Origin of the sequence: Serratia sp. ASV30 (assembly GCF_016428815.1) — a bacterium.
Classification (GTDB): domain Bacteria; phylum Pseudomonadota; class Gammaproteobacteria; order Enterobacterales; family Enterobacteriaceae; genus Chania; species Chania fonticola_C.
Map to the genome: position 1 here is coordinate 1 of NZ_JAELTL010000021.1, position 56,386 is coordinate 56,386.

A 56,386-nucleotide genomic window follows, 5' to 3' on the forward strand; every position below is an offset into this window, starting at 1 on the left:
AAAGAGAGAGTCTGTGCAGCGATGCGCAAACTACTGCAACTGGCTTATGGCGTGGTGAAATCAGGAAAGACATTTAATGCGGAAATACCGCTTGCCGGATAACCGACAAGACGGTATCTCTCCCACAGGGAGAGGGAGCTGAGAGTCTCTGCTCTGTTGGAAGAATGGAGGAAATCTCAGCAACCTGCACTTTATTGCTTAACTGGCTGGCGCCCCTCTGAAACGGGCGCCTTTTTTTCGACCGCAAAAGGATCGATGCCGCGCAGTTGCAGACGGCGGAAGCGGATAATGTTGAAACCGTTCATCAGCAGGAAACTGCCTTCAATCAGCGAGCCCCCGATCGAGCCAAGCCAGATGTTGTGGGTAACCCAACAGGCCGTTGAGCACCACATTACGCAGCGGGTGGTCAAACCGCGGGTGCGGAACAACGCCCAGGTGCTGACGGTTGTACCGCAGATCGGGAGTATTTCGATCCAGTGGTGAAAGCGGGATAAACCGATGATGAGCGTGAGGCAGATAAAGATCCACATCACCCATAGGCTGCGAGTCTTCATCGAGACCAGGTTGCGGCAGGCGCTAAGCAGAGCGCTACTCCCTGCAGCATTCGCCCCCATCAGGATAAAATGGATGCCGATAATCAGGCTGTAGCCCGACAGCTGCAGTTTGAAACGCTGGTCATCGCGATTAAAAAAGCTGGTGATGCCTACCAAAAAAGCCAGCACGCCAACGGACTGCGCAAACCAATAAAACGTCATTAGGGAGATCCTGGGGCGGAAGTAGCAAGGCGTTTAAAACAAAACGCCGTTTTATGCTACTCCCGCCGGCTAGGCTTTACAACGTGACACCGCTTTTAAAGATCGCCAACTCACGGAAATCATTCACTTCATTACGCGCCGGTGCGCCATCGGCAATGTCCACGATCAGATCGACAAACTGCTCCAGCATCTGTGCCATCGGCAAGCCATGGATCAGGCGGCCTGCGTCAAAATCGATCCAGTGCGGTTTCTTCGCCGCCAGCTCCGAGTTGGTCGCCAGCTTCACCGTTGGCACAAAGCCACCGTAAGGTGTCCCCCGCCCGGTGCTGAACAGCACCATATGGCACCCGGCTCCCGCAAGCGCGCTGGTAGCGACCGCATCATTGCCCGGCGCACTCAGCAGGTTCAGCCCCGGCAGACGCAGACGCTCACCGTATTTCAACACGTCCACCACCTGGCTCTGCCCGGCTTTTTGGGTGCAACCCAGAGATTTCTCTTCTAACGTGGTGATGCCTCCAGCCTTGTTGCCCGGAGAAGGGTTCTCGTAAATCGGTTGGTCGTGGGCAATAAAATACTGTTTGAAGTCGTTGACCATGCTGACGGTTTTTTCAAAGGTGTCTTCATCGCGGCAGCGGCTCATCAGAATGCGTTCGGCACCAAACATTTCTGGCACTTCAGTCAGCACCGTGGTGCCGCCGTTGGCAATCACATAATCCGAGAAGCAGCCCAATAACGGGTTGGCTGTGATCCCTGATAAACCGTCCGATCCCCCACATTCCAGGCCAAACTTCAGCTCGCTGAGCTTGCCCGGCTGGCGGCGATCGTCGCGCATAATCTGGTATAATTCATGCAAATGTGCCAATCCGTCGGCAACTTCATCATCCTGTTGCTGGCAGACCATAAAACGCACGCGCTGTTCATCAAACTCACCCAAGGTAGTGCGGAAAGCATCCACCTGGTTGTTCTCACAGCCCAGGCCAATCACCAGAACAGCACCAGCATTGGGGTGACGCACCATATTTTGCAGCATGGTGCGGGTATTTTCATGATCCTGGCCGAGCTGTGAGCAGCCGAAGGGATGGCTGAAAAGATGCACGCCGTCGATCCCCTCTGCTTCCCCGGTTTCCTTCAGAAAACGTTGCAGGATCTGGCGAGCGATGCCGTTCACACAGCCCACGGTCGGGATGATCCACAGTTCGTTGCGGATCCCTACCTCACCGTTGCTGCGGCGGTAAATCTGTACCTCACGATCTGCCGCCTGCGCCGGTAAGGTCTGGAACTCCGGTTGATACTGATAGCTATCGAGATCGCTCAGGTTGGTTTTGGCATTTTGCGAATGGATATGTTCGCCCGCAGCGATAGCCACCAGTGCATGGCCGATCGGCAAGCCGTACTTGACGATCATCTCACCGGCAGCGATCGGCTCAAGGGCAAACTTGTGCCCCCGAGCTACATCTTGCGCCAGTGCGATCGCCTGCCCTTCCCAGACCGGCTGCTCACCAGCCGCCAAATCACACAGTGCGACCGCCACATTATCTTTTGCATGGATCTTTATGATGCTTTGCATAAACCAACCTCGAGCTAAAACTACGCTAATTCGATAGCGAAATAGTGTTTGGCATTGTCGAAGCAGATGTTTTTCACCATCTCACCCAGCAACGCAATATCCGCCGGTGCTTCGCCATCTTCCACCCAGCGGCCAATCATCTGGCACAGGATACGGCGGAAGTATTCGTGACGCGTGTACGAAAGGAAGCTGCGGCTGTCGGTCAGCATGCCCACAAAGCGGCTAAGTAGCCCAAGCTGTGCCAACTGCGTCATCTGGCGCTGCATACCGTCTTTCTGATCGTTAAACCACCAGCCTGAACCAAATTGGATCTTGCCCGGCGTACCTTCGCCCTGGAAGTTGCCGACCATGGTGCCGATCACTTCGTTATCCCGTGGGTTCAGGCAGTAAAGAATGGTCTTCGGCAGCGCCCCCTGCTTGGCCTGAGCATCCAGCAGGCGAGACAGTGATTCGGCTACCGGCTGATCGTTAATCGAATCAAAGCCAATGTCCGGGCCGATAGTAGTGAACATCCGGCTATTGTTATTACGCAGTGCGCCGATGTGATATTGCTGCACCCATTCGCGGCGCTGATATTCGGCAGCCAGGAACAGCAGGACGGCGGTCTTGAACTGGGCAACTTGCTGTGGCGTTGGCAACTCCCCGCTGAGACGCTGAGCCAGGATCTTATCTAATGTGGCCTCATCGGCCTCGCCGTACATCACCACGTCTAACGCGTGATCGGAAACCTTACAACCGTGAGCGGCAAAGTGATCCAGGCGTTTTTTCAGCGCATCGCACAAATCGCTGAAGCGGTTGATGGAAGTATCTGCGGCGGCTTCCAGCTGTTGCATATAGTCATTAAACCCAGCGGCTTCAATATTGAAGGCCTTATCTGGGCGCCAGCTTGGCAAGACTTTGATATCGAAGCTGCTGTCGGCGGCGATGGTTTGATGGTGGCGCAGATCGTCGATCGGATCGTCGGTGGTGCCCACCATTTTCACCTTCATCTGTTTCATGATGCCGCGAGCGCTGAAAGCCTCCTGCGACAACAGTTCATTGCCGCGCTGCCAGATTTCATCTGCAGTAGTCGGGGAGAGCAGCTTGCCGGTGATGCCAAACGGACGGCGCAGTTCCAGGTGCGTCCAGTGATACAGCGGGTTGCCGATGGTATGCGGCACCGTTGCCGCCCAGGCATCAAATTTTTCACGGTCAGAGGCATCGCCGGTGCACAGGCGTTCAGCCACGCCGTTGGTGCGCATCGCGCGCCACTTATAGTGATCGCCCTTCAGCCAGATATCGTACATGTTCTTAAAACGAGTGTTTTCGGCAATCTGTTGCGGTGGCAGATGGCAGTGATAGTCGAAAATAGGCTGATCCGCTGCATAGTCGTGATACAGGCGGCGGGCAAATTCACTGTCTAACAAGAAATCATCGCTCAAAAACGTGGCCATATGGGTTCCTCACCTTTTTCCTGGCTAGCCTTGCTGTCAACTTTTGCAAAGTTATCACACCAATTTATCATAGAGTCTAGCTAAATTTCACCTTGGTTAACCCATCATTACGGCCTCCAAGCGCCTATCCAGACGACTCCCATTAAACCAATGCCTTATGATGGCAAGCATTATCACTTAAAAAAATAATGGTTTTTGTGATATCACTCAACTTTTAAATCTGTATGACAAGTTATCTTCTCGCCACCCTGCTACTGGTTTATAACCACGGTTCAATGGCAATGCGCAGGACGGCGTCGGTAAGCGGAATACCGGCAACCAAATGAAAGGGAATCACCACCATGACCGCCACAGGCTTGCCGGTGGCCGAAATTTTTAGACTGGGAGAGATTTGGGATGCGTAAAATTAAAGGCTTACGCTGGTATATGATCGGCCTGGTGACTATCGGCACCGTGCTCGGTTATCTGACCCGCAATGCGATGTCCGTCGCAGCCCCCTCGCTGGAAGGTTCACTGGGGATCACGACCCAACAGTATTCCTTTATTGTTGCCGCCTATTCAGCCTGCTATACCCTGATGCAGCCCGTTGCAGGTTATATCCTTGACGTGCTCGGCACTAAAATCGGCTATGCGATGTTTGCCATCCTGTGGGCCATCTTCTGTATGGGCACCGCGCTGGCCAACAGCTGGGTCGGCCTGGCGATGGCCCGTGGTGCGGTCGGTATGGCCGAAGCAGCGATGATCCCTGCCGGGCTGAAAGCCAGTAGCGAATGGTTCCCAGCCAAAGAGCGCTCCATCGCGGTGGGTTACTTTAACGTCGGCTCCTCGGTGGGCGCGATGCTCGCTCCTCCGTTGGTGGTCTGGGCGATTGTGGCGCACAGCTGGGAAATGGCGTTTATCATTACCGGTGTCTTGAGCCTGATCTGGGCCATCTGCTGGCTGATCTTCTATAAGCACCCGAAAGACCAGAAGAAACTCAGTACCGAAGAACGCAGCTACATTCTGGATGGGCAGGAAGCGCACCACCAGACCAGCAATGCCAAGAAGATGTCCGCCTGGCAGATCCTGCGTAACCGCCAGTTCTGGGGTATAGCGCTGCCGCGTTTCCTGGCAGAACCCGCCTGGGGAACCTTCAACGCCTGGATCCCGCTGTTTATGTTCAAGGCTTACGGCTTTAACCTGAAAGAAATTGCCATGTTCGCCTGGATGCCGATGCTGTTCGCCGATTTCGGCTGCATCCTGGGTGGCTATCTGCCGCCATTCTTCCAAAAGCATTTCGGCGTCAACCTGATCGTCTCACGCAAACTGGTGGTCACCCTGGGCGCAGTGTTGATGATCGGCCCAGGCATGATCGGCTTGTTCACCAGCCCTTATGTCGCCATTGCCTTACTGTGCATCGGGGGCTTTGCCCACCAGGCACTGTCCGGTGCGCTGATTACCCTGTCGTCGGACGTCTTTGGCCGCAACGAAGTCGCTACCGCCAATGGGCTGACCGGGATGGCCGCCTGGACGGCGAGCACCATGTTCGCTCTGGTGGTCGGCGCATTGGCTGACACCATGGGCTTCAGCCCGCTGTTCGCCGCCCTGTCGGTGTTCGATATCCTGGCCGCCATCGTGATCTGGACCGTGCTGCAAAACAAGCCGGTTTCCGAGCTGGAACAGGAACGATTACAAACGGCAGATGCCAGCAGCTAACCCCCACAGCCCGGCCTTTGTGCCGGGCTTTTCGCATCTGACTCGCTAGCAGCTACAACGGATAAGTGGTATAACAGGTCCTATGGCATTACGCCCTTCTACCACCGAGTATTCACTATGGAATTCACTGAAACCAGACGCCTTTATCAGCAATTGGCCGCCGAGCTAAAACGGCGCATTGAGGGCGGGGTCTACCCGGTCGGTGAGAAACTGCCAGCCGAGCGTTATATTGCAGAAGAGATGAACGTTAGCCGTACCGTGGTGCGTGAGGCGATCATCATGCTGGAGGTGGAAGGTTACGTCGAAGTGCGCAAAGGCTCGGGCATCCATGTGATCTCCAACCAGCAGAAGCACCTGGTAGTGCCGGGTGAAAGCCTCGAATTCGCTACCTCTGGGCCTTTTGAACTGCTACAGGCACGCCAGTTGATCGAAAGTAACATCGCCGAGTTCGCCGCCACCCAGGTGACCAAGCAGGATATCGTCCAACTGATGGAGATCCAGGAGCAGGCGCGCAAAGAGGATCGCTTCCGCGATTCGCAGTGGGATCTCAAATTCCACGTGCAGGTCGCGCTGGCGACTCAGAATACCGCCATGGCCACCATAGTGGAAAAAATGTGGGCCCAGCGTGTCAGCAACCCTTACTGGATCAAACTGCACGAACATATCGATGAGCGTTCCATTGCCAGCTGGTGCGACGATCACGATGAGATCCTTAAAGCGCTGATACGTAAGGATCCTCACGGTGCCAAACTGGCCATGTGGCAACATCTGGAAAACACCAAGCAGATGCTGTTCAATGCCACCACCGACGATTTCGAATACAACGCCGATCGCTACCTGTTTGCCGAGAATCCGGTGATCCATTTGGATAACATGGCCAGCACCACCAAATAGGGTTTTGGCGTCAAGAAATCGCACCGAATGTCAGGTATTGTAAAAACGGCTGAATCGATCCCGGTACAGCCGCCCACTGCGCGATATTTCCCCAGCGACCACGTAGATTTCCCTGTTGCCAATCGTGCTATTTTGGTAGAGTTAGCCCACTTTTTTATCGACTGACTTTGGGGTGGAACGCGAATACATGCGCTGGTTGTTTGCCATGCTTATTGCTCTTTCCTGCTGGACCGGTTCGGTCTCCGGCCCAAAGCTCTATGCAGCACAAACCGCAGCCTTAGCCTCCGCGTTAAGTGCTCAGGCATTATTTGATGAGCATGTGGTTTCCCCCTACGATCAGGATTACCGTCCGCACAGTGAACTCCGCCGCAAGCCCCTCAGCAAACTACTGCTGTCTTTGCCCCGGATGCATTCCTATCCCAGCTCGTTGCAGGCCCCGTCCCAGTCGGTTCCGGCCTATACTTTAGCAACGGATCTGGGCTACCGCCTGTGGCCACAACCGCAGGCAGATAACCCAGCCCCTAACCGGTTGCGGCAGGTCAATTGGACGCTGAACTTCCCGCAGCAACAAAGCAGGCTCGGGGGTTGGAAAGAGAGCAATATACTTTACCGTGGCTCGCTAACGTATCACTCATGATCCGGTGTCGCCCCGTTTACCCTATGGATTTCAAGTTGCAGCAAGTGCAGATAACAACGCTGCAACTTGAAAGACGACGGGTATAGAACCAAAGAATAAAGCAACACCGTTCATCATCTTCAGCAGCCAGGGCCCTCCGCGAGCTTACCGCCCCCAGCCGCTGAACGAAAATAACAATGACGTTTTTAGGAACACCGGATGGATATCATTAAGCAACTGTTGGATGCCTTATGGCAGCAAGACTTCGAAACGCTGGCCAACCCCTCGTTGGTCTGGACGCTGTACGTCTTGCTGTTTATGATCTTATTTCTGGAAAATGGCCTGCTGCCCGCCGCCTTCCTACCGGGTGATAGCCTGCTGATCCTGGTCGGCGTCCTGGTCGCCAAAGGCACCATGAATTTCCCGGTGACCATTCTTATCCTGACCACCGCAGCCAGCCTGGGGTGCTGGGTTAGCTACATACAAGGCCGATGGCTAGGCAATACGCCGACGGTGCAGAGTTGGCTAGCCCATCTACCGGCCCATTACCACCAGCGTGCTCACCAGTTGTTCCACCGCCATGGCCTGTCGGCTCTGCTGGTTGGCCGTTTCCTGGCTTTCGTCCGTACGCTGTTGCCTACCATTGCCGGGCTGTCCGGTTTGAGCAACGCACGCTTCCAGTTCTTTAACTGGATGAGCGGCTTGCTGTGGGTTCTGATCCTGGTATCGGTCGGTTTTGCCCTCGGGAAAACCCCGATGTTCCGCAAGTATGAAGACCAGTTGATGTTCGGCCTGATGATGCTGCCACTGGTGTTACTGGTCGTCGGGCTGGTCGGTTCTCTGGTGGTACTGTGGCGCAAAAAGCGCGCCGATCGTGCAGGGAAAGACGCGTGATAGCCAAACGCCCACGCTGGCAATACGCACTGATGCTTTCATTGCTACTGCTGGCATTGGCCTCCGTGCTGGCGCCGTACATCTTGCGTACGGAAAACGAGCTGCGTATTCACGTGGTTCAGCAGGGCTTATCGTTGCCAGATGGTTTTTATGTCTATCAGCGCCTGGATGAACGCGGTATCCGCATCAAAAGCATTACGCCGGAGGGCGATGGCCTGGTGATCCGCCTGGATTCCCCTGAACAGCAGTTGCTGGCCCGTGAGGCCCTGGAAAACATCCTGCCCCCCGGTTATACCATTGCCCTGAACGAGTCTCCTCTCCCCGGCCGCTGGGTGCGTAAATTTGCACGCGCGCCACTTAATCTGGGATAATCCCTTTCTCATTTAAGGGATTATCTTAGCCATCGTTACATCCGGCTAATCGGGCGCAGCATACAGCGCCCCTACATTTGGGGTTCTACGCAATTTGTGACTATGCTGATTGTCTGCATGGGTCAGCCGCGTAGGCCACCTGTCGCACTGCCCCTTGGGCAGCAGGAAACCGGGAGCATCCTTGTGATCTCCCAGCATTAAGGAATTGAAATCATGAAATTACGCCACACATTGTTACTGGCCATCCCCCTGTTCACTTTTTCTGCGCTTTCACAGGCAGCAGCCGAGACTTGTGCCAGCAAAGCCCAAGATATCCAGACACAGATCGATTATGCCACTAAGCACGGCAACAGCCACCGCGTGGCAGGCCTGCAGAAAGCCCTGAGCGAAGTACAGACCCACTGCACCGAGGCCGGTTTACAAGCCGATCGCCAGAAGAAGATTGCTGATAAGCAGGAGAAAGTGGCCGAGCGTGAGCAGGAGCTGAAAGAGGCTCAGGAAACCGGCAAGGCAGATAAAATCGCCAACAAGCAGAGAAAGCTGGCAGAAGCCCAGGCAGAGCTGAAAGCCGCGCAGGCCGAATAATTTTTATATTAGCGGATTTATCGCTAAGAGCCCCATCTGGCGGGATTTTACCAACCGATAATGACATTGGTTAGTGATATCCACCGGGGATAAGCCCTTTGCTTAAGTGAATAAATCCGCTATGTTAAAAGTCTGTCGAAGTTAATGTTAAGGAGTTATCGAAATGGCACATGATTCACATGCAGAAAATTTACGCGCTGAACTGAAGTCCCTGGCCGATACGCTGGAAGAAGTGCTGAACTCTTCCACCGATAAACCTAAAGCTGAACTGGACAAACTGCGCTCCAAAGCAGAAGGCGCACTGAAAGAAACCCGTGCCCGTCTGAGCGATGCCGGTGACAAACTGGCTCACCAAACCAAGCAGATGGCTGGCCAGGCCGATGATTACGTGCGTGAAAACCCGTGGACTGGTATCGGTATCGGCGCTGCGGTTGGCGTGGTGTTAGGCGTTCTGCTCGCGCGCCGCTGATTATGGCAGAGCAGCCGCAAACGCGCGCACAGGGCCCCGGTAAAGGGGTCCTGGATATCGCCCAACGGATTGTCACCATTATGGTCGGCATGGTGGAAACCCGGGTGCGTCTGGCCGTTATCGAGCTGGAAGAGGAGAAAGCCAACCTCATTCAGTTGCTGATGATGGCGGGGCTTACCCTGCTGTTTACCGCCTTCGGCCTGATGAGCCTGTTAATCCTCATCTTCTGGGCCATCGACCCCGCTTATCGCCTGATGGCGTTGGGCACGACTACCGCCGTTCTGCTGTTCCTGGCCGTTGTGGGCATCGTCTGGACATTGTCCAAGGCTCGCCGTTCGACACTGTTAGGGGCAACACGTCAGCAACTGGAACTCGACCGTGCTGAACTGGAGGAGAAACATGAATCGCCGCCAGTACCGTGAACGCAGAAAAGAGCAACTCATCCGGCAGATCCAGCAGCAACGCCTGGATCTGACCGCCAGCAAAAGCCAGTGGCTACAAAAAACCGAATCCTTCGATCGCAGTTGGCAGACCTTGTATGGGCTGCGTAAATATATGGCTATCGGTTCCAGCGTGATCGCGCTGTACGGCATACGCCATCCTAGCAAGTTGATCCGCTGGTCACGGCGGGCGCTCAGCGTCTGGGGTACCGTTCGTCTGATCCGTAACGCCCTTCCCAAAAAATAACCGCGCTGTAACAAGTTCAATTATCCCGTTGGTAATCCCTTTTATTTGCATGGATTTTATCCAAACACACTTTATTAATCGTTAATTAAATGATTTATAACTACTTTTATAGATTTTTCAATATTCAGATTTTTTGAAAAATTACGACAGTTTTACTTGCTAACAACCTGCAGCATTCCCGTCTAACATTCACTCCATCAACCGGACATGGCAGCTACAAGGCCCCCTGGCGGTACCAATGCCAAGATTGGCAAGCAACAACACTTTTTGGAGTTAATGATGAAGAAATTAGAAGATGCAGGTTTGCTGGTTGCTCGTATTCTGATGCCAATCCTGTTTATCGTTGCAGGTTACGGCAAAATGGGTGATGCCTATGCTGGCACCCAACAATACATGCAGTCGATGGGTGTACCTGGCTTCTTGCTGCCACTGACCATCCTGCTGGAGTTCGGCGGTGGCCTGGCAATCCTGTTCGGCTTCCTGACCCGTACCGTGGCGCTGTTCACTGCCGGTTTCACCATCCTGACCGCGCTGCTGTTCCACACCAACTTTGCAGAAGGCGTGAACCAGCTGATGTTTATGAAAAACCTGACCATTGCCGGTGGCTTCATCGTGCTGGCGGTTGCAGGCCCTGGCGGCTTCAGCATTGACCGCATTTTGAACAAAAAGTGGTAAACTTATAAAGCATACCCTATGGATTTCAAGCTGCAGCTTGAAAGACGACGGGTATAAAGGCTCGGCTCTTCACGCCGGGCCTTTTGACTTTATCTCTCAGACACATTGGAGGATCTCATGGGACAACTCGTTGATGGCGTTTGGCAAGACACCTGGTATGACACCAAATCCACCGGGGGCCGTTTCAAGCGTTCAACCTCTCAGTTTCGCAATTGGGTCACCCCAGATGGCGCTGCGGGAGAGCATGGCAAAGCAGGTTTCAAAGCCGAGCAAGATCGCTACCATCTGTATGTTTCCCTGGCTTGCCCTTGGGCACACCGTACCCTGCTGATGCGCAAACTGAAGGGGCTGGAGCAAATCATTCCAGTTTCCGTGGTGCATCCGCTGATGTTGGAAAACGGCTGGACCTTCGGCCAGGATTTCCCGGCAGCAACCGGCGATGCGCTGTATCACTCCGATTTTCTTTACCAGCTCTATCTACGGGCCGATCCGCAGTACAGCGGCCGCGTTACCGTGCCAGTGCTGTGGGATAAACAGCAGCAGACCATCGTCAGCAATGAGTCTGCCGATATCATCCGCATGTTCAACAGCGCTTTCGACGCCGTCGGCGCACGGGCTGGAGATTACTACCCGGCAGAACTGCGTGAGAAGATCGATTCGCTCAACGGCTGGATTTACGATTCGGTGAACAACGGGGTGTACAAGGCCGGTTTTGCTACCAGCCAGGAAGCCTATGACGAAGCGGTGAACGGCGTGTTTGCCTCATTGGAGCGGCTTGAGCAGATCCTCGGCCAACACCGTTATCTGACCGGTGATCGACTCACCGAGGCCGATCTCCGCCTGTGGACCACGCTGATCCGTTTCGATCCGGTCTACGTCACCCATTTCAAATGCGACCAACGCCGCATCAGCGACTATCTCAACCTTTACGGCTTCCTGCGCGATATCTACCAGATGCCAGGGATTGTCGAAACGGTCGATATGGCGCATATCCGCAACCACTATTATCGCAGCCATGCCACCATCAACCCGCACGGGATCATTTCGATCGGCCCCGCGCAGGATCTGGATGAACCCCACGGGCGCGATGTGCGTTTTGGTTAATTGCAGATTGCTGTGAGTCAGGGGATCCGGTCATCGCTGTTCCCCTCACCCCATCCCTCTCCCACAGGGAGAGGGAGCCGTCCGGTGACCTTGGTGGGCCCGTGTAGCTTCAAAAAGTAGGGATTAAAAACAAGAAAGGCAAGGTATTACGCTGAGCAATTAACGACCTCGATTGGTCCCCCTTCCTCAGGGAGGCGGCTGTCCGGAGTGCGTAATTTGCCCGTACAACTTCGGAAGATTGCGAGTAAAAACAAGAAAGACAAGGTATTACGCTGAGCAATTAACGACCTCGATCGGTCCCCTCTCCCTGTGGGAGAGGGTTAGGGTGAGGGGACACAATGCGAAAATGCGAAGAAGTTACTGGTTCTCCTCGCGTGCAAACAGGCGCGGGATCTCACGCAGGAACCAGGATTTAGCCTCGCCCATGCTGTCGCGCCGCCAGGCCATGATGATGTCCGCCTCACGGCTATATTCCGGCCCTACCACGCGCAAGCGCCCCTGCTCGATATCCTTCTCCACCATCTGATAAGGCATAGTGGCAACCCCCAGCCCCGCCAGCAAGGCGCGGCGCTTATCTTCGATGGTGCTCACCGTCAGGCGCTGCTGTTTATCCAGCAATTGTACCGTCAAGACTGGCCGCTCCCGCGCAGTATCTGCCACTGCAATACCACGGTATTTCACCCGAGTCAGCTCCGACAGCGGCTCCGGCTCCAGATGGATCGGATGTTCCGGTGCGGCAACGTACACGCTCATCACCTTATACAGCTTGCGGGTGTTGATTTCAGAAGAGGCGCGAAAGTGCATATCCGGCGCAATAACGATATCGGCCCGCCCTTGCTCCAGCCGCTCCCACGCCCCGGCCAACACTTCGGTAAAGATCGAAACCTGGGTATTGGCCTTCAACGCCAGCTTATCGACCAAGGGGAACAGCTTGTATGCCGGAGATAGTGCTTCGCTGACGATGGTGAGATGGGTTTCCCATCCCCGCGCCAATGCCTCTGCATCAGTCGTCAGCTTGTCCGCGGCCTCAAGCAGTACGCGGCCACGCTCAAGCAGCATGCGCCCAACGTTGGTAAATTTGGTGCGATGCCCAGATCGGTCAAACAACACCACATCCAGTTCTTCTTCCAATTTTTGCATGGTGTAGCTGAGCGCCGAAGGCACTCGCCCCAGCTCATCGGCAGCGGCGGCAAAGCTGCCACGGCGGTCGATCGCATCCATAACCCTAAGCGCTTCAAGCGTTAACGCCCGATCTCTGGCCATCGAAACTCTCTATCAGGAAATTTGAATATACCGACCAGATTAACTGGCTAACAATCCGCCGTCCAGATGCTTACCATCAAGAGAATGAATTTAGAGAGCCGATTGCCATGATCACATGCAGAACAGCACAACAATGCGGGCAAGCTGACTTTGGTTGGCTGCAGGCTCGTTATACCTTTTCCTTTGGCCACTACTTCGATCCCAAACTGATGGGCTATGCGTCGCTGCGGGTACTGAATCAAGAGGTATTGGCACCGGGTGCCGCCTTCCAGCCACGCACCTATCCCAACGTAGATATACTGAATCTGATCCTGCAGGGTGAAGCCGAATACCGGGACAGCGACGGCAATACCGTACGCGCGGCCGCAGGAGAGGCATTATTGCTGGCTACTCAGCCGGGGCTTAGCTATAGCGAACAGAACGTCAGCAACAGCACGCCACTGACCCGAATGCAACTGTGGCTGGATGCCTGCCCGGAGCGTAGCAATGAGCGTGTACAGCGTTTGAGCCTGCCAGATCAGCCCTATACGCTACTGGCCTCACCGGATGGTGCCCACGGCAGCCTGCAACTGCGCCAACAGGTCTGGATACATCATTTGAACTTACCGGCGGGAGCACAGCAGACGCTTACTCTGCATGGGCCACGTGCCTACCTGCAATCGATCCACGGTACCGTTGAGGTCAATGGCGACCATCGCCAGAGCCAGCGCCTGACCTGTGGAGATGGTGCGTTTATCCGCGAGGAAAACCGCCTCACCATCCAGGCCGAAGCGCCGCTACGTGCGCTGCTGATTGATTTACCGGTATAGATAAAGAAAAACCCCGCGCGACTCTCGTCACGCGGGGTTATCTGTATAGAGGGAGTTGACCGGTAAGCCGGGTTCTGTCGTGGACAGTCATTCCTCTAGGCCAGCAATCGCTCACTGGCTCAAGCAGCCTACCCGGGTTCAGTACGGGCCGTACCATGTGAACCCCTATTTGGCCTTGCTCCGGGTGGAGTTTACCGTGCCACGGACTGTTGCCAGCCGCGCGGTGCGCTCTTACCGCACCCTTTCACCCTTACCTGATCCCGCTTGCGCGGGCCATCGGCGGTTTGCTCTCTGTTGCACTAGTCGTAGGCTTGCGCCTCCCAGGCGTTACCTGGCACCCTGCCCTATGGAGCCCGGACTTTCCTCCCCTCCATCTGTCTCCCCCGAAGAGGACGGCAATGAAGCGGCGACTGTCTGGTCAACTCCGGCGCGGATAGTAGCGTTGTGGTTGCGGTAGGTCAACCGTTTTAGGGGGAACAGAAAACAGATCTAGAGGCGGGGCCTGCAGATATGCTAGCTTGGCGATATGAAACCAAGACCTTCAGCCCTGATTTGCGTCGAGATTATTATTTACCGCTTGCCAATCTAAGGTGGGATGACGCTCGTCAGTTTGTTCCCGCCGGTAAGGCGGGCCTTACCGGCATCACTCCAGTGAGGTTAATCATGACCCGTTCGCCCCGCCATATGCCGGAAAAAGCCAAGCCTACCCTGCATCTTCTGTCAGGAAAAATAGCGTCAGGAAAGTCCACGCTTTCAGCCAAGCTGGCAACCCAGCCTGGCAGCGTGATAATCGCGGAAGATAGCTGGCTTGCTCAGCTATACGCCGATGAGATGCGCACCGTTGCAGACTATATCCGCTGTAGTAGCAAGCTGAAAAACGCCATCAAACCCCATCTGATAGCACTGCTTAACGCCGGGGTGACCCTCATTCTGGACTTTCCGGCCAACACCGTGGCCAACCGTGAATGGATGATGGATATCATCCGCGAGTCGGGTGCCGATAACCAACTGCATTATCTCAACGTGCCCGATGATGTCTGCAAGGCCAGACTGCATGCCCGCAATCAGTCGGGCACTCATGATTTTGCCGCGACCGATGAGCAGTTTGATCTCATCACCCGCCATTTTGTTGAGCCGAATGACCAGGAAGGGTTCAACATCATTCGGCATAGCTGAGTCACAACGCTGGGGCTCAGTTAGCCTGTTCCTGCTGCTCCAGCGCATGTTTATACAGCGCATTTTTCTTCACGCCGTGGATCTCTGCGGTTAACGCTGCCGCCTTTTTCAACGGCAGCTCTTTTTGCAGCAGAGCCAGGGTACGCAGCGCTTCGAGCGGCAAATCGTCTTCCTGTGCCTTGTGGCCTTCCACAATCAGCACCATCTCCCCACGGCGGCGCATCTCATCTTCCAGCACCCAGGCCAGCAGTTCCCCCACCGGGGCTCCGTGGATAGACTCCCAGGTTTTGGTCAGTTCGCGCGCCAGCACCACATAGCGCTGCGGCCCCCACACGGTGACCATGTCCTGCAAACTTTCCAGCAAACGGTGGGTAGATTCGTAGAAAATCAGCGTTCGCGGTTCCTCTGCCAGCGCCAGCAGGGTATCCTTACGGCCTTTGGTTTTGGCTGGCAGGAAGCCTTCGTAGCAGAAACGATCGGAAGCCACACCGGCGGCACACAACGCGGTGGTGGCAGCACAGGCGCCCGGCAGCGGCACGACGCGGATCCCCGCTTCACGGCAACGGCGCACCAGGTGATAACCCGGATCGTTAATCAGTGGCGTGCCTGCGTCACTCACCAGTGCTATGCTTTGGCCTTCCTGCAGTTTTGCCAGCAGTTGGTCCGCCTTCTGCTGTTCGTTATGGTCATGCAGCGCAAACAACCGCGCGCTAATAGCAAAGTGTTGCAGCAGCAACCCGGTATGGCGCGTATCTTCCGCCGCAATCAGATCGACGCTTTTCAGTACCTCTATGGCCCGATGAGTCATATCCCCCAGGTTGCCGATGGGGGTGGGCACCACGTACAGTGTCGAGGCAGAAATAGCTGATTGTTGGTGTTGATTCATTGTTTCATCCGGGTTGCCGATTTAATATTGAGCATCTTGAAAAAAACATCACTGGATACAGTATGCTTTCCTCAACATTCCTTCGTACCAAAGCAGGGCGATTAGTACCTGTTGTACTGGCAGCCTTGCTGTTAGCGGGTTGTCCAAGTCGGGTTCCACAAACTCCGCCCTCAAATATCCAGGACGAAGCCAGTGCCAACTCTGATTACTATCTGCAGCAGTTGCAGCAAAGCAGCGATGATAACAAGGCTGACTGGCAATTACTTGCGATTCGCGCATTAACTCGCGAAGGCAAACTGCCACAGGCCAACGAGCAACTGAGCACCTTGCCGCAAAACCTGACGAGTACACAACAGCTTGAGCGCCAGCTATTGAGCGCAGAACTGCAGGTGGCCAACAAGAATTTGAGCGCAGCCCGCGACGCGCTGAATAACATCGACAGCAGCGCGCTGTCACCGAATCAGCGGGTTCGCCTGTATCAGGCGCAGATCGCGGCAAATCAGGGCCAAGCCTCACTGCCACTGATCCGCGCCTATATTGCCCAGGAGCCGTTACTAAGCGGCCAGGCTCATCAGGATAACCTGGATAAAACCTGGCAAACGCTGCTTGGCCTGAAACCGGCCGACATGAACAGCCTAGTGATTAACGCCAACGAAAACGTGCTGCAAGGTTGGCTGGATCTGTTACGAGTCTATCAGGACAACCGTCAGGATCCCGATCTGCTGAAGGCCGGGATCAAAGACTGGCAGAACCGCTATCCGCAGAACCCGGCGGCGAAAAGCCTGCCAACGCAGTTGAATCAGGTGCTGAATTTCACCCAGGCTTCAACTTCGCATATCGCCTTGCTGCTGCCGCTAAACGGCCAGGCCAAGGTGTTTGCCGATGCGATCCAGCAGGGCTTTAACGCAGCGCAAAGTGGCATAACGCTCGCCGCGCCGGTTCAGGCACCGCAACCAACCACTAATCCAGACCAGACAGTGGCAGCTACGCCAGACAATGCCAACGGTGCCGTAAGTACTTCAGCCCCTGCGGCGGATGCAACTCAGGTAGCCGCAGTACAACCTGCTACCCCTGCTCCGGTACCCGTCACTCCAGCCCCGGCAACCGGCGGGCAGGTGAAGGTCTACGACACCACCAGCCAGCCTCTGCCAGCATTGTTGGCTCAAGCCCAGCAGGATGGTGCAACCCTGATCGTGGGCCCGCTGTTGAAGGCCGAAGTCGATCAACTCGCCACCACTTCAACGACGTTGAACGTGCTGGCACTCAACCAGCCTGAGCAGCCAAAGGACAGCCCGAATATCTGTTACTTCGCCCTGTCACCGGAGGATGAAGCCCGCGACGCCGCCCGCCATATCTGGGAACAGCAAAAACGCCAGCCGTTACTGCTGCTGCCACGCGGCGCGTTTGGCGATCGCATTGCCAAAGCCTTCACCGAAGAGTGGCAGAAACTCGGTGGCCAGACCGTGCTGCAACAAGGGATTGGTTCTGCCGGTGAGCTACGTCAGATGGTCAACAGCGGTGGGATCCGCATGAGCGGCACCCCGGTGGCCTCACAGGCTCCAGCGCAGCAGTCGGTGACTATCGCTGGCCTGACTATTCCAGCGCCACCAAGCGATATCCCGGCCTCTACAGGCGGCGGCGTAGACTCGGTGTATATCGTCGCCACGCAAGACCAGTTGACGCTGATCAAGCCGATGATCGACATGACCACCAGTTCTCGTAGCAAACCAGCCATGTTTGCCAGCTCGCGCAGCTATCAGGCCGGCGCTGGCCCGGACTTCCGTCTGGAAATGGAAGGCCTGCAATTCAGTGATATTCCTCTGCTGGCAGGGGCCAATCCACAGTTGCAGCAGCAAGCCACCGCCAAATTCCGCAACGACTATTCCTTGGTGCGTCTCTACGCCATGGGGATGGATGCCTGGACATTGGCCAACCACTTTGCTCAAATGCGCCAGTTGCCAGGATTCCAGGTTTCAGGCACCACGGGTGTACTGACATCGTCACCTAACTGTGTGATCACCAGGAAACTGACTTGGCTGCAATACCGCCAGGGCTCGGTCGTTCCGGTCTCCTGAGTCAACGCGCCAAGGGAGCGGGCTATGAGATCCAGGCCCGCCAATACCTGGAGCGCGCCGGGCTTACCTTCACCGCTGCCAACGTGGCGGTACGTGGGGGTGAGCTCGATCTCATCATGCGTGATGGTCAAACCTGGGTGTTCGTCGAAGTCCGCTACCGCCGCAACGCCGCCTTTGGTGACGCAGCGGCCAGCGTGACTTACCGCAAGCAACGGCGATTGCTGCATGCCGCCGCCGTTTGGCTGGCAGGGCGAGGAGCCAGTTTTGACACATCATCTTGCCGTTTTGATGTTTTAGCCATTACCGGTAGCCAGTTAGAATGGATACCCAATGCCTTCAATGCGGATTAAACCCTGTTGACCGGTGTATGCCGGCCCTTTGACCTAGTGGATTAAAACAACGTGCTGGATAGAATCAAAGTCTGTTTTACCGAGAGTATCCAAACCCAGATTGCGGCGGCGGAAGCCTTACCTGACGCGATATCCCGTGCCGCGATGACCCTGGTTCAATCGTTATTGAACGGCAACAAGATCCTGTGCTGTGGCAACGGCACCTCGGCGGCTAACGCTCAGCATTTTGCTGCCTGCATGATCAACCGCTTTGAAACCGAACGCCCTAGCCTGCCCGCGATCGCGCTAAACGCCGATAACGTGGTGCTGACCGCCATCGGCAACGATCGTTTGCATGATGAAATGTATGCCAAACAGGTGCGAGCACTCGGCCACGCCGGTGACGTGCTGCTAGCGATTTCCACCCGCGGCAATAGCCGTGATATTGTGAAAGCGGTCGAAGCTGCGGTAACGCGTGATATGACCATTGTTGCGCTTACCGGCTACGATGGCGGAGAGCTGGCGGGTTTACTTGGCCAGCAGGATGTGGAGATACGTATCCCCTCTCACCGCAGTGCACGCATTCAGGAGATGCATATGCTTACCGTCAATTGCCTATGCGACCTGATTGATAACACATTGTTCCCCCACCAGGACGATTAGAGGAACCGAGATGAAGCTAAGAGCCACATTTGCAGTGCTGTTCAGCGCCCTACTGCTGCAGGGTTGCGTCGCGGGCGTTGTCGTTGGCAGCGCCGCGGTTGCCACCAAAACGGCAACCGATCCACGTACCGTAGGCACACAGGTCGATGACGGCACGTTGGAAGCCCGGGTCGAAAATGCCATCAGCAAAGATCAGCAACTGAAGAAAGAAGCCCGTGTCGTAGCCACCGCCTATCAGGGCAAAGTGCTGCTGACCGGCCAGGCTCCTACCACCGAGCTCGCCAGCCGGGCGAAGCAGATCGCACTTGGCGTCGATGGTGCCGTTGAGGTGTATAACGAGATCCGCCAGGGCACGCCGGTCAGTCTGGGTACCGCCTCTTCCGATACCTGGATCACCACCAAGGTACGTTCGCAGATCCTCACCAGCGATACCGTCAAATCCTCGAACGTGAAGGTCACAACCGAAAATGGCGAAGTGTTCTTGTTAGGTTTGGTGACACAGCAGGAAGGCCAGTCTGCGGCGCAGATTGCCAGCCAGGTTAGCGGCGTGAAGCACGTGACAACGGCGTTTACCTACGTTAAATAATCTCGCGAACCGGGATGAGATCGGCGTTGTCAGCTGCCCTCACCCTAACCCTCTCCCTCAGGGAGAGGGGACCGATCGAGTTCATTGATTCTTCCGAGTCATGTCCTATCTTTCTTCCTAAGCTCGACTTTCCGAAGCCGCACGGAGCAAGCACGCGCTCCGTTCAGCTCCCTCTCCCTATGGGAGAGAGTTGGGGTGAGGGGCCATCACTTAAGATCGTTCGCCTGGAGAAATCCTTCCCCACCCAACTGGCGCATCTGACGCATAATCCACTGTTGGCGCTGGGTTACATACCCCGAAGGAGCACCGGCCTTGAAACGATGTGGATTAGGCAGCACTGCCGCCAGCAGGGCAGCTTCAGATGCCGTCAGGCGGCTTGCCGGCTTGTGGAAAAAGTGCTGAGCCGCCGCTTCCACGCCGAAGATGCCGTCACCAAACTCGACGATATTCAGGTACACCGTCAAAATTCGCCGCTTGGTCCAAACCAGCTCAATACCCGCCGTTAGCCCAACTTCCAACCCTTTGCGCACCCAGCTACGCCCGTCCCACAAAAACAGGTTCTTTGCCGTTTGCTGAGAAAGGGTAGAAGCACCGCGGATGCGCGTTGGCCGCTTTTCGTTGTGGCTGATGGCCTTTTCAATGGCCGCCACGTCGAACCCCCAGTGGTCGGGGAATTTCTGATCTTCTGCCGCCATCACTGCCAGCGCCATCGAGGGGGCAATATCATCCATCGCTACCCAGTCGGAATGCGCCACATAGCCGAAATCCCCGCTCAGCCAAGCACCGAGCTGCCGCTCCACCATCACCGCAGAAAACGGCACCGGCAGAAAAGCAAACAAAATGATCCCCGCCAGCCACAGGCCAATAACCGCAAGAACGCCTCGTTTAAACCAAAACCACAGGCGAACAATCCACGATTTACGAGAAAACCTTATCATTCCACCAGATCCAGCACTCGTGACACCAGCTTATCAATTCCCTGCGCCGCCTCGCCGATCGACTGGGCCAACATGTAGGCCGGGGTCGTGACAACCTTATTTTCAATATCAACCACGATGTCATCTACCGGACAGATCACCGGCTCACCGCCCATGGCATCAATCACTTCCCCCAGATCGGGATCGTTACCAATGGTCAATCGCAACGGTTGATCGAAAACTTTCGGCAACAGCGTTGGCGCAATGCACATAAAACCCATTGGTTTGTTTTTCTTATGCATTTCTCGAATAAGCTTAGACAAATCGGGATCAACTGAACATTCCGCACCTTGCGTGGCAAAGCTGCTCAAATTCTTCGCCGCACCAAATCCACCGGGCACAATCAGGGCATCCAACTGCTCGGCATCGGCCAGCGAAAGCGCCTGAATTTTGCCACGAGCGATGCGTGCCGACTCCAGCAAAACGTTGCGACTTTCTGGCATTTCTTCGCCGGATAAATGATTAATAACATGCAGTTGTGCCTTATCCGGTGCAAAGCAAACCGCTTGCGCACCGGCACGATCCAGAGCCAGCAAGGTGAGCACCGCCTCATGGATTTCTGCCCCGTCATAAACACCACAACCACTCAGCACTACAGCGACCTGTTTCATCGACATTCTCCCAGCCAGGACCGCCGGTAAAGGCAGGCCCAGAGGCGACAAATACTAACTACATCACATATTTTAATGATTCTTCTAACAAGAGCGCTTACATTTGCTATGTTGTTCGCTGTATGATGTATACGAATTTTGTACCACCTGCTCTACCAGAACGCTAAAAACCAATACGCAGGTTAATGATTTCCCTGGTGTTGGCGCAATATTCGCGCACCCCGGCCTCGGCTGGGGTCATTTTTTTTCAGCGTTCTCTACCCAAGCTCGCAGCACCGCCACATCATTGCGCCATTCTTGCTTCAGCTCATCGACCCACTCCTGCACGTTGTCTTGCCAGGCTGGTAACGTTGGCGTCTGGATCTGCTGGGCCAGCTGTTGCAGATGTTTTAGTCCGACGGAGCCAGCGGCACCCTTGATTTTGTGCCCTTCTTCGGTGATCCCTTTCTCATCCTTCGCGGTCATGTTGGAATCCAGCACCGCCAGATACCCCGGCATCACCTGTTCAAACATTGCCAGACTCTGATGGATCAGCTGCGGCCCCACCAGATCCATGTACTGCTCCAGCATTGCGGTATCCAATAACGATTCATTAATCTGCATCGACTTTTGCTCCGTTTTCTTTGTGGTATGTTGGGGTTGATGATCCCAGTAATGTTTGATCATCTTGGTCAAGGCCGGTACCGACAACGGCTTACTCAGTACATCGTCCATGCCCGCTTCAAGATACTCTTTCTTGTCTTTCAGTACATTAGCTGTCAACGCAATCAACGGCGGCAGTGAGCGCCCCGCATAACGCTCGCGCAGCTCACGGGCGATATCCAGCCCGCTCATGTCCGGCAATTGGATATCCAACAGGGCCAGGTCGAATTCGTCCGGGTCGAACATGGCTAACGCATCGCGGCCGTTCATCGCTACCGCAACGCTGTTGCCCAGCTTCTCCAACACCGAACGGGCCACGATCACGTTCAGTTCGATATCTTCCACCAGCAGGATATGCAACGCCGGTAGCGGCATTTCTTCCACCGTCTGGACCTCATTGACCACTTCCTCCACCGCAGGCGCCTTGATGGTCAAGGTGAAGCAAGAACCGTGCCCTTGCACGCTGTTTACCGTGATATCTCCGCCCATACTCTGCGCCAGCCGTTTGGAGACCGCCAGACCGATGCCGGTGCCGGTCGCCGGACGCCCGCCGTTCTGGTCTTTGACCTGATAATACATGGCGAAAATCTTGTCTTGCTCATCCTGCGGGATCCCCATGCCTGAGTCTTCAACCTCAAACACGATCTGTTCCTGCTCTTCGCGCCTGACGCGCACCACGATCTGACCTTGCTGGGTGAATTTCACCGCGTTGCCGATCAGGTTCCACAGGATCTGCCGCAGGCGCGTGCCGTCCGTAATGATTTTCTCCGGTAGCGGTAACTCGGGCTCCATCACGAACTGCAGCCCTTTCGGCTGCACCAGCAGGCCAGAGAGGTTCTCCAGATCCGCCAGGAAGCCAGTAAAGTCGACCGGCTGATTGTCCAACTGGACCTTACGCCGCTCGAGTTTATCCATCTCAATGATGTCGTTGAAAATATTACCCAGGGTGATAGCGCTGACGTGGATGGTTTTCAAATACTTCAATTGTTCATCGTTCAGTTCGGTATCGAGCAGAATACGGCTCAGGCCGACGATGCCATTAAGCGGCGTACGCAGCTCGTGGCTGATCGTTGAGATAAAGGTAGTCTTCTCCCTGCTGGCATTCTCCAGCGCGTCCTGGTAGCGCTTACGCTCGGTTATATCGCGGCCAAAGCCCATCAGCCCGTGACGTTTGCCCACGCGGTCGTAAAACGGCACCTTGCGCAGTTCGAAACAGGCCTTGCGACCGTCTGGGTACACCAGCCATTGTTCATAGGTCAGGGAGACGTTGTGGCGGAAGACTTTCTCATCGGTTTCGATGACTTTTTCGGCGATCTCTTTGCTGTAGACATCAAAGGGGGTCAGGCCAATCAGCTGTTTTTCACTCTTGCCGGTCAGCAACTCCATCGCCCGGTTGCAGCCGGAAAACTCTTTTTCTTCGTTGCGGTAGTAAACCAGATCGGGGGAGGCATCAAGGAAAGAGCGTAGCAATGCCGATTGTTGGCCCAATTCTACCTGTGCCTGTTCGCGCTGCTCCATCTCTTCGGTCAGCTTATCCATCACCTGTTGGCGATCTTGTTCCGCCTTGATACGGTCGGCAATTTCCTGATTGAGCTGGCTGATGTTCTCTTGCATCTGCTGGTTCAGCGCGAGATCGCGATTGCGCATCTCCTCAAGCTTATCCACCAGCCGAGCCAGGCGCTGACGCGACTCCTCCAGTTGCTCCACCACCACCGAAAGGAAGTAAACCGCCCACGGCGTGATCAGCAGGCCGAAGAAAATGGAGCGCACCACGTCGATGCTTTCCACTTCACCACGCAGCAGCATGGTGACCGCCATCTGCACCACCATCGCCAGTATCACCAGCGCTGAAGCCAGCAACAGTGAAAAGCGCACCAGCCCCAGTTTTACCATCAAATCAACGTAGTACTGGGCTAACACCCGGATTTGCTTCATGAGCCATTCCCAACAGACATAATCTCTCAAATCATACCGTAAAATGCGGTTAAGATAAGAAACCTTACTGTGAACTGTGGGAATGGTTGCAATTCGCAACCTGAGAACGGGGTTTTAAGGCAGGTATTGCCGGTCTGCGGCCAAAGCCGAACCCTGGCCACCATGCCGCTGAAGATAGCCGCCGACGGCCTGCATGCCGTTCCAACGGTTTTCGCACCATAATGGTGCCAACAGGGTGGGCCGACGGGCGCTGGCCGAGATGCGGTGGTAGATAATCTCCTTCGGCGTATGGCGGATCATTTCCCCGGCGCTGAATGCGTAATCCTCCAGCGACAGCTCAGGCAAACGCCCCGCCTGCCAGGCTCGTGCCATGGTGCTACCGGTGACGATATGCAGCGGGTGCAGCTTGATGCCGTCTACCCCGCTCTCAGCCACCGCTTGCAGCGTGGCCAAATGGTGTTGATGAGTCTCTCCAGGCAGGCCAACGATCAGGTGGCTGCATACCTTCAGGCCGCGTTCCCGCGCCAGGCGGCTGGTCTGCTGGTAACAGGAGAAATTGTGGCCACGGTTGATACGCTTTAGCGTTTTATCGTGCGCCGTTTGCAGCCCCAGCTCCAGCCACACCTCGAAGCCCTGCTCACGGTAGCCTGCCAGCAGATCGAGCGCCGCCTCTGGCACGCAGTCTGGCCGGGTGCCGACACAGATACCCACCATCTCAGCCTGCGTCAGCGCCTGTCGGTACATGTTGGCTAACAGTTCGACTTCGGCATAGGTGCTGGTATAGGCCTGGAAATAGGCCAGATAGCGCTTGGCCCGGTTAACTTTCTGCGCCTGAATGGCCAGTTGCTCCGCAATGCTTTGCTGCTGCATCTGCTCATCGGCAAAAGAGGCCACGTTGCAGAAAGTACAGCCGCCGCGCCCCAGCGTGCCGTCGCGGTTTGGGCAGCTAAACCCACCGTGCAGCGTGAGTTTGTGGATCTTCTCCCCATAACGGCGCTGAAGATCGCTACCAAACATATTGACTAATTGCGGCAACTGCATAATCTTGGTGTCTCTCTGTGTTTGAAGGCCGTTATGCTATTAAGAAACGGCTTTTCCCGCGATGACAGGGATCAACGCTTTTCCCCAAAGGCCGCCGTAGGCATAACTATTCATTATTAGTGCAAATAAAATCATTTTTATCTCGATGAAAGTTTCTAATCCTCAGTGCGCTATTAACAGCTTTATGACAAAGCGATGAAAAATAGTTATAAACAACAATAAATGTAAATTTACCAGAATAAAATTCTGGCATTGCCGCCAGCACTAGCATGGTGCAGAGATTCAGGCATTGCACTATAGTGAGACAGCTCACATTTTTGCGGCACTTCCCCTGCCTTTCCATCGCACCAAAAAGGTCTGAAAAAACTTATTTTTCATCATCATAAACCTCATGCAAGCCATCAAAATCCCTGTTAAGCCCATATTTGACCTGCGTATTCTTTCTCGCTAAGTTGGAGGTCCGCTGGAAGCTTTCTGGACGGGCAAACGTCTCGTCATAATTATGCAGTAATTTAAGACTCCCTCTTAAAACAAGTCATTTACCACTTGTGAGAACCGTCACGAGAGGCCATTGATGGAGGGCGGAAAAGCAGATTGGCGATATTAACCTTGCTGATTGGACTTCTGCCTGAAATTGAGCAGGCCCTTCGCAGTGGGTTGTAAGAGTCACACAGAGCCTGGGGAGGTTCACTGATATGCTGTACGATAAATCCCATGAGAGGGACAACTGTGGTTTCGGCCTGATCGCCCACATAGAAGGCGAACCTAGCCACAAAGTGGTGAGGACCGCTATTCACGCACTGGCCCGTATGCAACACCGTGGTGCAATTCTTGCTGACGGCAAGACTGGCGACGGTTGCGGCCTGTTATTGCAAAAGCCCGATCGCTTTTTCCGCATGGTGGCGGAAGAGCGCGGCTGGCGTTTAGCCAAGAACTACGCCGTTGGCATGATGTTCCTCAGCCAGAACGAAGAGGAAGCCCGTGCCAGCCGCCGCATTGTTGAAGAAGAGCTGCAGAACGAAACGCTGTCGATCGTCGGCTGGCGCGAAGTTCCTACCAACCCGGACGTTCTGGGTGAAATCGCCCTCTCTTCCCTGCCGCGTATTGAACAGATTTTCGTGAACGCCCCTGCGGGCTGGCGTCCACGTGATATGGAGCGCCGCCTGTTTGTGGCCCGCCGCCGTATCGAGAAGCGCGTCCAGGACGACAGCTTCTATGTGTGCAGTTTCTCCAACCTGGTGACGATCTACAAAGGTCTGTGCATGCCAGCCGATCTGCCACGCTTCTATCTGGATCTGGCCGATCTGCGGCTGGAATCCGCCATCTGCCTGTTCCACCAGCGCTTCTCAACCAATACCGTGCCGCGCTGGCCTTTGGCACAGCCGTTCCGCTATCTGGCGCACAACGGTGAGATCAACACCATCACCGGTAACCGCCAGTGGGCACGTGCTCGTACCTACAAGTTCCAGACCCCGCTGATCCCTGATTTGCAAGCCGCTGCGCCTTTCGTTAACGAAACCGGCTCCGACTCCAGTTCGCTGGATAACATGCTGGAACTGTTGCTGGCAGGCGGTATGGATCTGATCCGTGCCATGCGTTTGCTGGTGCCACCGGCCTGGCAGAACAACCCGGATATGGACACCGATCTGCGCGCCTTCTTTGACTTCAACTCGATGCACATGGAGCCGTGGGACGGCCCGGCAGGCATCGTGATGTCCGATGGCCGCTACGCCGCCTGTAACCTGGACCGTAACGGTCTGCGTCCAGCGCGCTACGTCATCACCAAAGACAAACTGATCACCTGCGCCTCGGAAGTCGGCATCTGGGATTACCAGCCGGATGAAGTCATCGAAAAAGGCCGCGTCGGGCCAGGCGAGCTGATGGTGATCGACACCCGCAGCGGCAAGATCCTGCACTCCGCCGAAACCGACAACGATCTGAAAAGCCGCCACCCGTATAAAGAGTGGATGGAGAAGAACGTCAAACGTCTGGTGCCGTTCGAAGACCTGCCGGAAGATCAGGTGGGCAGCCGCGAGCTGGATGACGCCACACTGGAAACCTACCAAAAGCAGTTCGGCTACAGCAGCGAAGAGCTGGACCAGGTGATCCGCGTACTGGGCGAGATCGGCCAGGAAGCTACCGGTTCGATGGGGGATGACACCCCGTTCGCCGTGCTTTCCAGCCGTCCGCGCATCATTTATGACTATTTCCGCCAGCAGTTCGCTCAGGTCACCAACCCGCCGATCGATCCGCTGCGTGAAGCCCACGTGATGTCTCTGGCTACCAGCATCGGCCGGGAGATGAACGTATTCTGCGAAGCCGAAGGCCAGGCCCACCGCCTGAGCTTCAAATCGCCAATCCTGCTGTATTCAGACTTCAAGCAGCTCACTACGCTGGAAGGCGAATATTATCGTGCCGACACTCTCGATCTGACCTTCGATCCAGCGGAGCAGGATCTGGAGCAGACCATCCATGCCCTGTGCGACGAAGCGGAACGTAAAGTCCGTGACGGCGCAGTGTTGCTGGTACTGTCCGACCGTGCCATCAGCAACCAGCGTCTGCCAGTACCCGCGCCAATGGCGGTGGGGGCGATCCAGACCCGTCTGGTGGACAAGAACCTGCGCTGCGATGCCAACATCATCGTTGAAACCGCCAGCGCCCGCGACCCGCACCACTTCGCCGTGTTGCTGGGCTTCGGTGCTACCGCTGTCTACCCGTATCTGGCCTATGAAACGCTGGCCAAGCTGGTCGATAGCCAGGCGATCGACAAGAAATACCGCGACGTGATGCTCAACTACCGCAACGGCATCAATAAAGGGCTGTACAAGATCATGTCCAAAATGGGCATCTCGACTATCGCCTCTTACCGCTGTTCCAAACTGTTTGAAGCCGTCGGCCTGCACCGTGACCTGTCCGATCTCTGTTTCCAGGGTGTGGTCAGCCGCATCGGCGGTGCCAGCTTCAGCGACTTCCAGCAAGATCTGCAAAACCTGTCCAAACGCGCCTGGCTGAAACGCAAGCCACTGGATCAAGGTGGCCTGCTGAAGTTCGTCCACAACGGCGAATACCATGCGTATAACCCAGACGTGGTGAACTCGCTGCAAAAAGCGGTGCACAGCGGTGAATACAGCGATTACCAGGCTTATGCCAAGCTGGTGAACGAGCGCCCGATTGCCACACTGCGCGATCTGCTGGCGATCACCCCGAAAGGCGCACCAATCCCGGTCGATCAGGTTGAACCGGCCGAATCGCTGTTCAAACGTTTCGATACCGCCGCCATGTCCATCGGGGCACTCAGCCCGGAAGCCCATGAGTCGCTGGCGATTGCCATGAACAGCCTGGGCGGTTTCTCCAACTCCGGTGAAGGCGGTGAAGATCCGGCGCGCTACGGCACCAACAAGGTTTCCCGTATCAAGCAGGTAGCCTCTGGCCGCTTCGGTGTGACACCAGCCTATCTGGTGAACGCCGACGTGATCCAGATAAAGGTCGCCCAAGGTGCCAAGCCGGGTGAAGGTGGTCAGTTGCCTGGTGATAAGGTCACGCCGTATATCGCCAAACTGCGTTATTCGGTGCCGGGTGTTACCCTGATCTCGCCTCCGCCACATCACGATATCTATTCGATTGAAGATTTGGCACAGCTGATTTTCGATCTGAAACAGGTGAACCCGAAGGCAATGATTTCGGTGAAGCTGGTTTCCGAGCCGGGCGTGGGCACCATTGCCACCGGCGTAGCGAAAGCCTATGCCGATCTGATCACCATTGCCGGTTACGACGGTGGTACCGGCGCAAGCCCGCTGTCATCGGTTAAGTACGCTGGCTGTCCGTGGGAGCTTGGTCTGGTGGAAACCCAGCAGGCGCTGGTAGCCAACGGCCTGCGCCACAAAATCCGCCTACAGGTGGATGGTGGCCTGAAAACCGGCGTCGACATTGTTAAGGCTGCCATTCTGGGTGCAGAGAGCTTTGGCTTCGGCACCGGCCCGATGGTCGCACTGGGCTGTAAATACCTGCGTATCTGCCACTTGAACAACTGCGCGACCGGCGTGGCAACTCAAGATGAAAAACTGCGCCGCGATCACTATCACGGCCTGCCAGAACGCGTGACCAACTACTTCCAGTTCATCGCTCGGGAAACCCGCGAGATCATGGCTACGCTGGGCGTCAGCCAACTGGTCGATCTGATTGGCCGCACCGAGTTCCTGACCGAGCTCGACGGGATCTCCGCCAAGCAGAACAAGCTGGATCTGTCGCCGTTGCTGAAAACCGCCACGCCACACGCGGGCAAAGCCCTGCACTGCACCGAAAGCAGCAACCCGCCGTTCGATCAGGGCGTGCTGAACAAGGAGCTGATGGCACAGGCGCAACCGCATATCGAGGCCAAGCACAGCAAGACCTTCTATTTCGATATCCGTAACACCGATCGTTCCGTCGGCGCGACCTTGTCAGGGGCTATTGCCACGCTGCATGGCGACCAAGGGATGGCTGCCGATCCGATCAAGGCGCATTTCTCCGGTACCGCAGGCCAGAGCTTCGGCGTGTGGAATGCCGGCGGCGTTGAGCTGACCCTGACCGGCGATGCCAACGACTACGTCGGTAAAGGCATGGCCGGTGGCCGTATCGCCGTGCGTCCTCCGGTGGGCTCTGCCTTCCGCAGCCACGAGGCCAGCATCATCGGCAACACCTGCCTGTACGGCGCAACCGGCGGCAAGCTGTTCGCCGCAGGCCGTGCCGGTGAGCGTTTCGCCGTGCGTAACTCCGGGGCAATTACCGTAGTTGAAGGCATTGGTGATAACGGCTGTGAATACATGACCGGTGGCATCGTCTGCGTATTGGGCAAGACCGGCATCAACTTTGGTGCAGGCATGACCGGCGGCTTCGCCTATGTACTGGACGAAGACGGCGAGTTCCGCAAACGCGTCAACCCGGAACTGGTGGAAGTGCTGGACGTTGATCAACTGGCGATCCATGAAGAGCACCTGCGCGGTTTGATCACCGAACACGTGCAGTTGACCGGTTCATCGCGGGCAGAAGAGATCTTGGCTAACTGGCCGGTATGGGCGCCGAAGTTTGCGCTGGTCAAACCGAAGTCCAGTGATGTCAAAGCATTGTTGGGTCACCGTAGTCGTTCCGCAGCCGAGCTGCGGGTTCAGGCGCAGTAAGGGGTCATTGAATGAGTCAGAACGTTTATCAATTTATCGACCTGCAGCGCGTTGATCCGCCAAAGAAACCGCTGAAGATCCGCAAAATTGAGTTTGTAGAAATCTACGAACCCTTTTCGGAAACCCAGGCGAAATCACAGGCCGACCGTTGCCTGTCCTGCGGCAACCCCTATTGCGAATGGAAATGCCCGGTTCACAACTATATTCCGAACTGGCTGAAGCTGGCGAATGAAGGCCGCATCATGGAGGCGGCGGATCTGGCACACCAGACCAACAGCCTGCCGGAAGTCTGTGGCCGCGTTTGCCCGCAAGATCGCCTGTGCGAAGGTTCCTGTACCCTGAACGATGAGTTTGGCGCGGTGACCATCGGCAATATCGAGCGTTACATCAGCGATAAAGCCATCGAGATGGGCTGGAAGCCGGATATGTCCCACGTGCACCCAACCGGTAAGCGGGTGGCCGTTATTGGCGCTGGCCCGGCGGGCCTGGCCTGTGCCGACGTGTTGACCCGTAACGGCGTCAAAGCGGTGGTTTACGATCGTCACCCGGAGATCGGCGGTTTGCTGACCTTCGGTATCCCGGCCTTTAAGCTGGAAAAAGAGGTGATGGTAAAACGCCGCAGCATCTTCAGCGAGATGGGTATCGAGTTCCAGCTCAATACCGAAGTCGGTAAAGACATCACCATGGATGCACTATTGAGCGAATACGATGCGGTGTTCCTCGGCGTAGGTACCTACCAATCGATGCGTGGTGGATTGGAGAACGAAGACGCACCAGGCGTGTACGATGCGCTGCCGTTCCTGATCGCCAATACCAAGCAGTTGATGGGCTACCAGCCAGAACAGCACGAGCCGTATGTCAGCATGGAAGGCAAGCGTGTGGTGGTGCTGGGTGGTGGTGACACCGCCATGGACTGCGTGCGTACCTCTGTTCGTCAAGGCGCGACTCAGGTCATCTGTGCCTATCGCCGGGATGAAGCGAATATGCCGGGTTCCAAACGCGAAGTGAAGAATGCGCGTGAGGAAGGGGTCGAGTTCCAGTTCAACCTGCAGCCGCTGAGCATTGAGCTTAACAGCGCGGGGCGCGTCGCTGGCGTCAAGATGGTGCGTACTCAGTTGGGTGCCCCGGATGCCAATGGCCGCCAGGTTGCCGAACAGGTGCCAGGCTCTGAGCACGTGATCGACGCCGATGCGGTGGTGATGGCCTTTGGCTTCCGCCCGCACCAGATGGACTGGTTGGCTGCGCACGACGTGCAGTTGGACAAGCAGGGCCGCATCGTGGCACCGGAATCGGTCGATAATGCTTTCCAGACCAGCAACCCGAAGATCTTCGCCGGTGGCGATGCGGTTCGCGGTTCCGATCTGGTGGTTACCGCGATTGCCGAAGGGCGCAAAGCTGCCGAAGGCATCATGTGTTATCTGGAAGTGTGATTTACACTTCTACGTTCTCCCAAAGGGTCGGCACGCCGGCCCTTTGCTTTTACCTTCCGGATACCCAACTTGCCGGTCTACAGGCAATAAAAAAGGCACAACCTGAGTTGCACCTTTTTCCCTGCCTGCCGTAGCTTACTTCACGACACGCAACGCCGGACGGCCACCACCGCGTGGCGGCTGAGGCGGTTCATCATCAGGGCCGTTATCGTCTTCAACGCTATCCTGACGATCGCTATCAACCACTGACATCAGACTACCCGCAGGGTTAGACACCTCTTCCAGCCCTTCGAAAGCCCCTTCATCTTCATACTTGGCTTCCGGTTCAAACAGGGTACCGGCCCCGTTCTCCCGTGCATAAATCGCCAGCACGGCCGCCATTGGCACCAGCACCTGACGAGGAACGCCACCAAAGCGTGCGTTGAAGGTCACTTCGTCATCGCCCAGTTGCAGGTTGCCTACGGCACGCGGAGCAATGTTCAGCACAATCTGACCATCGCGTGCAAACTCCATCGGAACCTGCACGTCTGGGCGCATTACGTCCACGACCAGATGCGGAGTCAGTTGGTTATCCAACAGCCAGTCATAGAATGCCCGCAAAAGATAAGGACGGCGCGGGGTCATCTGAGACATATCCATGATGCTTAGCCCCGAGTCTGCAGGCGCATTTCGCGCTCGGCTTCGGTCAGAGAGGCCAGGAATGCATCACGCTCGAAGACGCGGGTCATGTAGCCTTTCAGCTCTTTGGAGCCGGCACCGCTCAGTTCGATACCCAGTTGCGGCAAACGCCACAGCAGCGGGGCCAGGTAGCAGTCTACCAGGCTGAACTCTTCGCTCATGAAATACGGGGTCTGGCCGAAGATTGGCGCAATCGCCAGCAGCTCTTCGCGCAGTTGACGGCGTGCTGATTCAGCTTCCTGGCCGTTGCTCTGCTCGATTTTGTACATCAGCGTGTACCAGTTTCTCTCGATACGCAGCATCATCAGACGGCTTTCACCACGTGCCACCGGATACACCGGCATCAACGGCGGGTGAGGGAAACGCTCATCAAGGTATTCCATGATGATACGGGATTCATACAGCGTCAGCTCGCGATCGACCAGCGTCGGTACCGTTTGGTATGGGTTGAGGTCGATCAGATCCTGCGGCAGATTATCGGGTTCTACCTGCTCGATCTCGACGCTGACGCCTTTTTCCGCCAGTACGATACGTACTTGATGGCTAAAGATGTCGGTCGGGCCAGAGAACAGCGTCATTACCGAACGTTTGTTGGCAGCGACAGCCATGAAAACCTCCAAGTTATCTAGAAAATACGGCGAATAGCCAAATACCCATCACTCCACGAGCCATTGCGTTGTTGCCGCCTGGCTGCGACGTGAAATTGATTGGGTATCTCAGGCTGCTATCCTGAATAATCGTGACCGCAAGCCCGCAGCTCACAGATAAACCTTAGGTCTGGAAAACGGCCTCGGAGGTAGACTGACAGCACTGCACGGCGAACAGGCGCAAAAGTGGATGATAGTTTACCAGATTTTGACTGTTTTGTGGTGGTTATGCGTTGATTTATCACATAACAAACTGATTTAAATGAAGTTTAATCTAATTGCAGGCATAAAAAAACCCGCCGGAGAGGCGGGTTTTTCGCGTAAATCGTCCTGCCGAAGCAGAAGAAATTAACGCTTGGAGAACTGCGGACGGCGACGTGCTTTACGCAGACCGACTTTCTTACGCTCAACTTTACGCGCGTCACGAGTGACGAAGCCAGCTTTACGCAATTCACCACGCAGAGTCTCGTCGTACTCCATCAGTGCACGGGTGATACCGTGACGGATAGCGCCAGCTTGACCAGAAATACCACCACCTTTAACGGTGATGTACAGATCCAGTTTACCAACCATGTCGACCAGTTCCAGCGGTTGACGAACTACCATGCGGGCAGTTTCGCGACCGAAGTACTGTTCCAGGCTGCGCTGGTTAATAACGATGTTACCACTGCCCGGCTTGATAAAAACGCGAGCGGCGGAGCTTTTGCGGCGACCAGTGCCGTAGTATTGATTTTCAGCCATTGCCTATAATCCCGATTAGATGTCAAGAACTTGCGGTTGCTGTGCCGCGTGAGTGTGCTCGGTGCCCGCGTAAACTTTCAGTTTACGGAACATTGCACGACCCAACGGACCCTTTGGCAGCATGCCTTTAACCGCGATTTCAATCACGCGCTCAGGACGGCGGGCAATCATCTCTTCAAAGGTCGCTTGCTTGATACCACCGATGTGGCCGGTGTGGTGGTAATACACCTTGTCTGTACGCTTGTTGCCGGTTACAGCAACTTTTTCTGCGTTCAGAACGATGATGTAGTCACCGGTATCAACGTGCGGGGTGTATTCCGCTTTATGCTTGCCGCGCAGACGACGAGCCAGTTCAGTAGCGAGACGGCCTAAAGTTTTACCGTCTGCATCAACAACATACCAGTCACGTTTTACGGTTTCTGGTTTAGCTGTAAAAGTTTTCATTAGAAAGCTTACCCAATAATTTAGTTACACGTAGGTGTTCACCCAACGCTCGAAAACAGTTGAGGCTCACACGACCATCAAGTCCAGCAAACCTACCCCTTCGAATAGCCATTGCCGGCACTATACAAAGTTTTGGGAAAAAAACTTTGTTGTAACGTGGGGTCGCAAGATTATAGAGAAGTCGCTCACAAAGGTCGACCTGTTTTTAGCGGGAAAACGGATTTAGCACGGGGGACCGATTTGGCAGCGATAATCGGGGACGAAACTGGACCTGGAAGCCAGGCCCGAACGTCGTTTACGGCAGATGAGGCAGCTTCAGATACTCCTCGCTCTGCATCTCTTGCAGGCGGGACAGGCAACGCTGAAACTCGAACTTCAGCTGTTCACCCTGGTAGATCTCGAACATCGAAGCTTCGGCGGCGATCACCAGTTTGACGTGGCGCTCGTAGAATTCGTCCACCAACGCCAGGAAGCGGCGGGCGGTGTTTTCCTTCAGTGGCCCCATAATGCGCACATTATACAGCATCACGCTGTGATAGAGGCGAGACAACGCGATGTAATCCAGTTGGCTACGCGGCTCTTCGCAAAGAGTATGAAAATCGATCGCCAATACCCCTTCCACCGCACGCAAGGTGGGCATTGGCCGGTGATTGATTTGCAGCACTGGAGCCTCTTCCCCGACGTGACCCGCCAGCTTGAGGAAGATATGATCCATCGTGTTCTGCGTTTGCTGATTGAGCGGAGTCAGATACAGATGGGCCTGCGTCAGGGTACGTAACCGGTAATCAATGCCCGCATCTACGTTCATCACGTCGCAATACTCGTTGATCAAATCGATCGCCGGTAGGAAGCGTGCGCGTTGCAGCCCGTTGCGATACAGGTTGTCCGGAATAATGTTAGAGGTAGCCACCAACGTAATACCGCGAGCGAACAGCGCCTGCAACAGCGTTGCCAGCAGCATGGCGTCGGTAATGTCGGAGACAAAGAACTCGTCAAAACACAGTACGTCCGTTTGCGCCTTGAAGCCGTCCGCGACGATCTCCAGCGGGTTTTCCTGCCCTTGCAGCTCCGTCAGCTCTTCGTGCACCCGCAGCATAAAGCGGTGAAAGTGCAGCCGCAGTTTGCGATCGCCGGGCAGGCTGTGGAAAAACAGGTCCATCAGCCAGGTTTTACCCCGGCCAACGCCGCCCCACATATACAGCCCCTGTACCGGCCGCTGCGCGGTGGTTTCCTCACTCTTACCTAACCAACGGCTAAGCAGGTTACGGCGCTTGCCAGCGTTAGCGGGAGCCTGTAGCTGCTGCAACGCCTGATAGATCTGATCCAACTGCGTGACGGCCTGGCGCTGAACCGCATCGGCCTGATATTCCCCCGCATCCAGCGCCTGCTGGTAGCGTGATAACGGTGACTGTGCCTGCATGTATTCGCAATCCCTAACAACGCTGAGAATTTATTTATCCAATTTTCGCGGCGGATGGCGGCCGCTTCCCACCCTGATCGCCACATTTATCGGCGTTATGCCCCAAGAAAACCCCTGCAAACTGCAGGTATTGGCTTATCAGGATTCCACTCGGACAAGGTTAACGGTTATAGTGGATATTATTAAGTGAAAAATCCCTGCGGAACAACGAAGTCAAAATAGGAGTCATCATGACCTGGGAGTATGCGCTGATTGGTTTGGTGGTCGGTATCGTGATCGGTGCGGTAGCGATGCGTTTTGGTAACGGTAAATTACGTCAGCAACAGGTGCTGCAAAAGGAACTGGATAAAAGCAAAACCGAGCTTGAAGAGTACCGTCAGGAGCTGGTTGGCCATTTTGCCCGCAGTGCCGAACTGCTGGATAACATGGCGCGCGACTATCGCCAGCTGTATCAACATATGGCGAAAAGCTCCAATAACCTGCTGCCGGATCTGCCGATGCAGGACAACCCGTTCCGCTATCGTCTGACCGAAGCGGAAGCGGATAACGATCAGGCGCCAGTGGAAATGCCACGTGACTATTCCGAAGGGGCCTCCGGCCTGCTGCGCGGCGCACCACGCGATAATTGATCCCCGTTATACTGACCCGTGGGGTGTTCCCACGGGTTGTTCACTTTGTTCGTCCCTAATTCCCCGCACTGACTATGCTTACTCTTGACGATTAAGTGAACTTTTCGCGTAAATTCATTGTCCTAGACTGCACAAATGGTATTGCTATGGCAGTATCGTAAAAAATTTCACCGGCAGATTTTGAGAGAGCTATAACCAATGAAGAAAAGATCTTTATTTCTTAGTGCATTAGCAATGAGCATTAGCCTGGCATTTGCCTCTGTCCCGGCAGCCAACGCAGCCATGCCTGCCGCCGTTGCTGGTGAGTCGCTGCCAAGCCTGGCGCCGATGCTGGAAAAAGTGCTGCCCGCCGTAGTTAGCGTGCGTGTAGAAGGCACCCAGGTACAACGCCAGCCACAGCTGCCAGAGCAGTTTAAATTCTTCTTTGGCCCGAACATGCCTACACCGAAAGAAAGCACTCGTCCGTTTGAAGGGCTGGGTTCCGGTGTGATTATCGACGCGGCGAAGGGTTACATCCTCACCAACAATCACGTCATCAACAACGCCGACAAGATCAGCGTGCAGCTCAATGATGGCCGCGAATATGACGCCAAGCTGATTGGCCGTGACGAGCAGTCTGACATTGCCCTGCTGCAGGTCAGCGATGTCAAAAACCTGACGGCGGTAAAAATCGCCGACTCCGACAAACTGCGCGTTGGTGACTTCGCCGTAGCCGTCGGTAACCCGTTCGGCCTTGGCCAGACGGCAACCTCCGGCATCATCTCCGCACTGGGCCGTAGCGGCCTGAGCCTGGAAGGGTTGGAGAACTTCATCCAGACCGATGCCTCCATCAACCGTGGCAACTCCGGCGGCGCGCTGGTGAACCTGAACGGTGAGTTGATCGGTATTAACACCGCAATCCTGGCACCGGGTGGCGGCAACATCGGTATCGGCTTCGCCATTCCAAGTAACATGGCACAGAGCCTAAGCAAGCAGCTGATTGAGTTTGGTGAAGTGAAGCGCGGCCTACTGGGCATCAAAGGCAGTGAAATGACCGCCGATATGGCGAAAGCATTCAATACGGATGCCCAGCGCGGGGCCTTCGTCAGCGAAGTGATGCCAAAATCCGCCGCAGCCAAAGCCGGGATCAAAGCCGGTGACATTCTGGTCTCCCTGGATGGCAAGCCGATCAGCAGCTTTGCCGAGCTGCGTGCCAAAGTGGGCACCACCGCACCGGGCACGACCGTTAAAATAGGCCTGCTGCGTGAAGGCAAACCCATGGACGTTGCCGTCACCCTGGATAACAGCGAAAGCGTATCAACCAATGCCGAAACGCTGTCGCCTGCGCTGCAAGGTGCCTCCCTCACCAACGGTGCGCTGCCAAACGGTGATAAAGGCGTGAAGATCGACAAGGTGGATAAAGGCACTCCGGCGGCGCAGTTTGGCCTGCAGAAAGGGGATGTGATCATCGGCGTCAACCGTCAGCGCGTTGAAAACATCAACGCACTGCGTAAACTGCTTGAGGCTAAACCGGCGGTGATGGCGTTGAACATCGTACGTGGCGACGAAAACATTTATCTGTTGCTGCGTTAATTTGTTGCGAAACCGGGCGCGCCAGCATACTGCGCCCGGTTAACTCGTGCTATCCTCCGTTCATCTTCCTCAACACTAACTAAAACTCTATGTTTGCTAAGCTCTTGCGTTCTATTGTTATTGGTTTGGTCGTTGCCGGTATACTGCTGGCCGCCCTGCCCGTATTGCGTTCTGCCAATAACATATTCGCCAGCAAATCTGAGAATACCAGCGATCAAACGCCGGCCAGCTATAACACCGGCGTGCGCCGGGCTGCCCCTGCCGTCGTCAACATTTACAACCGCAACATCAGCGGCGCGACCAACGTGCTCTCCCTAGGTTCCGGTGTGATCATGAACGATCGCGGCTACATCATTACCAACCGCCACGTGATCAAAGACGCCCAGCAGATCACCGCCGTACTGCAAGATGGCCGCCGCTATGAGGCGTTACTGGTCGGCTCCGATAGCCTGACCGACCTGGCCGTACTGAAAATCGATCCGGGCAATTTGCCAGTGATCCCAATCAATACCGCACGCCCCGCTCGCATCGGTGATGTGGCGCTGGCGATCGGTAACCCGTACAACCTTGGGCAAACCGTTACCCAGGGCATTATCAGCGCCACCGGGCGTATCAGCCTGAGCACCACCGGGCGACAAACCTTCCTGCAAACCGATGCTTCAATCAACCGGGGTAACTCCGGCGGTGCGCTGGTTAACTCCCTGGGTGAGCTGATGGGCATCAACACGCTGACCTACGACAAGATCACCGATGGTGAAACGCCAGAGGGGCTGGGCTTTGCCATCCCGGTAGAGCTGGCAACCAAGATCATGGATAAGCTGATCCGCGATGGCCGGGTGATCCGCGGTTACTTTGGTATTCAGGGCAAAGAGATTATCCCGGTGCGTACCTCGGCAACCGGCATCGATCGCCTGCAGGGGATCATTGTGACCGAAATCACCCCTAACGGCCCGGCCGCCAATGCGGGGTTCCATATTAATGACATCATCATTAACGTCGATAATAAACCGGCGGTGTCGGTATTGGAGACGATGGACCAGGTGGCGGAGATCCGCCCTGGGACGGAGATCCCGGTGGTGGTGTTGCGCGATGGGCAACGTATTACGCTGCATATGGCGGTGGGTGAGTTCCCGGAAGATAATAATTAGTCAGCAAAAAGCCCGGCTCGCCGGGCTTTATTCGCACAAACAGGCTAAAACTGTCGATTACTCGCCTTTCACACGTTCGATATTGGCACCCAGCGCACGCAGTTTGTCTTCGATGCGCTCGTAGCCACGGTCGATGTGATAAATACGATCCACCACCGTTACGCCTTCGGCAATACAACCCGCCAATACCAGGCTGGCAGAGGCACGCAGATCGGTCGCCATCACCTGTGCACCAGAAAGCTGCTCTACGCCGTGGCAAATCACGGTGTTGCTCTCGATTTCTGCGTGTGCGCCCATACGGATCAGCTCAGGCACGTGCATAAAGCGGTTTTCGAAGATCGTCTCGGTGATCACACCGGTCCCTTCCGCAACCAGGTTCAACAGGCTGAACTGCGCCTGCATATCGGTTGGGAAACCAGGGTGTGGAGCCGTACGCAGGGTTACCGCTTTCGGGCGTTTGCCATGCATGTCCAGGCTGATCCAGTCTTCACCCACTTCGATATCGGCCCCGGCTTCACGCAGTTTGGCCAACACCGCATCCAGCGTATCTGGACGAGTATTGCGGCACAGCACCTTGCCACCGGAAACGGCAGCGGCAACCAGGAAGGTACCGGTTTCGATACGGTCTGGCAGTACACGGTAAACCCCGCCACCCAGGCGCTCAACGCCTTCGATGGTGATCCTGTCCGTGCCTGCGCCGCTGATTTTGGCACCCAGCGTGTTGAGGAAGTTGGCGGTATCGACGATTTCCGGCTCACGTGCCGCGTTCTCGATGATGGTCGTGCCAGTCGCCAGGGTTGCAGCACTCATGATGGTGACGGTCGCACCTACGCTGACCTTATCCATCACGATATGTGCACCCTTCAGGCGCCCTTCCACAGAGGCCTTGACGTAGCCCTCTTCCAGTTTGATTTCAGCACCTAGCTGCTCCAGGCCAGTAATGTGCAGATCAACCGGACGTGCGCCGATGGCACAACCACCTGGCAGCGATACCTGGCCACGACCAAAGCGCGCTACCAGTGGCCCCAATGCCCAAATGGAGGCACGCATGGTTTTCACCAGATCGTAGGGAGCACAAAACTCATTCACGCCGCTGGCATCAACATAGACCGAACCATTGCGCTCGATCTTGGTACCCAACTGGCTGAGCAGTTTGATGGTGGTGTCAATGTCCTTCAGCTTCGGGACATTTTGCAGTTCGACAGGCTCTTCCGCCAGCAAGGCGGCAAACAGGATCGGCAGGGCGGCGTTTTTCGCCCCGGAAATGGTCACTTCACCGCTAAGACGGGTCCGGCCATGCACACGAAATTTATCCATTTAACTACTCTCTGTTATCTGTTCTGAGCTGCCTGCCCGCAGGGCAAACAGCCTTAAAATCCGTTGAGTTTGCGATCCCGCTGCCACTCTTCTGGGGTATATGCCTTGATCGACAAAGCATGAATGCGGTTGTCCGCGATGTATTCCATCAGCGGCGCATAGACGGCCTGCTGTTTCTTGACGCGGCTCATGGTGGCGAACAGTTCACCCACGGCAATCACCTGAAAATGGCTGCCATCGCCGGTCACATGCGCTTCTTCCAGTGCCAGCGCCTTCATCAGCACGTCTTTAATTTCGCTATTTTCCATAGTATCCAATTCTGCATCGAAGGATCATAGTCACCCGGGGCGACTTCTTGGCGTCTATCTTAGTGGAATCCGCCGCTTTCTTAAACCAAAGAAAAAGCCCCTGAGCAACAGGGGCCTTTAACTGATTTTTCCCGGCCGAACAGCCAAAAATGTGGCTAACTAGCGGTTTCGACAGGCATTATTGCTGACAAATTGTAGAGCGTGATCAGCGTTTGCAACCGATCGGTAATGCCGGAAATTTTTATCTCAATTCCCTGCTGGCTCCGTTGCTCACGTAAATGCAGCAGCAGGGCCAGACCGGAAGAGTCCACGCGCTGCAGTTGAGCCACATCAATCACGGTTTTATCTGCCAACAGCGTCTCACGTTGCTGCCACAGCGGCAATAATGTCTCACGATCCAGCTCACCGCTCAGTACCAGCGTTTGCTGTTGTGATACCCAGCTCAGCGCTGCGGCCATCAGTTTTTCTGATCCAGGGTGATCGGCTGTTTGGCGGCCGCTTGCAGCTGCTGGGTCAAACCGTCTACGCCTTTGAGGCGCAGAGTCGATGCCCACTCATTCTGCTTGGTGGTGATCATGCTGACGCCTTCGGCGATCATGTCATACGCCTGCCAGTGGCCGGTTTTGCTGTTCTTGCGCCATTGGAAGTCCAGACGCACCGGCGGGCGGCCACCTTTATCGATGATGGTCACGCGGATCGCGATGATATCAGCATTGCCCAGAGGCTGTTCCGGTTCGATCTGATAGGTCTGGCCCTGATACATGGCTAACGCCTGGCCATACGCCTGCTCCAGATAGGCCTGGAAGGCGGTGAAGTAAGCTTCACGCTGGGCTGGCGTAGCGTCTTTGTAGTAACGGCCCAGAACCAACGCACCGGCATATTTCACCTGCACGAACGGCATCAGCTCTTCATGCACGATGGTGCGCAGGTAGTTAGGATCCTGCTTGATTTTTGGCTGCTCGCTTTTCAGGCGGGTGAAGGTTTTCTGCGCAGCGTCTTGCATCAGGCTGTATGGGTTAGTCTGATCGACCGCATTAGCTAGCGGTGCAACCACCAGCAGGGCAACCATTAAAAAACGTTTCAACATGCAGGTTTCCTCGATTAGTGAGTGGTAGCGGAATGCGCAGCGGCATCCGGTGCCGAAGGTGCAGCAGCGGCATCCGGTGAGTTCGGGCTATCCTGACCTCCGCTCTTGTACAAGAACTGGCCGATCAAGTCTTCCAGCACCATGGCTGATTTAGTGTCCTGAATGGTCCCACCATCTTTAAGGATAGCCGTGCCCATCTCAGGATCTTCAAAACCGACGTTCAGCGCCAGATACTGTTCCCCCAGCAGGCCGGAGGTGCGGATCGCCAGCGAGCTGGTGTCCGGGATCTGGTTGTACTGTTGCTGGATATCCAGCGCCACTCGTGGCGTGTAGGTCTTCGGGTCGAGCGAGATAGCCGCAACACGGCCAATCATCACCCCACCAATCTTCACGGGTGAACGCGCTTTCAAACCACCGATATTATCGAAGGTGGCGTAGATACGGTAAGTCGGTTCATTACCGATCGATTTAATATTGGCCACCTGGAGGCAGAGGAAGATGATGGCGCACAGCGCAATCAGCATAAACGCCCCAACCCAGATTTCACTCTTCTTCGTTTGCATCAAATCAGTTCCCAAACATCAGTGCAGTCAGCACGAAATCCAATCCCAACACCGCCAGTGACGAATGTACCACGGTCCTTGTCGTTGCCTGACTAATCCCTTCAGAGGTCGGTACGGCATCGTAACCATTGAAGATCGCAATCCAGCTAACGGTTATGGCAAACACCACGCTCTTGATCAGGCAGTTAAGTAAATCCTGACGCCATTCAACGGCCCCTTGCATCGCTGACCAGAAGAAACCGCTGTCGATCCCTTTCCAGTCCACGCCGACAATTGCGCCGCCCCAGATGCCGATGGCCACGAAAATAATCGTCAGCAACGGCATGCTGATAAGGCCGGCCCAGAAACGTGGGGCAACAATACGCCGCAGTGGATCGATCGCCATCATTTCCAGGCTGGAGATCTGCTCGGTGGCCTTCATCAGACCGATTTCGGCCGTCAGAGCCGAACCGGCGCGGCCAGCAAACAGCAGAGCGGTCACTACCGGCCCCAGCTCACGCAGCAATGACAACGCCACCATCATACCCAGGCTCGCCTCGGCACTGTAGGTGGTGAGGACGATGTAACCTTGCAGCCCCAACACCATGCCGATAAACAAGCCGGAAACCATGATGATCAGCAGCGACTGAACGCCCACGCTGTGGAGCTGTTTGAGCAGCAGCGGCCATTGTTTACGCGGCTCCGGGCGCCCGATCAGCGCGTGGAACAGCATCAACCCGGCGCGTCCAAAGGCTGCGCTGGTGTTGATGCCACGGCGTCCTAACGACGCTAACGCCTTTAAAAACATGAGGTTATTTACTCCCTTCCCCTAAAAGCTCTGTCTGATAATCACCGGCCGGGTAACGGAATGGTACCGGCCCATCGGCAATACCATCCAGAAACTGACGCACTCGCGCATCAGGATTGTTCTGTAATTGTGCTGCCGAGCCTTCGGCAATCACATGGTGATCCGCCACAATATAGGCGTAATCCGCGATACTCAAGACTTCTGGCACATCATGGGATACCACGATGCAGGTGATCCCGAGCGCGTTATTCAGCTCATCGATCAGCTTGACCAGCACGCCCATGGTGATCGGATCCTGGCCAACGAAGGGTTCGTCGAACATGATCAATGTCGGATCCAGCGCGATGGCACGCGCCAGGGCAGCTCGCCGGGCCATCCCGCCGGAAAGCTCGTTCGGCATCAGATCTGCAGCGCCGCGTAGCCCTACGGCTTCCAGTTTCATCAGCACCGTGCTGCGCAGGATTGGCTCTGGCAGGCGGCTGTGCTCACGCAACGGGTAGGCCACGTTCTCAAATACCGTCAGATCGGTGAACAGCGCTCCCGACTGAAACAGCATGCTCATCTTTTTGCGTGACTCATACAGCTGATGGCGCGACAGCGCCGGGATGTTGTCCCCATCAAACCAGATCTCGCCACAGTCCGGGGTCAACTGGCCACCAATCAGGCGTAACAGCGTGGTTTTACCAATGCCGGACGGCCCCATGATGGCCGTCACTTTGCCACGGGGAACCGTCAGGTTGATGTCTTCGAATATCAGCCGATCGCCGCGAGAGAAGCTCATGCCGCGTACTTCGACCAGATTATCTGCCTTCTGGTGCATGTTTATTGATCCTGTACAGGCTATTTTTTTGCCAAATCATCCGTGATGGTAAAGCAATAGGGGCGATACGTCCTATTTTTACCGAAACTTACCCTCAATGCGCTACCAATGATGCCATAGGTTTTACTTTTAGGCTCCAGACGGTCAAAATTAGGAAATAACGCAAAAAAATAAATTCTGACTGATGACAAACTGAGAATGTTTCTGAGGGCGCAGCATGCGGCGCCCCTACAAAGCCAGTTCATCAGGATTAGTCGCAGTCTTATGTGGTTCGACCTTTTACCGGGAAAATTCGTTGTTATGTGCAACGAGGGGTGTGCAAGCTGGCCGATGATGGCCTTTAACCAACGAACCGGGATTATACCCAATATAGGACCCTGAATGTTTCTCGCGATAGTGCTGTTGATCGTTGGTTTATTTTTACTGGTGTATGGGGCAGATAGATTGGTTTATGGTGCGGCAGTGATTAGCCGCTCGCTGGGGGTTCCCCCGTTGATTATCGGCATGACGATAGTCGGTATAGGCACTTCGTTGCCAGAATTGATTGTGTCGGTCACCGCCGCCCTCAATGGGCAGACCAACCTGGCGGTGGGTAACGTGATTGGCTCCAACATCACCAATATTTTACTGATCCTGGGGGTGGCAGCCCTGATACATCCGCTGTCGGTTCGCTCCGAAGTGTTACGGCGTGAACTGCCACTGATGCTGGGGGTTATCCTGCTGTGCGGCTACGTGCTGATGGATAACACCCTGAGCCGGTTCGATGGTGTGCTGCTGCTGTTGGCCGCCACCGGTTTTATTCTGCTGATGCTGAAAATCGCCAGGCTGGCGCAACGTGAAGGCAACGACAGCCTGACGGTGGAGCAACTCGCCGAACTGCCGCAGGACAGCAGCAACACCGTAGCCATTCTCTGGCTGGTGCTGGCCTTCATTATTCTGCCGCTGTCATCAAGGATGATCATCGATAACGCTTCGGTGATTGCCCACTACTTTGGCCTGAGTGAACTGGTGGTTGGCCTGACGATTATCGCCATCGGCACCAGCCTGCCCGAATTGGCCACCTCGATCGCTGGAGCACTAAAAGGCGAAGATGATATGGCGGTAGGGAATATCATCGGCTCGACGATTTTTAACACGGTGATCGTGCTGGGCGTGCCTGCCCTGCTATCACCGGGCAGTATCGATCCCGCAGCCTTCCAGCGCGATTACTGGGTGATGCTGGCGGCCGGTATCCTGCTTGCCGCGCTGTGTATTGGCCGCAAACATCGTATCGGTCATCTGGCGGGAGCTCTGTTATTATGTGGCTTTATTGCGTATCTTGCAGTGCTGTTCTTTAACCCTTTCAGTACGTTCGGCTAACCGTTGAGAATGAGTATGTCATCTAACCAGTTGCAACCGGGCTTTGACTTTCAGCAGGCCGGCAAAGAAGTGCTTCAGATTGAGCGTGATGGCCTGGCCCAGCTCGATCGGTACATCAATGCAGATTTTACCCGGGCATGTGAAGCGATCGCCGGATGCTGCGGTAAAGTCGTGGTCATGGGTATGGGCAAATCCGGCCATATCGGCTGCAAAATTGCCGCCACGCTGGCCAGTACCGGAACCCCAGCGTTCTTCGTGCATCCGGCGGAGGCTAGCCACGGCGATCTGGGTATGGTGTCGACGCAGGACATCGTGCTGGCGATCTCCAACTCCGGTGAGTCGAACGAAATTCTGGCGCTGATCCCGGTGTTGAAACGCCAGCAGATCCCACTGATTTGTATGACCAACAACCCGGAAAGCTCGATGGGCAAGGCGGCAGACGTGCATCTGTGCATCAAGGTACCGCAGGAAGCTTGCCCACTGGGTCTGGCCCCTACCACCAGCACCACCGCCACCTTGGTCATGGGCGATGCGTTAGCCGTAGCGCTGCTGAAGGCCCGCGGCTTTACCCCGGAAGATTTTGCCCTGTCTCATCCTGGCGGAGCATTGGGCCGCCGCCTGCTGCTGCGCGTTAGTGATATCATGCACAGCGGTGACGAAATTCCGCACGTCAGCCCCGAAGCCTCGCTGCGCGACGCGCTACTGGAGATCACCCGTAAAAACCTGGGCATGACGGTAATCTGCGACGATCTGATGAAAATCGCCGGTATTTTTACCGATGGTGACTTACGCCGGGTGTTCGATATGGGCATCGATCTGAATAATGCCAACATCACCGACGTCATGACGCTGGGCGGTATCCGGGTGCGCCCGAACCTGCTGGCGGTCGATGCGCTCAATCTGATGCAGCAACGCCATATCACCGCCGTGCTGGTTGCCGATGGCGACCAATTGCTGGGTGTGGTACATATGCATGACATGCTGCGCGCTGGCGTCGTTTAATGAAAGGAACCAACTGCATGAGTCTGGTTGAAACCTGTTACGGGCCGGTAGCTGAAGAAGTCATGGCCCGCGCCGGGAAAATCCGTCTGTTGATTTGTGATGTCGACGGCGTGCTGTCAGACGGCCTGATCTACATGGGCAATAACGGTGAAGAGCTGAAAGCCTTCAACGTCCGTGACGGCTACGGCATCCGCTGCCTGAAAACCTCGGGTATCGAGGTGGCCATCATCACCGGGCGTTCGGCCAAGCTGCTGGAAGACCGGGCAAAAACGTTGGATATCACCCATCTGTATCAAGGACAGTCCGATAAGCTTTTGGCCTTCCGTGAACTGTTGGATAAACTGTCCCTGGTGCCAGATGAAATCGCCTACATCGGCGACGATCTGATCGACTGGCCGGTCATGGCCGAAGTCGGTCTGGCCGTCGCAGTGGCCGATGCGCATCCATTATTGTTACCTCGTGCCCATTATGTCACCCGTATCAACGGTGGCCGTGGTGCGGTGCGCGAGCTGTGCGACCTGATCCTGCTGGCGCAAAACAAGCTGGAGGACGCCAAAGGGCTGTCAATATGAGTAAAACCAAACTTTGGATCACCCTCTTGCTGACCGTGATCGCGCTGGCGCTGATTGGCTGGAACATGGCCGATTTCAGCGATGACGGCAGTTCGGTACCGGTCAACAACCAAGACCCGACCTATCAGAGCCAGCATACCGTGACCGTGGTGTACAACCCGGCCGGGCAGCTAAGCTACAAGCTGGTGGCAGAAGAGGTTAAATATTACACCGCCGATGAGTTAAGCTGGTTTACCCAGCCGGTGATGACGCTGTTTGATGAGCATGCTGTGGCCACCTGGTCAATACGCGCCGATCGCGCCAAGCTGACCAAAAACCGCATGCTGTATCTGTACGGCCACGTGGAGGTGAACAGTTTGACAACCACCTCACAGCTGGAAAAAATTAAAACCGATAATGCCCAGATTAATCTGGTCACCCAGGACGTTTCTTCCGATGATGAAGTGACCCTGTTCGGCACGAATTTCACCTCTAACGGCATGAAAATGCGTGGCAATCTGCGGAACAAAACCGCTGAGCTGATTGATAAGGTCAAGACCAACTATGAAATTCAGAACCAAAAGCCAACTCCGTAATCTGTTGATCGTCAGCCTCGTTTTGACCGCCAGCTCCCCCGCATTGGCGTTGAAATCCGATTCTGACCAACCGGTAAGTATCGACTCGCTGAAACAGTCGCTGGATATGCAGAGCAACGTCAGCACCTTTACCGACAATGTGGTGATCAAGCAGGGCACCATCGAGATCAAGGCCGACAAGGTCGTGGTCACGCGCCCGGGTGGCGATCAGAACAAAACCTATATTGAAGCGTTCGGTAATCCGGTAACCTTCTACCAGATGCAGGACAACGGCAAGCCAGTGAAAGGCCATGCGCAGAAAGTTCGTTACGACGTCGCGCCGCAGCTGATCACCCTCACCGGCAACGCCTATCTTGAACAGCTCGATAGCAACGTGAAAGGCGACCGTATTACCTATCTGGTGCCACAGCAGCAGATGCAGGCGTTCAGCGATAAAGGCAAACGCGTGACCACGGTTCTGGTGCCATCACAGTTGCAAGACAAAAACGGTCAAAAGAAGAGTAACTAATTACTTATGGCAACACTCATCGCAGAAAACCTGGCGAAAGCCTACAAAGGCCGCAAAGTAGTTGAAGACGTGAGCCTGAAAGTGAAATCTGGCGAGATCGTCGGCCTGCTGGGGCCAAACGGTGCCGGTAAGACCACCACTTTCTACATGGTGGTTGGCATCGTTCAGCGCGACGCCGGGCGCATCGTAATCGATGACGAAGATATCAGTATTCTGCCGCTGCACGCCCGCGCACGCCGCGGTATCGGCTACCTGCCGCAGGAAGCGTCGATTTTCCGCCGCCTGAGTGTTTACGACAACCTGATGGCAGTGCTGGAGATCCGCAACGATCTCACCAGTGAACAGCGCAACGATCGGGCTATCGAGCTGCTGGAAGAGTTTCATATCTCCCACCTGCGTGACAACCTGGGCCAATCGCTTTCCGGGGGTGAACGCCGCCGCGTGGAGATTGCCCGTGCGTTGGCCGCCAACCCAAAATTTATCCTGCTGGATGAGCCTTTCGCCGGGGTTGACCCGATTTCCGTTATCGATATCAAGAAAATCATCGAGCACCTGCGTGACAGTGGCCTCGGCGTGCTGATCACCGATCATAACGTGCGCGAGACGCTGGACGTGTGTGAACGTGCCTATATCGTCAGCCAGGGCAAGCTGATTGCCCACGGCACGCCGGACGCCATCCTGGCCGATGAGCAGGTGAAACGCGTTTATCTGGGCGAAGAGTTCCGCCTGTAGGTTCCAACGGCAGGCCAACAGGCCGCCGTTAACGGAAGTAGCAGAAGATTATGAAGCAAGGTTTGCAACTCAGGCTCAGCCAGCAACTGGCCATGACCCCCCAACTTCAGCAGGCGATCCGCCTGTTGCAGCTGTCCACGCTTGAGCTCCAGCAGGAGATCCAACTGGCACTAGAGAGCAACCCGCTGCTTGAACAGACCGAAGACCAGCACGAAGAGATCGACACCAAAGAAAGCGTCGAGACCGAAGGGCTAGACACCCGCGAAGCGCTGGAACAGAAGGACATGCCCGAAGAGCTGCCTCTGGATGCCACTTGGGACGAGATCTATACCGCCGGTACCCCTTCCGGCACCGGTACCGACTATGGCGATGACGAACTTCCGGTCTATCAGGGCGAAACCACGCAAACGCTGCAGGACTATCTGATGTGGCAAGTGGATCTGACGCCGTTCTCTGACACCGACGCCGCCATCGCCACCTCGATCGTCGACGCCGTCGATGACACCGGCTATCTCACCGTGCCGCTGGAAGACATTCTGGAGAGTATGGGTGACGATAATGTGACGATGGACGAGGTCGAAGCGGTATTGAAGCGCGTACAGCGTTTTGATCCGGTCGGCGTTGCGGCGCGCGATCTGCGTGACTGCCTGTTGATCCAGCTTTCCCAGTATGCCAAAGACACGCCCTATCTGGCGGAAGCCCGCCTGATCGTCAGCGAGCATCTGGATTTGCTGGCCAACCACGACTTTCGCAGCCTGATGCGAACAACTCGCTTAAAAGAAGATACACTGAAAGAAGCGATGGTGTTGATCCACTCGCTCGATCCGCGCCCTGGGCAGTCGATCAATACCGGGGAATCCGAGTATGTGATCCCGGACGTGCTGGTGCGCAAGGTGCAGGATAAGTGGGTGGTGGAGCTTAATGCAGACAGCATCCCACGGCTGAAAATCAACCAGCAATATGCGGCACTGGGCAATACGGTGCGCAACGATGCCGACGGCCAGTATATCCGCAGCAACTTGCAGGAAGCGAAGTGGCTGATCAAGAGCCTGGAAAGCCGGAACGACACGCTGCTCAAGGTGACCCGCTGTATTGTCGAACAGCAGGAGGCGTTCTTTGAACAGGGTGCAGAATTTATGAAGCCCATGGTGCTGGCGGATATCGCCCAGGCCGTGGAAATGCATGAATCGACAATCTCACGCGTGACGACGCAGAAGTTCCTGCACAGCCCGCGTGGTATTTTCGAATTGAAGTATTTCTTCTCAAGCCATGTGAATACCGACAGCGGTGGCGAAGCCTCCTCTACGGCGATCCGGGCGTTAGTGAAGAAATTGATCGCGGCGGAAAACCCTGCCAAACCGCTTAGCGACAGCAAGCTGACCACGATGCTTTCCGATCAGGGGATCATGGTGGCGCGGCGCACCGTTGCCAAGTACCGAGAGTCTTTGTCCATCCCGCCGTCCAACCAGCGTAAACAGTTGGTTTGACCTCTATAGAGAAGGAAGACATTATGCAGCTCAACATTACCGGACACCACGTCGAAATCACCGAACCAATGCGTGAGTTCGTCAACACCAAGTTTGCCAAACTCGAGCAGTATTTTGACCGCATTAACCAGGTATATGTCGTACTCAGTGTGGAAAAAGTGCAGCAGATTGCGGAAGCAACGGTGCATGTGAATGGCGGCGAGTTGCACGCCACCTCGGAAAAAGAAGATATGTATGCCGCAATTGACTGCCTGATCGACAAACTGGCGCGTCAATTGAACAAACATAAAGACAAACTAAAGCAACACTGACATTCTGGACCGTTATGCAATGCGTAATGGCCCGCATCGTAGTCGTATTGGCTACACGGCAACCCTCGGCGCAGCACCTGTATGGGTATGCGCCGATAAGCCATCAGGGTTAAACAGGCGAAAAACCGTTTCATGAAGGTTATCAGCGCAAGCCTACTTTCCAATGGTAAAGCAGGCTTGCAATAAAGCGACAGGACGCGGTTTTAAGTGAAGATGAGATGAACAACGAAATAATGCAATTAAGCTCGGTGTTAAACATCGAGTGCACCAGAAGCTCGGTACACTGCACCAGCAAGAAACGGGCTTTGGAAATTATCAGCGAGCTGGCGGCCAAGCAGCTTAACCTGCCTTCACAGGTGGTGTTTGACGCAGTACTCACCCGGGAACGTATGGGCAGTACCGGTATCGGCAACGGTATCGCGATCCCACACGGCAAACTGGAAGAGGACACTTTGCGGGCCGTTGGCGTGTTTATCCGCCTTGAGCAACCTATCGCCTTTGATGCCATTGATAATCAACCGGTCGATCTGCTGTTCGCCTTGCTGGTACCTGCCGATCAATGTAAAACTCACTTGCATACGCTGTCGCTGGTCGCCAAACGGCTGGCCGACAAAACCGTATGCCGCCGCCTGCGCGCAGCGCTGAGCGACGAAGAGCTGTATCAGATCATCACCGAGTAACCAGCGGCTGGCGTGACTTTCCGCCATGAAAACGCTACTGTTTTACTCACGATATATCCGGGCCGTGGCCCGGATAATAGATCCTAACGGTGGCGATGAGCGCCATTGAGATGCCAGGGGAGTTACCACATGGTGCTGATGATTGTCAGCGGCCGTTCCGGTTCGGGGAAATCCGTCGCCTTGCGGGCGCTGGAAGACATGGGTTTTTACTGCGTTGATAACCTGCCCGTGGTGTTGTTGCCACAGCTGGCCCAGACGCTGGCCGAACGTAATAGCTCCGCTGCGGTAAGCATCGACGTCCGTAACATGCCGGAATCGCCGGAAGTGTTTGAATATGCAATGACCCAACTGCCGGAGAGCTTCACGCCGCAGCTGCTGTTCCTTGATGCCGATCGCAACACCCTGATCCGCCGCTACAGCGACACCCGTCGCCTGCATCCTCTGTCTGCCAAGAACCTGTCGCTGGAAAGCGCGATCGATGAAGAAAGCGATCTGCTTGAGCCACTGCGTTCCCGTGCCGATCTGATCATCGATACCTCGGAAATGTCGGTGCACGAGTTGGCGGAAATGCTGCGTACCCGTCTGTTGGGCAAACGCGAACGCGAGCTGACGATGGTGTTCGAATCCTTCGGCTTCAAGCACGGCATTCCTATTGATGCCGATTACGTGTTCGACGTCCGTTTCCTGCCCAACCCGCACTGGGATCCTAAACTGCGCCCGATGACCGGCCTGGACAAGCCCGTGGCCTCGTTCCTCGATCGCCACACCGAAGTGCACAACTTCATCTACCAGACCCGTAGCTATCTGGAACAGTGGCTGCCGATGCTGGAGACCAACAACCGCAGCTATCTGACGGTCGCCATTGGCTGTACCGGCGGTAAGCACCGTTCGGTGTACGTGGCTGAACAGTTGGCGGATTATTTCCGTTCACGCGGCAAGAACGTGCAATCCCGTCACCGCACACTGGAAAAGCGTAAACAACAATGACGGTCAAGCAGACGGTTGAGATCAAGAACAAGCTGGGCATGCATGCACGCCCGGCGATGAAGCTGTTTGAGCTGGTGCAGAGTTTTGACGCCGAAGTGCTGCTGCGTAATGACAGCGGCACCGAAGCGGAAGCCAGCAGTGTGATTGCGCTGCTGATGCTGGATTCCGCCCAGGGCCGCCAGATCGAAATTGAAGCCAGCGGGCCGCAGGAAGTACAGGCGCTGGCAGCGGTTATTGAGCTATTCAACTCAGGCTTCGACGAAGACTGATCCCCCGACAAATAACCTCACTATTGTAGGGCGCTGCAAGCTGCGCCCGTCTAGCTGTCAATATCTCATCATCACCGATTTCAACTCGGTATAATGTTCGATAAATGCACTGCCGAACTCTCTACCCATCCCCGACGATTTCACCCCACCGAACGGCAACGCCGGATCGAGGAAGGTGTGCATGTTGATCCACAAGGTGCCCACTTCAATCCGCGGGATCATGCGCATCGCCTTGCTGAGATCGTTAGTCCACAGGCTGGCGGCCAGGCCATAAGGCGAATCGTTGATCATGGCGAGCATCTGCTCTTCGTCCTCATAGGCCAGGAAAGTGCCCACCGGGCCAAAGGTCTCCTCGCGCATTAACGCATCATGTGGCCCGTTAGCGCGGATCGCCGTCGGCGCAACAAAGAAGCCTGGACCTGCCAACGCCTGACCGCCGCAGACGATCTGGCTGCCATCAGCCCGTGCCTTGTCAAACAGCGCCAGTACCTTGCGGTAATGTGCCTCGTTGGCTAACGGCCCCACTTCCGTGCTTTCATCCAGCGGTGAGCCCACCTTCATGGCTGCCAAGCGCTGCGTCAGCTTTGCCAATACCTCGTCGATATGGCTGGCAGGCAGGTAGAAACGTTCCGCTGCGGCACAGATCTGGCCCTGATTCAGGTAACCCGCCTCGATAATCCCGTCGACCATCTTGTCGACCGAGACGTCCGCCAGAAACGCGGCGGCATTCTTACCCCCCAGTTCCAGCGTGGTACGCACAATCCCTTGCTCCATCGCCGCTTTCCCCACCGCGATCCCGGTAGGCACCGAGCCGGTGAAGGTCACTTTGGCACAGCGTGGATGGGCGATAAGCATAGGGCCAAGACGTGCGCCTGAACCGTTGATCACGTTGAGTGCACCAGCCGGGATACCCGCTTGCGTTGCCAGCTCGGCCACCCGCAGCATGGTTAGCGGCGTGTATTCACTCGGCTTGAGCACCACCGTACAGCCGCAGGTGAGCGCCGCAGCCAGCTTCCAGATGGCGATCATGATCGAGAAGTTCCACGGAATGATGCCGACCACCACACCCAATGGCTCACGCCGGGTAAATGCGCTGTATTGCTCACCCTGGAAGGAAGGCAATGAAACGTTCAGCGTTTCCCCGCTGATTTTGCTCGACCAGCCAGCAAAATAACGCAGGAACTGCGAGGCCATATCGATTTCCAGCCCGCGAGACAGCTGAATGGTTTTGCCGGAACACAGGCTTTCCAGCTGCGCCAGTTCCTCACGATGGGTTTGCAGCAGATCGGCCAGACGCGTCAGGCAGTTTCCACGCTCTAATGGCGAAACCTGTGCCCAGCTACCGTGGAAAGCGTCAAAGGCCGCCTGCATCGCCGCATCGACTTCAGCCTGGCCGCCTTCATTCACTTGTGCGATAGCCAGCCCGGTGGCCGGGTTAACCACCGCAAACCTTTCTACGCCTGCCCCGGCTACGGGTTGCCCATGAATATAATGGCCCTGCTGGCGGTCCAGAAAAGCCGTGACCTGTGGCAATAGTGTAATATCCGTCATCGCATCGCCCTCCTTGCGGGTTAGCCTTCGACAATCGCCAGATAATGCTTCACAAAACGATCGGAGGTGATTTCCCAGCGTACCGGGGTGCCCTTCTCAACAAACCAGGAATCCCCGGCCTGATACTTTACCGACTCGCCGGTGTTCTCATTGGTCAGCGTTGCCGTGCCTTCCCACACCGTGGCATGTTCCGCAAACGGGTATTCCATCACGAAGGTGCCACGGGTGCAGCTAAAGACACCACAGTTCAGGTTGTCCGTTGGGGCGCCGAAAATCATCGCCACGCCGACGTTAGGTTCACCGGCGACCACCGTGGCCCCCAGGTTGCTGACGCTGCCAATCTGTTGCAGTTCTGGGAGCGCTTGCTTAAGCAGTAATGGTTTCATGGTTTTTTCCTTTTAGATCAGTAATAAGGGGGTCAGAACTAACGACGCCCCTTCCAGTAGCCGGAAGTCTGGTGCCAAACTTTACCCGCGGTGGTCATCACACGGCGCAGCTTGTCTTTGCCAAAAATATCCACGTGCGGGATCGAACTCATCAGGTCATAACGATCGGATCCCTCACTCATTCCTTCCGCCAACACCTTGCAAACGATATGGCTCGGCGTCACCCCAAAGCCGGAATAGCCTTGCACGTAAAACACGTTATCGTGCTGCGGCAGGGTGCCGATCTGCGGGAACAGATTGGCGCTGCAACACAGCGGCCCGCCCCAGGCCAGGTCGATCTTCACGTCCTTCAGATACGGGAACACTTTCAGCATCAGGTTGCGGTTCCAGGCCTTCAGGTCTGAAGGAATATATTCGACCAGCCGGGTAGCGCTGCCGAACAGCAGGCGGTTCTCGTTGGTGACGCGGTAATAGTCGATCACCGGCCGGATATCGCTGTAAGCCCCACGGATTGGGCTGATCTGGTTGATCAGCTCGTCAGAGAGCGGTTCTGTCGCTAACTGGAAGGCGTAGGTATTGATGGTCTTTTTGTAGATAAAGGGATCCATGCCGTTGAGGAAGCCGTTGCATGCCCACAGCATCTTGTTGGCGCGTACCGATCCCATGGCGGTACGCACGGTAATGCGCGGGCCGTATTCCACATTCAGCACGTTGCTGTTTTCGAAGATTTTCACCCCGTAACCACTTAGCGCCTGCGCCTCCCCCAACAGCAGGTTGAGCGAATGAACGTGCCCCCCTCCCATATGTTTCAACGCACAGGTATAAGCATCAGATCCCACCACCTGCTTCACTTCGGAACCGGTATAGAGCTCGATCTCTTCATCCGGTGAAACCGCTTTGAACTCTTTGAGCCAGGAGCGCAGGGTCTTTTCCTGCCTGGCGTTGCTGCCGAGGTAGCCATAACCAAAGCAGAAATCGGCGTCGATGGCGTACTTTTTAATCCGCTCGCGGATAATCCCGGCACCAAGGTTACTGATCTTGAAGATGGTTTCTAACCCTGCCGGACCAACGTGACGTTTGATCTTCTCCAGATCGTGGCCGATCCCGGCCATCACCTGGCCACCGTTGCGGCCCGTCCCGCCGTAGCCCAGGTGGCGGCCCTCCAGAATAGCGATATTGGTGATGCCTTTTTCCGCCAGTTCCAGCGCCGTGTTAATGCCGGAAAAGCCACCGCCGATGATCACCACGTCAACATCCAGATCCTCTTCCAGCGTGGGGAAGCGCAGATCGTATTTCTTGGTCGCCGCGTAGTAGGTTAACGATTCGATTTGATTATTCATTGCTGCACTCCCTTTACCCATTGCCTTAGCCTGGATTATCAGCAGAGCGTGGGCGGGCGGCTATGTCCCTTTAGGGATATTCGCAACACTTTTTTAACATTATGCCGTACGGCGCAGGGGGGGACTCAAGAACAGGCTGAACAACTCGGCCTGAGAGCCAATATTCAGCTTGCCGTAAATATTCTTGCGATGATTTTTTACCGTGCCCAGGCTGATAAACAGCCGTTCGGCGATCTGCTGCGATCCGTTGCCGCTCAGGATCAGATCGACGATCTCACGTTCACGCGGGCTTAAGGCATAGCGCGCCTGGGCTGCGCTATCTACCAGTGGGGTGGGGGGAGTGGGCACATTAGCTGCAACCACCACTTCCCCATGCAGCCGCGCCACGCTTTTTACCAGCGTCAACGCGCCACGCAGGTCAGCCAGTTGGGGATAACGCACGCCGACCGTTTGCCGCGCCGAGCCGAAAAAGATGCCTAACCCGCGTTCCGGCGTCAGTTGCAGCAATACGCCAGCCTCGTCGTGCCAGCCGGTTTTACGGTAAAAGTTACGGTAGTAATCTGTTTGGTAAAAACCACAGGGAGCCAGTTGCCTCAGCGTAAACACATCGCCATGGCCGCCGCCGTTCAGCGCCTGGTAAAAGGGATCTTCAAGGTAAGCACCCTGCTGGTAAATCTGGTTTACCGCATCGCTGTTTTCTTTCTCGGTTTTCATCAGACAGCGCGGTGCCTGACCATATTCGAAGGCATAGACGATGGCATTATCAAAGGCGAAGAAGCCCTCCAGATAAACCAGGAGGCTGGCATAGAATTGGCGGCTCGCTACTGCGTCGATCACCGCCGATAATCTTTCGACCTGAATATTCATTTCGCCCCCGCAATCATTAATAAATTAACAATCAACCTTTCCCAACGTATCAGTGACCGACATTGGGCCAATAAGCTATAAAAAGCATTCAATTGGCCAGAATGCAAGGGCGTTACTGTTTACATGTTAATCAAATCACAAGTTAGGCCCCTGCAACGATTAACCACACAATTCGAGTTGATTAATATCTTAACAATTTCACGTTAAGCGACGGAAAAGCGTTGGTTCGCCTAGCCAGGCTGAATTATGCTGTGGTTTCGATGCCCAAATGCGCC

General features: G+C 55.5%; 58 protein-coding genes and 1 other RNA gene. 33 read left to right on the forward strand and 26 right to left on the reverse strand.

Annotated features, from left to right (window positions below):
* Window positions 1–191 precede the first annotated feature (191 nt).
* From JHD74_RS11520 to uxaC, 3 genes are all read right to left on the reverse strand, one after another.
* Complete coding sequence (locus tag JHD74_RS11520) at window positions 192–755, reverse strand: YgjV family protein (protein WP_065684720.1); 564 nt, start codon at window positions 753–755, stop codon at window positions 192–194.
* A gap of 76 nt (window positions 756–831) precedes the next feature.
* A complete protein-coding gene (locus JHD74_RS11525) occupies window positions 832–2,322 on the reverse strand; it encodes a UxaA family hydrolase (protein WP_199062749.1) in 1,491 nt (496 codons plus the stop codon).
* Between the two features lie 20 nt (window positions 2,323–2,342).
* A complete protein-coding gene (uxaC, locus tag JHD74_RS11530) occupies window positions 2,343–3,755 on the reverse strand; it encodes a glucuronate isomerase (protein WP_074031548.1) in 1,413 nt (470 codons plus the stop codon).
* A gap of 396 nt (window positions 3,756–4,151) precedes the next feature.
* Here uxaC and JHD74_RS11535 point away from each other — a divergent pair, with 396 nt between their 5' ends.
* From JHD74_RS11535 to JHD74_RS11585, 11 genes are all read left to right on the forward strand, one after another.
* The gene (locus JHD74_RS11535; RefSeq protein WP_199062750.1) at window positions 4,152–5,450 is read left to right on the forward strand and encodes an MFS transporter; all 1,299 of its coding nucleotides are present in this window, start codon (window positions 4,152–4,154) and stop codon (window positions 5,448–5,450) included.
* A 117-nt stretch (window positions 5,451–5,567) separates the two neighbouring features.
* Window positions 5,568–6,344: a transcriptional regulator ExuR gene (gene exuR / locus JHD74_RS11540; protein ID WP_024528180.1), complete on the forward strand. Its 777-nt coding sequence runs from the start codon at window positions 5,568–5,570 to the stop codon at window positions 6,342–6,344.
* Between the two features lie 187 nt (window positions 6,345–6,531).
* Window positions 6,532–6,981: a hypothetical protein gene (locus JHD74_RS11545; RefSeq protein ID WP_024528179.1), complete on the forward strand. Its 450-nt coding sequence runs from the start codon at window positions 6,532–6,534 to the stop codon at window positions 6,979–6,981.
* Window positions 6,982–7,179: 198 nt separating this feature from the next.
* Window positions 7,180–7,854, forward strand: coding sequence for a DedA family protein (locus JHD74_RS11550; RefSeq protein ID WP_024528178.1), 675 nt, complete (start codon window positions 7,180–7,182; stop codon window positions 7,852–7,854).
* The gene (gene mzrA, locus JHD74_RS11555; protein ID WP_199062771.1) at window positions 7,854–8,225 is read left to right on the forward strand and encodes an EnvZ/OmpR regulon moderator MzrA; all 372 of its coding nucleotides are present in this window, start codon (window positions 7,854–7,856) and stop codon (window positions 8,223–8,225) included. Before JHD74_RS11550 ends, mzrA begins: the two co-directional genes overlap by 1 nt.
* Before the next feature lie 213 nt (window positions 8,226–8,438).
* Complete coding sequence (locus tag JHD74_RS11560; protein ID WP_199062751.1) at window positions 8,439–8,810, forward strand: DUF1090 domain-containing protein; 372 nt, start codon at window positions 8,439–8,441, stop codon at window positions 8,808–8,810.
* A 163-nt stretch (window positions 8,811–8,973) separates the two neighbouring features.
* Complete coding sequence (locus JHD74_RS11565; protein ID WP_021180656.1) at window positions 8,974–9,279, forward strand: YqjD family protein; 306 nt, start codon at window positions 8,974–8,976, stop codon at window positions 9,277–9,279.
* A 2-nt stretch (window positions 9,280–9,281) separates the two neighbouring features.
* On the forward strand, window positions 9,282–9,701 hold the full coding sequence (locus JHD74_RS11570) for a phage holin family protein (protein WP_024528176.1): 420 nt from the start codon (window positions 9,282–9,284) through the stop codon (window positions 9,699–9,701).
* Window positions 9,679–9,966, forward strand: a complete 288-nt coding sequence (locus tag JHD74_RS11575) for a YqjK-like family protein (protein WP_024528175.1) — start codon at window positions 9,679–9,681, stop codon at window positions 9,964–9,966. The genes JHD74_RS11570 and JHD74_RS11575 overlap by 23 nt, the downstream gene beginning before the upstream one ends.
* Window positions 9,967–10,245: 279 nt before the next feature.
* Window positions 10,246–10,641: a DoxX family protein gene (locus tag JHD74_RS11580; protein WP_024528174.1), complete on the forward strand. Its 396-nt coding sequence runs from the start codon at window positions 10,246–10,248 to the stop codon at window positions 10,639–10,641.
* A gap of 117 nt (window positions 10,642–10,758) precedes the next feature.
* A complete protein-coding gene (locus tag JHD74_RS11585) occupies window positions 10,759–11,745 on the forward strand; it encodes a glutathione S-transferase family protein (protein ID WP_024528173.1) in 987 nt (328 codons plus the stop codon).
* A 357-nt stretch (window positions 11,746–12,102) separates the two neighbouring features.
* Here JHD74_RS11585 and JHD74_RS11590 read toward each other — a convergent pair whose 3' ends face one another.
* The gene (locus tag JHD74_RS11590; protein WP_021180661.1) at window positions 12,103–13,008 is read right to left on the reverse strand and encodes a LysR family transcriptional regulator; all 906 of its coding nucleotides are present in this window, start codon (window positions 13,006–13,008) and stop codon (window positions 12,103–12,105) included.
* A 107-nt stretch (window positions 13,009–13,115) separates the two neighbouring features.
* On the opposite strand from JHD74_RS11590, the gene JHD74_RS11595 reads away from it, so the two are divergent.
* Window positions 13,116–13,817, forward strand: a complete 702-nt coding sequence (locus tag JHD74_RS11595; protein WP_199062752.1) for a pirin family protein — start codon at window positions 13,116–13,118, stop codon at window positions 13,815–13,817.
* Window positions 13,818–13,864: 47 nt separating this feature from the next.
* Here JHD74_RS11595 and rnpB read toward each other — a convergent pair.
* Window positions 13,865–14,243, reverse strand: an RNA gene (gene rnpB, locus JHD74_RS11600) — RNase P RNA component class A.
* A 258-nt stretch (window positions 14,244–14,501) separates the two neighbouring features.
* On the opposite strand from rnpB, the gene JHD74_RS11605 reads away from it, so the two are divergent.
* Window positions 14,502–14,993: an ATP-binding protein gene (locus JHD74_RS11605; RefSeq protein ID WP_199062772.1), complete on the forward strand. Its 492-nt coding sequence runs from the start codon at window positions 14,502–14,504 to the stop codon at window positions 14,991–14,993.
* 16 nt (window positions 14,994–15,009) lie between these two features.
* On the opposite strand, the gene rsmI is transcribed toward JHD74_RS11605, so the two are convergent.
* Entirely contained in the window at window positions 15,010–15,879 is an 870-nt protein-coding gene (rsmI, locus tag JHD74_RS11610) for a 16S rRNA (cytidine(1402)-2'-O)-methyltransferase (RefSeq protein ID WP_166733477.1), read from the reverse strand.
* A 62-nt stretch (window positions 15,880–15,941) separates the two neighbouring features.
* On the opposite strand from rsmI, the gene JHD74_RS11615 reads away from it, so the two are divergent.
* From JHD74_RS11615 to dolP, 4 genes are read left to right on the forward strand one after another with little or no spacing between them, the layout of a single operon-like run.
* A complete protein-coding gene (locus JHD74_RS11615; RefSeq protein WP_024528161.1) occupies window positions 15,942–17,954 on the forward strand; it encodes a penicillin-binding protein activator in 2,013 nt (670 codons plus the stop codon).
* Window positions 17,951–18,304: a YraN family protein gene (locus JHD74_RS11620; RefSeq protein ID WP_024528160.1), complete on the forward strand. Its 354-nt coding sequence runs from the start codon at window positions 17,951–17,953 to the stop codon at window positions 18,302–18,304. Before JHD74_RS11615 ends, JHD74_RS11620 begins: the two co-directional genes overlap by 4 nt.
* A gap of 51 nt (window positions 18,305–18,355) precedes the next feature.
* Entirely contained in the window at window positions 18,356–18,946 is a 591-nt protein-coding gene (diaA, locus tag JHD74_RS11625) for a DnaA initiator-associating protein DiaA (protein ID WP_025120033.1), read from the forward strand.
* A gap of 10 nt (window positions 18,947–18,956) precedes the next feature.
* The gene (gene dolP / locus JHD74_RS11630) at window positions 18,957–19,532 is read left to right on the forward strand and encodes a division/outer membrane stress-associated lipid-binding lipoprotein (protein ID WP_024528159.1); all 576 of its coding nucleotides are present in this window, start codon (window positions 18,957–18,959) and stop codon (window positions 19,530–19,532) included.
* 206 nt (window positions 19,533–19,738) lie between these two features.
* On the opposite strand, the gene mtgA is transcribed toward dolP, so the two are convergent.
* The 4 genes from mtgA to JHD74_RS11650 all read right to left on the reverse strand — a co-directional run bounded on the left by mtgA (window position 19,739) and on the right by JHD74_RS11650 (window position 24,738).
* A complete protein-coding gene (mtgA, locus tag JHD74_RS11635; RefSeq protein WP_029711779.1) occupies window positions 19,739–20,470 on the reverse strand; it encodes a monofunctional biosynthetic peptidoglycan transglycosylase in 732 nt (243 codons plus the stop codon).
* Window positions 20,467–21,120, reverse strand: coding sequence for an isoprenoid biosynthesis glyoxalase ElbB (gene elbB / locus JHD74_RS11640; RefSeq protein ID WP_024530635.1), 654 nt, complete (start codon window positions 21,118–21,120; stop codon window positions 20,467–20,469). Before elbB ends, mtgA begins: the two co-directional genes overlap by 4 nt.
* 237 nt (window positions 21,121–21,357) lie before the next feature.
* Window positions 21,358–23,697, reverse strand: coding sequence for an aerobic respiration two-component sensor histidine kinase ArcB (gene arcB / locus JHD74_RS11645; RefSeq protein ID WP_065684735.1), 2,340 nt, complete (start codon window positions 23,695–23,697; stop codon window positions 21,358–21,360).
* Window positions 23,698–23,811: 114 nt separating this feature from the next.
* The gene (locus JHD74_RS11650; RefSeq protein ID WP_199062753.1) at window positions 23,812–24,738 is read right to left on the reverse strand and encodes a TIGR01212 family radical SAM protein; all 927 of its coding nucleotides are present in this window, start codon (window positions 24,736–24,738) and stop codon (window positions 23,812–23,814) included.
* Between the two features lie 695 nt (window positions 24,739–25,433).
* On the opposite strand from JHD74_RS11650, the gene gltB reads away from it, so the two are divergent.
* On the forward strand, window positions 25,434–29,894 hold the full coding sequence (gltB, locus tag JHD74_RS11655; RefSeq protein ID WP_024530632.1) for a glutamate synthase large subunit: 4,461 nt from the start codon (window positions 25,434–25,436) through the stop codon (window positions 29,892–29,894).
* Between the two features lie 11 nt (window positions 29,895–29,905).
* Complete coding sequence (locus JHD74_RS11660) at window positions 29,906–31,324, forward strand: glutamate synthase small subunit (protein WP_199062754.1); 1,419 nt, start codon at window positions 29,906–29,908, stop codon at window positions 31,322–31,324.
* A 135-nt stretch (window positions 31,325–31,459) separates the two neighbouring features.
* On the opposite strand, the gene sspB is transcribed toward JHD74_RS11660, so the two are convergent.
* The 5 genes from sspB to zapE all read right to left on the reverse strand — a co-directional run bounded on the left by sspB (window position 31,460) and on the right by zapE (window position 35,254).
* Window positions 31,460–31,963 carry a ClpXP protease specificity-enhancing factor gene (gene sspB / locus JHD74_RS11665; protein ID WP_074031535.1) on the reverse strand — a complete coding sequence of 168 codons (504 nt, stop codon included), beginning with the start codon at window positions 31,961–31,963 and terminating at the stop codon, window positions 31,460–31,462.
* A 5-nt stretch (window positions 31,964–31,968) separates the two neighbouring features.
* Window positions 31,969–32,610: a stringent starvation protein SspA gene (gene sspA, locus JHD74_RS11670; RefSeq protein ID WP_024483694.1), complete on the reverse strand. Its 642-nt coding sequence runs from the start codon at window positions 32,608–32,610 to the stop codon at window positions 31,969–31,971.
* Window positions 32,611–32,997: 387 nt separating this feature from the next.
* Window positions 32,998–33,390: a 30S ribosomal protein S9 gene (gene rpsI / locus JHD74_RS11675; RefSeq protein WP_024530629.1), complete on the reverse strand. Its 393-nt coding sequence runs from the start codon at window positions 33,388–33,390 to the stop codon at window positions 32,998–33,000.
* Between the two features lie 15 nt (window positions 33,391–33,405).
* On the reverse strand, window positions 33,406–33,834 hold the full coding sequence (rplM, locus tag JHD74_RS11680; protein WP_021180678.1) for a 50S ribosomal protein L13: 429 nt from the start codon (window positions 33,832–33,834) through the stop codon (window positions 33,406–33,408).
* 295 nt (window positions 33,835–34,129) lie between these two features.
* Window positions 34,130–35,254, reverse strand: coding sequence for a cell division protein ZapE (zapE, locus tag JHD74_RS11685; protein ID WP_199062755.1), 1,125 nt, complete (start codon window positions 35,252–35,254; stop codon window positions 34,130–34,132).
* Window positions 35,255–35,484: 230 nt separating this feature from the next.
* Between zapE and zapG the strand changes: the two genes are divergently transcribed.
* The 3 genes from zapG (at window position 35,485) to degS (ending at window position 38,603) form a co-directional block, all read left to right on the forward strand.
* Window positions 35,485–35,883, forward strand: a complete 399-nt coding sequence (gene zapG / locus JHD74_RS11690) for a Z-ring associated protein ZapG (RefSeq protein ID WP_199062756.1) — start codon at window positions 35,485–35,487, stop codon at window positions 35,881–35,883.
* Between the two features lie 198 nt (window positions 35,884–36,081).
* Window positions 36,082–37,455, forward strand: coding sequence for a serine endoprotease DegQ (gene degQ, locus JHD74_RS11695; protein WP_024530626.1), 1,374 nt, complete (start codon window positions 36,082–36,084; stop codon window positions 37,453–37,455).
* 89 nt (window positions 37,456–37,544) lie between these two features.
* Window positions 37,545–38,603 carry an outer membrane-stress sensor serine endopeptidase DegS gene (gene degS / locus JHD74_RS11700; protein WP_199062757.1) on the forward strand — a complete coding sequence of 353 codons (1,059 nt, stop codon included), beginning with the start codon at window positions 37,545–37,547 and terminating at the stop codon, window positions 38,601–38,603.
* 57 nt (window positions 38,604–38,660) lie between these two features.
* On the opposite strand, the gene murA is transcribed toward degS, so the two are convergent.
* From murA to mlaF, 7 genes are all read right to left on the reverse strand, one after another.
* Window positions 38,661–39,920, reverse strand: coding sequence for a UDP-N-acetylglucosamine 1-carboxyvinyltransferase (murA, locus tag JHD74_RS11705; RefSeq protein ID WP_021180688.1), 1,260 nt, complete (start codon window positions 39,918–39,920; stop codon window positions 38,661–38,663).
* Window positions 39,921–39,973: 53 nt separating this feature from the next.
* Window positions 39,974–40,228: a BolA family iron metabolism protein IbaG gene (ibaG, locus tag JHD74_RS11710; protein WP_021180689.1), complete on the reverse strand. Its 255-nt coding sequence runs from the start codon at window positions 40,226–40,228 to the stop codon at window positions 39,974–39,976.
* 155 nt (window positions 40,229–40,383) lie between these two features.
* Window positions 40,384–40,686 carry a lipid asymmetry maintenance protein MlaB gene (mlaB, locus tag JHD74_RS11715; protein ID WP_024530624.1) on the reverse strand — a complete coding sequence of 101 codons (303 nt, stop codon included), beginning with the start codon at window positions 40,684–40,686 and terminating at the stop codon, window positions 40,384–40,386.
* The gene (gene mlaC / locus JHD74_RS11720; RefSeq protein WP_024530623.1) at window positions 40,686–41,315 is read right to left on the reverse strand and encodes a phospholipid-binding protein MlaC; all 630 of its coding nucleotides are present in this window, start codon (window positions 41,313–41,315) and stop codon (window positions 40,686–40,688) included. The genes mlaB and mlaC overlap by 1 nt, the downstream gene beginning before the upstream one ends.
* A 14-nt stretch (window positions 41,316–41,329) precedes the next feature.
* Window positions 41,330–41,878 carry an outer membrane lipid asymmetry maintenance protein MlaD gene (gene mlaD, locus JHD74_RS11725; protein WP_024530622.1) on the reverse strand — a complete coding sequence of 183 codons (549 nt, stop codon included), beginning with the start codon at window positions 41,876–41,878 and terminating at the stop codon, window positions 41,330–41,332.
* Between the two features lie 4 nt (window positions 41,879–41,882).
* Window positions 41,883–42,665, reverse strand: coding sequence for a lipid asymmetry maintenance ABC transporter permease subunit MlaE (gene mlaE, locus JHD74_RS11730; protein WP_021180693.1), 783 nt, complete (start codon window positions 42,663–42,665; stop codon window positions 41,883–41,885).
* A gap of 4 nt (window positions 42,666–42,669) precedes the next feature.
* Window positions 42,670–43,485, reverse strand: coding sequence for a phospholipid ABC transporter ATP-binding protein MlaF (gene mlaF / locus JHD74_RS11735; RefSeq protein WP_024530621.1), 816 nt, complete (start codon window positions 43,483–43,485; stop codon window positions 42,670–42,672).
* A 381-nt stretch (window positions 43,486–43,866) separates the two neighbouring features.
* Between mlaF and JHD74_RS11740 the strand changes: the two genes are divergently transcribed.
* The 11 genes from JHD74_RS11740 to npr all read left to right on the forward strand — a co-directional run bounded on the left by JHD74_RS11740 (window position 43,867) and on the right by npr (window position 51,967).
* Window positions 43,867–44,844 (forward strand): calcium/sodium antiporter, encoded by a 978-nt coding sequence (locus tag JHD74_RS11740; protein ID WP_021806956.1) that lies wholly within the window; start codon window positions 43,867–43,869, stop codon window positions 44,842–44,844.
* Window positions 44,845–44,859: 15 nt separating this feature from the next.
* Complete coding sequence (gene kdsD / locus JHD74_RS11745) at window positions 44,860–45,846, forward strand: arabinose-5-phosphate isomerase KdsD (RefSeq protein WP_199062758.1); 987 nt, start codon at window positions 44,860–44,862, stop codon at window positions 45,844–45,846.
* 17 nt (window positions 45,847–45,863) lie between these two features.
* A complete protein-coding gene (gene kdsC, locus JHD74_RS11750) occupies window positions 45,864–46,418 on the forward strand; it encodes a 3-deoxy-manno-octulosonate-8-phosphatase KdsC (protein ID WP_024530619.1) in 555 nt (184 codons plus the stop codon).
* Entirely contained in the window at window positions 46,415–46,993 is a 579-nt protein-coding gene (lptC, locus tag JHD74_RS11755) for an LPS export ABC transporter periplasmic protein LptC (protein ID WP_024530618.1), read from the forward strand. The genes kdsC and lptC overlap by 4 nt, the downstream gene beginning before the upstream one ends.
* Window positions 46,962–47,501 (forward strand): lipopolysaccharide ABC transporter substrate-binding protein LptA, encoded by a 540-nt coding sequence (lptA, locus tag JHD74_RS11760; RefSeq protein WP_021180699.1) that lies wholly within the window; start codon window positions 46,962–46,964, stop codon window positions 47,499–47,501. Before lptC ends, lptA begins: the two co-directional genes overlap by 32 nt.
* A gap of 6 nt (window positions 47,502–47,507) precedes the next feature.
* A complete protein-coding gene (gene lptB / locus JHD74_RS11765) occupies window positions 47,508–48,233 on the forward strand; it encodes an LPS export ABC transporter ATP-binding protein (protein WP_021806959.1) in 726 nt (241 codons plus the stop codon).
* 50 nt (window positions 48,234–48,283) lie between these two features.
* Complete coding sequence (rpoN, locus tag JHD74_RS11770) at window positions 48,284–49,720, forward strand: RNA polymerase factor sigma-54 (protein WP_021180701.1); 1,437 nt, start codon at window positions 48,284–48,286, stop codon at window positions 49,718–49,720.
* Window positions 49,721–49,743: 23 nt separating this feature from the next.
* Window positions 49,744–50,031, forward strand: a complete 288-nt coding sequence (hpf, locus tag JHD74_RS11775) for a ribosome hibernation promoting factor (protein ID WP_024483719.1) — start codon at window positions 49,744–49,746, stop codon at window positions 50,029–50,031.
* A 218-nt stretch (window positions 50,032–50,249) separates the two neighbouring features.
* The gene (ptsN, locus tag JHD74_RS11780; protein WP_024483720.1) at window positions 50,250–50,711 is read left to right on the forward strand and encodes a PTS IIA-like nitrogen regulatory protein PtsN; all 462 of its coding nucleotides are present in this window, start codon (window positions 50,250–50,252) and stop codon (window positions 50,709–50,711) included.
* A 129-nt stretch (window positions 50,712–50,840) separates the two neighbouring features.
* Window positions 50,841–51,698: an RNase adapter RapZ gene (rapZ, locus tag JHD74_RS11785; RefSeq protein WP_021180704.1), complete on the forward strand. Its 858-nt coding sequence runs from the start codon at window positions 50,841–50,843 to the stop codon at window positions 51,696–51,698.
* Window positions 51,695–51,967, forward strand: a complete 273-nt coding sequence (npr, locus tag JHD74_RS11790) for a PTS phosphocarrier protein NPr (protein ID WP_074031531.1) — start codon at window positions 51,695–51,697, stop codon at window positions 51,965–51,967. Before rapZ ends, npr begins: the two co-directional genes overlap by 4 nt.
* Before the next feature lie 57 nt (window positions 51,968–52,024).
* On the opposite strand, the gene JHD74_RS11795 is transcribed toward npr, so the two are convergent.
* From JHD74_RS11795 to JHD74_RS11810, 4 genes are all read right to left on the reverse strand, one after another.
* The gene (locus JHD74_RS11795; protein WP_199062759.1) at window positions 52,025–53,518 is read right to left on the reverse strand and encodes an aldehyde dehydrogenase family protein; all 1,494 of its coding nucleotides are present in this window, start codon (window positions 53,516–53,518) and stop codon (window positions 52,025–52,027) included.
* A gap of 20 nt (window positions 53,519–53,538) precedes the next feature.
* A complete protein-coding gene (locus JHD74_RS11800; RefSeq protein ID WP_021806963.1) occupies window positions 53,539–53,904 on the reverse strand; it encodes a cupin domain-containing protein in 366 nt (121 codons plus the stop codon).
* Window positions 53,905–53,942: 38 nt separating this feature from the next.
* Window positions 53,943–55,244 (reverse strand): FAD-binding oxidoreductase, encoded by a 1,302-nt coding sequence (locus JHD74_RS11805; RefSeq protein WP_074031530.1) that lies wholly within the window; start codon window positions 55,242–55,244, stop codon window positions 53,943–53,945.
* A gap of 99 nt (window positions 55,245–55,343) precedes the next feature.
* Window positions 55,344–56,111: a response regulator transcription factor gene (locus JHD74_RS11810; RefSeq protein WP_199062760.1), complete on the reverse strand. Its 768-nt coding sequence runs from the start codon at window positions 56,109–56,111 to the stop codon at window positions 55,344–55,346.
* Window positions 56,112–56,386: the final 275 nt, after the last annotated feature.

Bases quoted from the DNA above. Each gene is read 5' to 3' on its own strand.
- JHD74_RS11520 (WP_065684720.1), bottom strand. From the start codon at position 755: ATGACGTTTTATTGGTTTGCGCAGTCCGTTGGCGTGCTGGCTTTTTTG.
- JHD74_RS11525 (WP_199062749.1), bottom strand. From the start codon at position 2,322: ATGCAAAGCATCATAAAGATCCATGCAAAAGATAATGTGGCGGTCGCA.
- uxaC (WP_074031548.1), bottom strand. From the start codon at position 3,755: ATGGCCACGTTTTTGAGCGATGATTTCTTGTTAGACAGTGAATTTGCC.
- JHD74_RS11535 (WP_199062750.1), top strand. From the start codon at position 4,152: ATGCGTAAAATTAAAGGCTTACGCTGGTATATGATCGGCCTGGTGACT.
- exuR (WP_024528180.1), top strand. From the start codon at position 5,568: ATGGAATTCACTGAAACCAGACGCCTTTATCAGCAATTGGCCGCCGAG.
- JHD74_RS11545 (WP_024528179.1), top strand. From the start codon at position 6,532: ATGCGCTGGTTGTTTGCCATGCTTATTGCTCTTTCCTGCTGGACCGGT.
- JHD74_RS11550 (WP_024528178.1), top strand. From the start codon at position 7,180: ATGGATATCATTAAGCAACTGTTGGATGCCTTATGGCAGCAAGACTTC.
- JHD74_RS11560 (WP_199062751.1), top strand. From the start codon at position 8,439: ATGAAATTACGCCACACATTGTTACTGGCCATCCCCCTGTTCACTTTT.
- JHD74_RS11565 (WP_021180656.1), top strand. From the start codon at position 8,974: ATGGCACATGATTCACATGCAGAAAATTTACGCGCTGAACTGAAGTCC.
- JHD74_RS11570 (WP_024528176.1), top strand. From the start codon at position 9,282: ATGGCAGAGCAGCCGCAAACGCGCGCACAGGGCCCCGGTAAAGGGGTC.
- JHD74_RS11575 (WP_024528175.1), top strand. From the start codon at position 9,679: ATGAATCGCCGCCAGTACCGTGAACGCAGAAAAGAGCAACTCATCCGG.
- JHD74_RS11580 (WP_024528174.1), top strand. From the start codon at position 10,246: ATGAAGAAATTAGAAGATGCAGGTTTGCTGGTTGCTCGTATTCTGATG.
- JHD74_RS11585 (WP_024528173.1), top strand. From the start codon at position 10,759: ATGGGACAACTCGTTGATGGCGTTTGGCAAGACACCTGGTATGACACC.
- JHD74_RS11590 (WP_021180661.1), bottom strand. From the start codon at position 13,008: ATGGCCAGAGATCGGGCGTTAACGCTTGAAGCGCTTAGGGTTATGGAT.
- JHD74_RS11595 (WP_199062752.1), top strand. From the start codon at position 13,116: ATGATCACATGCAGAACAGCACAACAATGCGGGCAAGCTGACTTTGGT.
- JHD74_RS11605 (WP_199062772.1), top strand. From the start codon at position 14,502: ATGCCGGAAAAAGCCAAGCCTACCCTGCATCTTCTGTCAGGAAAAATA.
- rsmI (WP_166733477.1), bottom strand. From the start codon at position 15,879: ATGAATCAACACCAACAATCAGCTATTTCTGCCTCGACACTGTACGTG.
- JHD74_RS11615 (WP_024528161.1), top strand. From the start codon at position 15,942: ATGCTTTCCTCAACATTCCTTCGTACCAAAGCAGGGCGATTAGTACCT.
- dolP (WP_024528159.1), top strand. From the start codon at position 18,957: ATGAAGCTAAGAGCCACATTTGCAGTGCTGTTCAGCGCCCTACTGCTG.
- mtgA (WP_029711779.1), bottom strand. From the start codon at position 20,470: ATGATAAGGTTTTCTCGTAAATCGTGGATTGTTCGCCTGTGGTTTTGG.
- elbB (WP_024530635.1), bottom strand. From the start codon at position 21,120: ATGAAACAGGTCGCTGTAGTGCTGAGTGGTTGTGGTGTTTATGACGGG.
- arcB (WP_065684735.1), bottom strand. From the start codon at position 23,697: ATGAAGCAAATCCGGGTGTTAGCCCAGTACTACGTTGATTTGATGGTA.
- JHD74_RS11650 (WP_199062753.1), bottom strand. From the start codon at position 24,738: ATGCAGTTGCCGCAATTAGTCAATATGTTTGGTAGCGATCTTCAGCGC.
- gltB (WP_024530632.1), top strand. From the start codon at position 25,434: ATGCTGTACGATAAATCCCATGAGAGGGACAACTGTGGTTTCGGCCTG.
- JHD74_RS11660 (WP_199062754.1), top strand. From the start codon at position 29,906: ATGAGTCAGAACGTTTATCAATTTATCGACCTGCAGCGCGTTGATCCG.
- sspB (WP_074031535.1), bottom strand. From the start codon at position 31,963: ATGGATATGTCTCAGATGACCCCGCGCCGTCCTTATCTTTTGCGGGCA.
- sspA (WP_024483694.1), bottom strand. From the start codon at position 32,610: ATGGCTGTCGCTGCCAACAAACGTTCGGTAATGACGCTGTTCTCTGGC.
- rpsI (WP_024530629.1), bottom strand. From the start codon at position 33,390: ATGGCTGAAAATCAATACTACGGCACTGGTCGCCGCAAAAGCTCCGCC.
- rplM (WP_021180678.1), bottom strand. From the start codon at position 33,834: ATGAAAACTTTTACAGCTAAACCAGAAACCGTAAAACGTGACTGGTAT.
- zapE (WP_199062755.1), bottom strand. From the start codon at position 35,254: ATGCAGGCACAGTCACCGTTATCACGCTACCAGCAGGCGCTGGATGCG.
- zapG (WP_199062756.1), top strand. From the start codon at position 35,485: ATGACCTGGGAGTATGCGCTGATTGGTTTGGTGGTCGGTATCGTGATC.
- degQ (WP_024530626.1), top strand. From the start codon at position 36,082: ATGAAGAAAAGATCTTTATTTCTTAGTGCATTAGCAATGAGCATTAGC.
- degS (WP_199062757.1), top strand. From the start codon at position 37,545: ATGTTTGCTAAGCTCTTGCGTTCTATTGTTATTGGTTTGGTCGTTGCC.
- murA (WP_021180688.1), bottom strand. From the start codon at position 39,920: ATGGATAAATTTCGTGTGCATGGCCGGACCCGTCTTAGCGGTGAAGTG.
- ibaG (WP_021180689.1), bottom strand. From the start codon at position 40,228: ATGGAAAATAGCGAAATTAAAGACGTGCTGATGAAGGCGCTGGCACTG.
- mlaB (WP_024530624.1), bottom strand. From the start codon at position 40,686: ATGGCCGCAGCGCTGAGCTGGGTATCACAACAGCAAACGCTGGTACTG.
- mlaC (WP_024530623.1), bottom strand. From the start codon at position 41,315: ATGTTGAAACGTTTTTTAATGGTTGCCCTGCTGGTGGTTGCACCGCTA.
- mlaD (WP_024530622.1), bottom strand. From the start codon at position 41,878: ATGCAAACGAAGAAGAGTGAAATCTGGGTTGGGGCGTTTATGCTGATT.
- mlaE (WP_021180693.1), bottom strand. From the start codon at position 42,665: ATGTTTTTAAAGGCGTTAGCGTCGTTAGGACGCCGTGGCATCAACACC.
- mlaF (WP_024530621.1), bottom strand. From the start codon at position 43,485: ATGCACCAGAAGGCAGATAATCTGGTCGAAGTACGCGGCATGAGCTTC.
- JHD74_RS11740 (WP_021806956.1), top strand. From the start codon at position 43,867: ATGTTTCTCGCGATAGTGCTGTTGATCGTTGGTTTATTTTTACTGGTG.
- kdsD (WP_199062758.1), top strand. From the start codon at position 44,860: ATGTCATCTAACCAGTTGCAACCGGGCTTTGACTTTCAGCAGGCCGGC.
- kdsC (WP_024530619.1), top strand. From the start codon at position 45,864: ATGAGTCTGGTTGAAACCTGTTACGGGCCGGTAGCTGAAGAAGTCATG.
- lptC (WP_024530618.1), top strand. From the start codon at position 46,415: ATGAGTAAAACCAAACTTTGGATCACCCTCTTGCTGACCGTGATCGCG.
- lptA (WP_021180699.1), top strand. From the start codon at position 46,962: ATGAAATTCAGAACCAAAAGCCAACTCCGTAATCTGTTGATCGTCAGC.
- lptB (WP_021806959.1), top strand. From the start codon at position 47,508: ATGGCAACACTCATCGCAGAAAACCTGGCGAAAGCCTACAAAGGCCGC.
- rpoN (WP_021180701.1), top strand. From the start codon at position 48,284: ATGAAGCAAGGTTTGCAACTCAGGCTCAGCCAGCAACTGGCCATGACC.
- hpf (WP_024483719.1), top strand. From the start codon at position 49,744: ATGCAGCTCAACATTACCGGACACCACGTCGAAATCACCGAACCAATG.
- ptsN (WP_024483720.1), top strand. From the start codon at position 50,250: ATGAACAACGAAATAATGCAATTAAGCTCGGTGTTAAACATCGAGTGC.
- rapZ (WP_021180704.1), top strand. From the start codon at position 50,841: ATGGTGCTGATGATTGTCAGCGGCCGTTCCGGTTCGGGGAAATCCGTC.
- npr (WP_074031531.1), top strand. From the start codon at position 51,695: ATGACGGTCAAGCAGACGGTTGAGATCAAGAACAAGCTGGGCATGCAT.
- JHD74_RS11795 (WP_199062759.1), bottom strand. From the start codon at position 53,518: ATGACGGATATTACACTATTGCCACAGGTCACGGCTTTTCTGGACCGC.
- JHD74_RS11800 (WP_021806963.1), bottom strand. From the start codon at position 53,904: ATGAAACCATTACTGCTTAAGCAAGCGCTCCCAGAACTGCAACAGATT.
- JHD74_RS11805 (WP_074031530.1), bottom strand. From the start codon at position 55,244: ATGAATAATCAAATCGAATCGTTAACCTACTACGCGGCGACCAAGAAA.
- JHD74_RS11810 (WP_199062760.1), bottom strand. From the start codon at position 56,111: ATGAATATTCAGGTCGAAAGATTATCGGCGGTGATCGACGCAGTAGCG.